Source organism: Mucilaginibacter gossypiicola, from assembly GCF_900110105.1.
GTDB lineage: Bacteria > Bacteroidota > Bacteroidia > Sphingobacteriales > Sphingobacteriaceae > Mucilaginibacter > Mucilaginibacter gossypiicola.
On sequence record NZ_FOCL01000017.1, the window covers coordinates 1 to 57,671 of the forward strand.

A 57,671-nucleotide genomic window follows, 5' to 3' on the forward strand; every position below is an offset into this window, starting at 1 on the left:
GCATCTGTAAATACCAGCCTGTTTTTCGGTTGATACCTAAATCCCTGGCAAGTTGGCGGGCAGATAAGCCTTTTTTAGCATTCAGGATTAAACTAATAGCCAGAAACCATTTGGGTAAAGGCAGCTTCGTATCTTCGAAAATCGTCCCAACCAATACACTGTAGCTACGATTGCATTCATGGCATTGATGCCGATGGGTGGCTGTACGTTTGCTGCTTCGCTTTCCGCCACAATAAGGGCATGTAGGCGCTTCCTGCCACCTTAGGTGCTCAAGATAACTTATGCAGGTAGCCTGATCTGGAAATCTACTAATCGTCTCTATTATATTCATTTCCATAAAGATATATATTTTTTATGTCAATTCATGGGCTATTACTCTCTTGAGAGGGGTGTAGGGGTGTGTTTCTGCTTTGAAAGATCTGTAGCAGAAACACACCCCTGCTATCATACACGCTCCTACGCTCCCCCTCTCAAGAGGGGATTTTAAAAGGTTGTGCCAAATTACTCTTTTAAATTAACGGCTATGGCGTTCACGTTTACATCTATAACTTATTAGGGAGCGTGAACATTCAATTAAACCCGCGCGATTAAGCGCCTACGCTTGACCGTGCGGGTTTTTAAGAGCTCAAATCACACTTTCATCAAATTGAATTTTCAATTCTGCAATAAATGCATAACATTCAACTTATTTAGTATTATTATAAGGTATGGCTATTAACCTGATGCTATCGTTGCCCAAAACAGCGGCATCAAATTCAATTTTTACTGTTTTGGTTTCCCCTTTTAGCAGTGTGAAATAATTGTCACTCATAATTGCAGGTAAAATCTGCTCGCCATTTGACGTTCTTACAGCCTGTACCCTTACCCCAAACGCTACTGCCTTTGATGATGACGGATTAGTTATCTGCGCAGTTATGTAATACTTGCCATCAGCTTTAACTGTTTTATAACCGGTTTTCAGATCAACCTTAGCCAGGGTGTTCAGCGCAGTATAATCTTTGCGTTTGTTGCCCCGCCAGTAAAAATTATCTGAAACCAGTTTGCCGTCTTTATCGGTAAGCTTTAGTTTGATAAAATGCACGTCGGAAAGGCCTTCGCTGGCTACATCGCCCTGATATACTTCAAAATTGTATAAAGAATACCCCCAATAGGTAGCACGTTCAATACCCTGCATTTTCACATAGCGGGCAGTTACTTCGGGAAACATGATCTTTTGATCGCCCTGCCTGCCGTCGTCGGTGCTATAAACATCGTGCCAGTGGCTTGCATCGGTTGATACCTGAATCCTGAAAGCTTTGGCATAGGCATCTTCCCAACTCAGACCAACGCCGTTCACAACTTCTTCCCTACCCAGGTCAATATAAACCCATTCGCCATCACTATAGCGGCTTGCCCACCGCGTGCCGGGATTACCGTCATTTATTGCAGATGCATCTCCGTTGGTTGACGACGAACTTACTACTTTTTTGTTTTTGGCAAGATCAGCCTTGTACTGGTTGAATTTAAGATCAAAAACAGCGCCCGAACTGTTGGCCGGCGCATCAACCATCTTTGACTGGCTGTATTGTTTTACCAGGGTACCATCCAAATTATAAACATCTGCCGAAGCCGTTAACCCATCGGCATCCTTGCGGGTGGTATTAATTATTTTGATGGCGTTTGTTACCGGGTTCCATTGAATGTGTAATGGCTCGCATGCTTTTTTCACGCCCCAGTATGCGCCGGTGAGATCATAATAATAATCATAAGTTTGCCATACCATTGAAGGGTAAGCCGATTGGCTCATCCAGGTCATAATACCCGAGGCATCGTCGCCCATGGCATCCTGCCAGCCTTCGTACATTGCTTTGTTACTTTCTAAGCTTACAAACTGTGCCTTTCTGCAAAAATCCTCGATACCATTTGGCGCTCCGTAACCATTGGTAATACTGGCCTCATAACTATCAGGGCCGGCATTAAATGCACGAGGGCCAAAAAAGTGCTGATCCCACATTTCGTTACGCGGCCACCAGTTTTCTTTAGGCATAAACTTTTTGAAACTTTCAAAGTTCACAAAAACAGCGGTTCCTAATTCCGTGCGTAAACCCCAGCCTTTATTACCGCCCAAACCAGTTGGATAAGCAGTAAAGTAATATCGGGGGTCTTTAGCATCCCAGGGGCCGCTACCCGTTAAGTTTTCGGCATGTGAATTGGGCTGGTACCAGCGGTCGCCACCATCAAAAGTTGCAAGATCTTCTTTAAGCCATACACTCAAAGGTTGTTCAGGCCATCCTTCGTTATCCGCACACCAAACAGCAATAGCAGGATGATTTCTGAAACGTTTGATTTTTTCGATTGCATTAGCGTTAAATGTCGTTATATCAGCGGGCAGGTTTGGATTGGCATTTAACCAAAAATCGTCCCAAACCATGATACCGTATTTATCACAAGCCTCGTAAAACTCCTCATCAGTAGTTGAACCTATCCAGTTGCGAATCATATTAAAGTTCATCTCTTTGTGCAACTTCACCTTGTAATCGTACTCGGCGCCACGGCAACGCAACATGTATTCGCTCATGCCCCAGTCGCCCCCTTTTATAAATACTTTAGTACCGTTGATGGCCAGATGTAATACATGGCCTATGGTGTCATAGCTATATCGTTTAATACCAAATTTTATGTTCTGCACATCTGATACTTCATCGCCAATGCTAACACTTAGCTTACAATTATAAAGGTTAGGCTCGCCATATCCGTTAGGCCACCAAAGTTTAGGGCTGTTGATTATCAGCTGCTCAAAATCGCGTTTATTCAGCTTTACTTCAGTGCTGCCATTGGCATCAACATAAATCTTTTTTTGAAACTCGATATTCCCCGGTGTAATAATGCCTTTAACAATGGCCGCTTGTGAATTTGGTGCGTTGTTTTTAACCTCAAGCGCTATCGATAAGTCGGCACGGGCATTGGTAGGCAAATTGGTGCGGATCCATGGATCTTTAATAGTTACGTCGCCTGTGTTGCTCAGGTAAACGTTATCAGTAATACCAGAATTAAGTCCCGGTACGTAAGGCATCCAATCCCAACCGGCGCTTGATACATAGTTGGGGCTACCCACATTGGCCAAAGGTTGTTTCGGGATATAAACCAAGGCTGTAAGCACGTTTTTACCACTGCGGTTTACTAATGCGCTGATATCGAAATGACCGCGCTGCATAAAACCGTCAAGAGTACCCAATTGCGTGCCGTTAAGGTAGATATCGGCCTTGCGATTAACACCTCTGAAATTTAACCATATTGTTTTTTTGGTATAGTTTGCCGGTACGTTAAACTCGGTACGGTACCAGAAACTGCGATCGTATTTGGCTTTATCAACCTTGTAAATATTATCGCCAAAGTTGGGGTCTTTTTCCAAACCAGCTGCCACATATGAGGCAAATGTGGTTCCCGGTACAACGGCCGTAACCCAATCGATGGTATTATAACCTGCGTCTTTAATTTTTGAGGCGTCAGCTACGTCGGCCTGAGGTTTTATCTTCCATTGCTGACCAGCTGAACTGTTTAGCGATACTTCATTGTTTTGGGCATTAGCGGTGCCATAAAAACATGTAATAATGACAATTAAAAGTTTAAATACCTTATAACGTTTATACATTGAGTGGAATAATTAGAAATTCTTTTCTGTTTATTTATTGCTCTCCCTTAACCGGGAGAGCAATTTGTGATTGGATTGGAAGAATTATAAACTTCTCAGCTTAACACCTTTAAACTGCAGATAGGTGTATGATTGCGTATTCACCACCCAACCGAGCGTAATGGTTGTTGTTGCCAAAAGCGTGAAGTTAAGCGTGTGTGTACCACCAATATTATTTTGATCGCCTTTGTAAATAGCCAGCGGGCTACCCAAATTGGTTATATCCGGTAGCGAATTGCCAACAGCTACTATTTCGTTGGCGTTAAGGGAGCCCCCGTATCCGGCAGTTTCAATATCAAGTGCGTAGTTGCCTGCAGGAAGCGTAATGGTTTGGTATACTTTGCCATTATTTACGCCATCACCTCCCCAATCTTTAGCTTCAAAGTGGATACAACCACCATTATCTGTTGACCAGCCTCCACCGGTACTCCCGTTTTGATTAACTACATTGCTATTGTATTGCCAATCTTTAGGTAACCCCCATTTTCCGGTTCCATTATCGCTACGGTAAAAAGGATAGCCGGCGTTTTTTATATACAGCGATGTGATATCGCCAATGCGCCTCACCCTCGGGAAAAGCGTTGGTGCAGCAACAGTAAAAGTATCAATAGCGCCCCTGAAAGGCAAGTAGCTTGATTGGTAAGTTACATCCGTACCAAACTTAAAATCATTGATGGTTACTATCGAATCGGTTGGTTTAAGAAATGTTGTTTGCGTTTTACCAGCATTATCAATGTAGGTCACTATAGTTTTAGTATTTACAGTTACAGAATCAAGTGTGATCTGGTTAAAGTTCAACTTAACAACACCTGTAGTTATATCAACTGTAAAAGGATTATCAGCATTATAACCACGGTTAAAAATACCGCCTGCATAAATCGCCCCATAAACCCTAACCCCGTTGATGCTTTTAGCAATAGAGATATGCCCGTCACTATCAACAGAATTTACGACGAAGTTATAAGTACCCTCTGTTAAATTTGATACCATTACCTTTACCGTATCAAGTGGGTTATGGCTTGTTGCATCAATAATTAACGAATCCTGCTTGTTGTTCCAATAAATCTTATACTTAACAATTTTAGGGTCGGGACTTGGGTTCCACACCAGTTGAGTACGCAGCTTACCGGCCCGGTAATTGGCATTGGCAATTACACCGGGATAATAAATCTCACTGCCTTTTATCAACTCTTTATAATTTTCATTCTTTTTTGAGCAGCCCCACGCGGCAAGCAATAACAGCAACCACGCTATATTTTTTATATTGATCTTCATTTGTTTGTCGCTTAAAAATTATTGAGGGATTCCGTAAAAAGACATTTCTTCGATGTAGGTATAGTCAAGGCCAAACCAGGTTTCGCTGACTACAATACGCAGGTATTTTACTGCCGGGCTATTAAACGGTACATCAAAATTTACACCTGCCTCAATAAAGGCCTGGTCGGCAGCATTGGTTTGTCCTTGCGGCAGGCCCGACGGCGGGTCTGGAAAACGATAGGTCCCCACTACTACCCAGTCGCCGCTTACAGTACCCACCGGCTTGCCGCCGGGAGTAACAGCATCAGCAGGATTATCTTTATTTGATCCCCAAATGCTAAACACCTTGGGGTTTGCATAACCGTAGCTCCTTGGCCACATCAAAAAGTGGCTTAGCTTATAACTGCGTCCTACCCCAAAAGTACCTTGTACCAGTTTTTGTACCGGGCCAATAGTTGTTTGCCATGGTGCTGCGCCACCAACTTCTTTGGTAAAGCCATCCCATAAATAAGGAAGAATACCGCCGTAACCTATATAGCCATCGCTTGGGGTTAGGTATTGGAAAAATTTGCTTTTATCCAATAGCTCCTCATACAAGGGAGTAAGGGTAACCAATAAGGTATCTGATGCGTTTCCGAATTGGTCGGTTACAAAAGCGCCAAATTTTGCAGGTGTTGTGCTAAAGCCCCTTACGGCATAACTTATAGTATCGGTACTTGTAAAATGCCTGTCTTTAATATTAAATTTATTATCGGCAGGGTCAATGGCAATTAAATTTACACCAACGGGCCGTTTATCTTTATTAATGGTTGATAAATGGACACCGCCAAAATCGGCGGCCAGAGTAAGATTTTTCCTTATTAGCTGGTAGTAAGGTGTGTCCGGATGAACCGTTACCGTAACCGGATCAGACTCTACATTAGCCCGGGTTACCGCATGCAGTGTTATCGTATAATCCTTGCTGCTTTGAAAGCCATCAACCCTAATAGTATCCAGAAAATAGCTGGATTTAGTTTGCCTTGTTGTTTTGCCGTTAATATTATAATCGGCAACTACATAAAGCAGGTTTTGCGACGATGGCAAAGTATAAGTTAAAACCACGCCGCCATTAAAATTGCGCACCTTAACATTGGTTACTACTGCCGGTTTTGTTTTATCGGTACTTTCAGGCAGTTTGTAGTTATCGCTTTTGGAACATGAAAACAAACATGTTGTTAAAAGCGCCAGTACACATATAAAATGTACAGGCTTTATATGATTATAGCTCATAATATCTTTTCGTTAATTATTTATCCAATTAAAAAACTGTTTAAATCCTACCAGTAAGGGTTTTGAACAAGGTTATCGTTCACCACGATTGAATTGTTCCAGATTGGCCACAGGTAATCCCTGGTGTTAAATACCGGGATCTCCACGTTGCGGGCACGGTAGTAGTTAATAGCCTGCTCTTCGTAAATACTCCAGCCGGTTAACGGGGTACTTAATACTCCCTGCAACTCTTTCCAGCGGCGAAGGTCCCAGCCGCTTTGCCCTTCAAAACAAAGCTCTATCCTGCGTTCCTGGTGAATGATAGCCCTTAAACCTTCTTTAGTAGTTGGTTTAGATGGATTTTTTGAATAAGCTGCCCATGAATCAACAACGCCACTCAAACCTGCACGTGCCCGGATCTTATCTACATAAGATATTGCTTCGGCAGTGGGGCCATTTACTTCATTTAAAGCTTCGGCATATAACAAGTATAAACCAGCCATACGCATAACCGGCATGGAAAAATCAGTCCAGTTAAAACCATCGTCATATACGGTAAGGTAGTTGGCCAGCTTCTTAGGCCAATAACCGGTGATGTTTGATTTTTGCAGTGTTTTAGGGCCTGCAAGTGAGGTAACACCGCGTGCTGGTACATAGTGCGCTATTTTAGCGTCCAAAATACCATCACCAAACCAGATACCGCCATCAAAGCCTATACTTCCGTAAAAACGAGGTTCGCGGTCAAAATGAGCTTTAATTGTTTGATAGCCTTGTTTTATGTAGAAAAAATTTGCGGCATCGCCTGTACGCAACTGGTTACGATCGGCATAATCCCAGCTTTTATCTTCATCAATAGGGACACCTTTGTTGGTATAAAACAACTCGGTAGTTGAAATAGGCACCGCATAATAAGCCGGATTCTGATTATCATTTTGGTTTGCCTTTTGAGTTAACCTGGGTATGCAATACTCCTGACCGTGCCAGATATTGCTTAACGACCAAATTAGTTCGGGGTTGGTATCCCATTTTTGCGTAAGCGAGTTTTGGCAAGTTAGCACCTGTTTCAATGAGTCGGGCAGATTAGAAACACCCGGCGCCGGTACAAAATTGGTATTTAAATGCAAACCGGCGGCTTCGCACATATCGATAGCAGTTTTACATGCGGTGGCGGCCTTTTGCCATTTAGTGGCATCAAACGATGTTGGGAAAAGGTTTTTACCGCTTTTATCCTTAAAGTTTGCATAATCAGGATTGCCGTTAAATAAAGGGCTCGCAGCAGTCATCAGCACCTCGGCTTTAATAGCCGCTGCTGCTGGTTGGGTTATTCGGCCTAACTCCTTAGCTGGATTATCAATCGTAGCCGGCAGATCGGGAATTGCCTGATCAAGCAGCCCTACAATATAGTTAACCACATCATCAACCGGCTGGCGTTTCACTTTCACCTCGGCTGTTGAGGCCTCAACAGGCAAGTTTACGTCGATGATAGGGATCGGCCCGTACATCCGCATGAGGTAGTAATGGTAGTAGGCTTTCAGGAATTTGGTTTCGGCAATCCATCGTTTTTTCTCAACCGCACTTAAATCGGCTGGTTTGTCAATATTTTCGAGCATGGTATTGCAGCGTCTTATCGCAACAAACATGGCTGTACCGTTAGCCCTGCCATCCCAGAAGTTTAAACCGGGCTCGCCAACATTTTGGGTTCCGGTAATAAGCGTATAACCGGTAATATCCAAGGGGTTATTGGCCAGGTTAAGCGGAAAAATGATTTCGCCAGAAGTTGTAAAACCTGCGCTCCTGTTCAGATCATTTAATTGCTGAACGGATGAATAACAGGTAAAAAGATAGTTTTCAGCTTCGTTCTTACTTCTGAAAGCATAATCAATTGTTCCAACATCAGGCGGAACAACGTCAAGATATTTTTTGCATGAGCCGCTTAATACCATTAAAAGTAATAAGCCAATATGTTTATAGTTAAATTTCATGATACTCTTCATCTGCTTATAAATTAACATTCAAGCCAATATTGTACACCTTTTGGATCGGGTAGTTAAATCCATTGCTGCCCAGTTCAGGATCCCACAGTTTAAATGAGCTCCAGGTAATTAGGTTGAGGCCATTAACGTATAACCTCAAGCTGCGTAAGCCCAGTCTTTTTGATACCGATGCAGGCAAGGTATACCCAAACTCGGCCGACTTAAGCCGCATGAATGCACCATTGCGTAGCCACCAGGTACTTGGCTGCAAGTTATTTTCAATGATGTTGCGGGTTGTTCCTAAACGCGGGTAAGTGGCGTACAGGTCCTGATGCTCTTCGCTCCAGTGGCTATCTGCAAATTGTTGTAATAATTGAGTATTTCCATATATATAGTCCTCTGTACTTTGTACAAATGGGCTAACCTGGTTAGGGTCCACAAAGAATGAAACCCTTGCCTGCCCCTGGAAAAATGCTGAAAGATCAAAGTTTTTGTATTGCGCAGATACACCGTAGCCATAAACAATTTCCGGAACCTGGGGATAACCAATAAAAGTTTCGTCGCGGCTGTCAATAACACCGTCGCCATTCAAGTCGCGGTATTTAATATCGCCGCCCCTTGGTGCTTTACCTGTAGTTGAAAAAATCTGGGTTGGTGATGCAGCAGCTTCTGCATCGTCAACAAATAACCTGTCGGCGATATACCCATACCCAATACGGATAGGTTGACCAACAAAATGCCTATATGCCTCCGGGTAGTTAGGCTCCTCGTAATAAGTATACTTATCGGTTGCCAGGGTAAAATTACCCCGTCCGGAAATAAGCCAGGAACTTCCGATGCTTTGCTTATAGTCAAATGAAAGATCGATACCTTTTGAGTTGGCTTTACCTAAATTGGCATAGATATCGGCCTCAAGCCCCGACGTACTTGGAATGTATGACCGTTTTTGCAGGATGTTGTACCTGTTGTAATTATAAAACTCGGCAGTGATATTCAGGTTCTTGAACAAGGTCATCTCCAGCGCAAGGTTGGCCTGCTTTGAGGTTTCCCAGGTTACGTTAGGATCGGGATAGTTAAGTATAGTAGCGCCGTTATGTGCGTATCCTGCGTTTGTACCAAAGGCCGCATAAGCCCCACCGTTAAGGTTTACATTTGACGCATAAAAGAAACGCCTGTCGCTGATGGCATCATTACCCACCAAACCATAACTGCCTCTTATTTTTACCCTCGTAAAAATATCAGCCAGCGGCTCAAAAAACTTTTCGCCTGATACAAGCCAGCCGCCACCAATGGTTGGAAAAAAGCCGTAGCGATGTTCGGTAGAAAACCTTTCGGAACCATTATAGCCGAAGTTAAACTCCAAAAAATATTTACTCTTGAAATTATACCCTGCCCGGCCGGCAACACCGAGGTTACGGTGAGGTAAGGCATATTGTAAATCAGGCTGTTTGGTCACCGGATTAATAGCGTTAGAATAAACCGTTTGCTGCCGGGTTAACACCATGGTTGCCGATACATTATGGTCACCAAACTGCCTGGCGTAATCAAAGTTGCCCTGCAAATAGATCTGATTACTGATAACTGGTGTACCTGGAAAATAAGACAGGTACTCTTTAGCATCGTTGGGGTCCTGGTTTAGCCATACCAGCGAGTAGGTGTTGTTTACTTTATCATAGCTGCCAACATTGTAATAGAACGGATTATACCCGTAATTGGCATCAAAGTAAGAATACCTGTTGGTACTGAAGATGCCATGAAAGTTTAAGCCTTTGGTAATAAAATCAAAACCCTGGTTAAGCTCAATTTGTGCCAGCACCCTTGACTCTGATGAGGTTTTATGCCCTCTTAACAACAATGCATAAGGATTGTTGTAAGGCACTCCCTTCTCTGCCGGGGCTCCGAACAAAATGTGTTTGGTATCGCGGTTAGCTGAATCGGCAGGAAAATAGGCTGGGAATAATACAGGGCTGGTATGCAGCGCAATTTTGTAAACATCCGAGTTAAAGGACCCATCTGTTGTGAGCGGCCCTGCATACTCACTAAACGTGCCTGAAAATCTCAATACCAATTCAGTACTTTTAGTTAGATTGAGGTTAACGTTTGAACGTAACTGGTAATTCTGAAATTTTATGTTATTACTGTTGTTATTGGCAGGGTCTTCAACCAAATTACCATGGTCAAGGTTGTATGAACCAGCTACATAATAACGGGCAAAGGGTGTACCACCGCTAATACTTAAGTTACCCCGTTGGGTTGATGTACGCTTTTTTAACAGCATACTGAGCCAATCTACCGCAGGGTATACATACGGATTATAGCCCGGTCCTTTAGCCAAAGTATTTTGGGTATTGATGATCTTATCCGGATCAAAAGGCGTTGGCTGATACGGATCACGCGATAATGTAGCCTCATTAAAAAGGTTCATGTAGGTGATAGGATCAGCTATTTTAAGCGACTGTGTATTTTGAGATATTGAATTTTCTGCACGAAAACTGATCTGTGGTTTGCCTATTTTACCCTGTTTGGTTGCTACCAAAATTACACCATTAGCACCGCGTGCACCATACAAAGCTGTAGCACTCGCATCTTTGAGGATAGAGAAACTGGCAATATCATCAACCTGCAAGCGTGCGAGATCATTGGTGGTAAGCTCGATATTATCGATCAGGATGAGTGGGTCAACCTTGTAACCAAAGGTGGTTACCCCCCTGATAAAGAACTGGGCGTTATCCTGCCCTGGCTGCCCCGTTCCCTGGAAGGCGATGATACCTGCAGCCTGTCCGGCCAGTGCAGTGGTCAGGTTACTTGCCGGAATTTTAAGCTCCGCAGGTTTAACGGTAGTTACCGAACCGACAATGGCTTCCTTACGTTCCTTTTTACCGTAAGCGGTAATTACAACCTCTTCGGCCTGTCTTACATCCTCAACCAAAACAACATTAAACAGTTTATTGTCGGGAGTTACAGTAAAGGTTTGGGTAACAAAGCCAACAAACGATACCCGGATCACCGAGCCGCTTTTTACATCGAGAATGAACTTGCCATTGTTATCGGATACCGTACCTCGTTTGGCGTCATTAACTACGGTGATACTTACACCAGGCAGCGTTACACCTTTTGCATCACGCACGGTACCGGTTACGGTAATATCGGCTATGTTTTCGCCAGGACTATTATTGTCCCCCCCGGGCGCTTCTTTAATAATGACCGATTTACCATCTATGGTATAAGTCAAAGCGGAGTTTTTGAGGCTGATCTTCAGTACTTCTTCAAGCGGGGTGTTCTGAAAATTAACATCCAGCGCCGGCACATTTTTTATGCTTTTTGCCGACCAGAACAGGTTATAACCTGTTTGCTTATTTATTTCATTGAATATTTGTTTAAGCGTTGCATCATTCTGTTTATAAGTGATTTTTTGTGAAAAAACCGCTGCACTTGCCTGCATGAATGCCAGGAAGAGTATAAACGTCGTTATCTTCATGATGAGCAGAAATTTCTTAGGGTAGCACGAAGGCGTACAAATGTTTGTAGTAAAAATTTTATACATTTGTTAAAGGCTGTTTTAAGTTGAAATGTTACGACAATTACATTCAGGTTTTAAAAAGCTGATTGGAGCAGGGGCATCGGAAGTGCCTCTGTTCTGCTTTTTATAAACCGCTGATCTGCTTTAAGCTATGGGTAGGTATTGGTTTTTCTCATACTTTTTTGTTTAGTTTAAATTGGTTATTGGGGCGGTTATTTTTTCTTGCTGATAGTTATGGTATTACCCTGTATGCTAAACCTGGCATCACCAGTTTGCTCCATCATTTTTAACAGGGTTGTGATGCTGGCAAAGCGGGTAGTTACAGCGCCAAATGTTTCGGTTTTCAAACTCTGATCTTCAAAAACAACCTCTACATTGTACCAGCGGGATACGCTGCGCATAATGTTTTCCAGCTTTTCGTCATCAAAATTGAAATAGCCATTTTTCCAGGCTACGGCCTCGGTGGTATTTGCTTCGCTTACGTCAAGGGTGTTAGTTAGTTTGGCCTGCTGACCCGGAATTAATACGGTGCTCTTGCTGGCGGCAGTTACCCGTACCGATCCTTGTAATAATGTTGTTTTGGTAACAGCATCGTCGGTATAGGCGTTTACGTTAAAGTGGGTACCCAATACTTCAACCGTTTGGCGGTTGGTTACTACCCTAAACGGTAGCTCCTTATTATGGCTAACTTCAAAGTAAGCTTCGCCTGCTAATTCAACCCTGCGCTCATTATGGTTAACAAAGCTTACAGGAAATTTCAATGACGAATAAGCATTAAGCCAAACTTTAGAGCCATCAGGTAATACAACCTGATATTGCCCGCCCTTCGGGGTTTCGATGGTATTAAACGCATCAAGCTCAGTACCAGACGATGCACCTGACAGGTTTTCCCTGCCCGTTATGGTGTATACCAATTGCCCATTGGCAGCTTTGGTTACCTTGATTCCGTTTTGATTGGCAATCTGACCATTGTTTGCGTCAGTTAGGGAGATCTTTTTTCCATTAGCTAAAGTGAGGATGGCTTTATTGCCGCCCGGATGGATATTTGATTGAGCAACACGACGAGGAAAATTTTCATGGTCTGTTGTAAGCATCCGGGTAATGAACAAACCAGCCATACCCAATATTAATACAGCAGCTGCTGCCGCCACCCACCTGAAGATGGGTTTCGGTTTAGCAGGTTTGGTTTCCCGGTTAAGTCGCGCAAGTATAGCCTCACCTGCCAGCTCTTCACTTTCGGGAAATTCGGCGTCCTGGTATGCGTTTTCACGATACCATTTCAATAATTCTTCACGCTCGGCTACTGTAGCAGTATTATCCCGATACTTTTTAATTAAAATGTAGATACGTTCCTGGTCCAATTGGTTTTGGTGCTTATATACGGGTGTACCGTGAAAGCAACCTAACCCTACATTGGTTTTAGATTTTTTTTAAGTTTTTATAGAAATGCCTGACATGCATCTGTTGCAAGACAGGAACGAATGAATTTGTGAAGAGAGATGTATCTATCTACCTTGAAAAGAAAAATGTAATTTAAAACGAGTAAGCGACCGAGAAATGATAAAAAGAGGTTCTATTTTACTTCCGAAACGAAATAATAGTATGCAATACCACCACAATACTCCAACCGTAATTCTTCAGCTCGCCACGAATAATTTTTAGCGCCCGGGTCAGGTTAGCCTCTACCCCTTTCTCGCTGATTGCAATTTTTTCGGCTATCTCATTGTTCTTCAAACCAAGTTCCCGGCTGTAGTGGAAAACCAAGCGGCATTTTTCGGGCATTTCCTCTACAATGCCATTGATATACTCCTGCAAAAAAAGTGCATCGAGCTTGTGTTCATCATGGGTGACATCGGTAAATTCGTAATTTTCTTTGGCAAGGTCGGCGCGATGTTTTTCGCGATGATAATATTTAAATACGCTGAATTTCACCGCAGTTGCCAGGAAAGCAGCAACGCTTTGTATTTCAATAGCAGCCCGGCGCTCCCATAATGATAAAAAAACCTCGTGAACAAGATCTTTGGCTATGGCCGTATCCTTGCTGTGGTTCCAGGCAATAGCGAGCATTTTTTTCCAGTAGCGCTGATAAATTTCAGTAAATGCACCGTGATCGTTTGCCTGCAGCAAACAGGTTAGCTCCTGATCTGTATATGCGCTGTACTTCGACATTAGGCCCGCTCCGGCGATTCTCCCTGTTATAATTGGTTATCGGCTTATGTCACAGCGGGAACTGCTTCAAAATCCGGCTACAAATATGCAATATAATTTCAATCCAAAAACTATTTTGTGATTTATCGGTAATTCGGTTCTCTGCGGCAGGTATAACACACAGCTCCGGCATCGTTCATCAACAATAACTAAGTACCGGCACTCTCCGTTAGTATCTCCTGAGATACCTGTTAATTAAAAAACACATAACCGGGGCTTTTATTAAAATCACCGCAGTTATGTGTTTTCTTAAATTTATGAATTCCTCGTTATTGGCTTTATTTACATTTCAGATGCGCGTATCTATTCAAAATGTTATTGAGCAACTAAAAATGCAGTCTTTAAACCATCAGTAGAAGCCGAAAGCTCAGTTTTACCGGGTTTTGAGCCAGCCTTAATCAAAAATGCCGCAACCCCGGCTTCCGCCTTTACTTCTTCCGCTCCAATTACTTCTCCTCCGCCCTTCAGGTTTAACTTGATCAGGTTGGTTGCGTCCGGAATAACGGTACCTTTTTCATCAGTTACCGAAGCGTAAACAAACACTACATCATTTTTACCTGCCGCAAATGTTTTACCGCTGTAATCAACCGTTAACTTAATCTGCAACGGTTTTCCGGGTGTTCTGCGTTCGGTAGTAGTTACTACCTGCCCACTGATATACCCCTTTGCAGTTAAGGTGCCTGGACTGTAAGCTATATTAAAAGTAAATGGAGCGTGTTTAAGGTTATTACTCATTACGTCTACATCCGGCTTTTGCTTAGTTACCAATTTGCCGTTCAGGAACAATTCTACCTCATCACAATTGCTATATATCTTTACACTTTGGGTTGCCTGATTATTCCAGTAATTGGCGATAAACAACATCGGCTTGCTTTCGTCAGCGTCCCTTTGGCTTTGGTAAAAGTAATAGGCAAACTTCGGCAGCCTGAAAATATCCATAATACCCGATGATTCAATATCAGGTGCATAGCCCCGTTTATAATCAAACATGAGCCAGTTGGCATCACCGGTAATTTTTCCGTTAAGGTTATCGTTATGTGATTCCTGGAAGTTTAAAGCCTGCTGCAGCATCCGTTTTTCACCATCACTGCGCAGCTGGCGTGATGTCTTTTCCTGATCAGTAAGATCTTTATACTGGGTTTGGTTAAAGCCTGCGTTTTGGGCATAGTATTCCCAGTCGCCATATTCGGCAATCAGGATAGGTTTCTGGTTAAACTTTTTCCAATAATCAGGCGCTTTGGCGTGCTGACGGGCGGGAATAAATACGTCATAAACCGCATTCATCCAACCGCAAGTATAGGTATCGGCATAAGGCAATTCCTGGTGAACAATAGCATGCGCCTTTTCCATATAATCCTGCTTCATGTCGGTTTCATTAAGCGAGGCTTCCCACAAAATGATGGACGGGTGGTTCCTGTCGCGGTGCAGCATATCGGTAATGGCTTGCAAGCTGTTCTTTTGAAAAGTTTCATCACCAAAAAACTGCCAGCCGGGTGTCGAGTCCATCACAAAAATGCCCAACTCATCGCAGGCGTTTAAAAAGGCTGGCGAAGGCGGATAATGAGAACAACGTACAAAATCAAAACCGGCCTGTTTTATTTTATAAGCATCACGATATTGGGCATTATCGCTCAGGGCATAACCCACATAAGGATATTCCTGGTGACGGTTGGTGCCACGTAATACGTATTTGCTGCCATTAAGGTAGAAACCATCTGCCTTGAAGCTGATTTGCCTGATACCGGTTTTTATCGATACCGAATCAAGCAGTACGCCATTGCTTTCAACACCTACTACCACTTTATACAGGTACGGATGCACCGGCGACCACAGCGCAGGTTTTGCGATACTGATACTTTGTTCAAAAGTGTTGCTCCCATTTGGTTTGATAACCGCTGCCGGCATATTAAGTGCCCCAACAGCTTTTCCTGAAGCATCATAAAGAGTGGCTTTTAATTGAACTGCTTGCTTTATGGCGTGATCATTTTGTACCTGTACTTTGATATTTAAGCGGGCGCTGTTTGCCGAGATGTTATCATAGTGCAGCAATACCCCGCCACCATTCACCTGCCCGGCATTAACCGCATCGGTTATATAAACCTTATTTTTTTTGATAAGCCAGGCATTGCGATAGATGCCGCTGTAAAAGTTAAAATCAAGATCTTTAATAGGCTTACCGGGCGGAATTACAGGATTATCATGGTTATTAAGCCTGATAAGCAGGCAGTTTTCTTTACCATACAAAGCTTTATCGCTGATATCGATATAAACGGGCAGATAACCGCCAATATGTGTTTGCAGGTGTTTCCCATTCAAATAAACATCGGCCAGGTTCATGGCTGCATCTATGCGGATGGCAATATATTTACCGGCATCGCTTTTATCCAGCGTAAAAAACTTGCGGTAAAAACAAATGCCCTGCCATTGCTGGGCAATTTTAATAACCGGCTCAATATTGGCAGTATGCGGCAGGCTCACCTGTTGCCATGATGAAGCACCTGCATGGCTAAAAAGTTGGTCATTGATACTGGTATCTGCGTTTTTTACAAACTGCCAGTTATTATTAAAAGGGGTAACAGCTATTTTTTTATCGCCTTTGCTTTGTGCTTTCACGGCTGCAACCGTGCAGGCAGCGGCAAGGGCCAACAGAATAATTTTCTTCATTTAGTGGAGCTTACTGGCTAATGTGGTATTGATTTTTGATGCTATCATAGGTAGCCATGTGCGCATTGGTATTGCCCTGTTTATCAACAAAGGTTTCGCCCCAGCTAAAGGGCTCCCAAATAAAAGTGCCTTTAACTTTATTACCGGGTAATGAAAAGGCTATATCATTTACCTCGCGTTTGTGCTGTGAATATTCAGCGACCATCACATCCTGCTTATAGCGGGTAGTCAGGCTGGTCAAATTATTTTTTAAGCTATCGGGCGTTCCATGCCATTCGGGATAATATGATTCGCCAATGATGTCGAAATTCACCCCGCGTTTAAGCATGTTATCAACAAAGTAAATGGATTCGGCATTTTGCCCTCCGCAGGCAATGTGCAGCATGATCCTGATGTTGCCGCTCACTTCTCTTACACCGCTGATACCTGCTTTTAAGAAACCGGCCAGTGTATCCAGGTTTTTCAGTCGGCCATCCGGCCATAAAATACCGTGGTTAATTTCGTTGCCAACCTGCACCATATCGGGCAGGGTGCCCTGTTTTTTAAGGGCCAGCAGGGTAAGCCGAGTAAATGCTTTTATAGAATCCTGCAATTGCTGGTTGTTGAGTTTTTTCCAGGCAGCAGGTTTGTATTGCTTACCAGGATCGGCCCAGGTATCGCTGTAATGAAAATCAAGTAAAAAGCCCATGCCGGCTTCTTTAATGCGCAAAGCCATCTTTTTGGTATCCTCCAACCCGCAATAGCCTTTTGCCGAGTAACCGCTATCAGCCTTTGGATTGTTGAAGATGCGGAGCCTTACATAGTTAAAGCCATGATCTTTCAAAATGGTAAAAGGGTCTTTACTTACGCCATTATCATTAAACTTGCGTCCTTCGGCCTCCAGCTGGGGGATAAAGGAAATATCGGCCCCCATAATCTGCTTAAACTTAACCGGAACATTTTTGGCCGGCGAATATTTATAAGCCGATAATGCCCCGATACTTACCAGGCCAATTGCTATTAATACCAGTTTGCGTGTACTGATCTTCGTTTTCATATAAATTGTGTTAATAATCAAAATTACATAGTAAAATTGGTTGGGTGTATTTGTTGCTGCAATCAAAGTTTCGCCGCCGCTCGCCGCCGGGCGAGTGGCTATTATCTCCAGGCCTCTGGCCTGCTTTTTCCACGGCGGCCAAAGGCCGCTTAATAGTTGCCACTCGTCCGGAGGCGAGTGGCGGCAGAAGCCTTTATTAATACACCCAACCAATTAAATTTTAATGCACAAACGCATCCATGGCAACGGTTGGTTTACCGCTGCTATCAAATGCGCCCATGGTGTAGCCCTGCCAGCTGGCATAAGCTTCCGGCTCCCAGTAAAATACCCCAAGACCACCCGATACGGATTTTGTTTTAGCTATCAGATCGGTTAAAAAAGCTTTACTGGTTGTTGCTGCTGATACATCCATACCAGCTTCGCAGATCATTACCTGTTTGCCGTAGCGAGATACCATATCCTGCATATTGGCCAAAACCTGGCTGTTGATGGTCGACCAGTCGCTGGTTGACGGGTATACTGAAAACCCGCAAATATCCCAGCTTGCGCCATTGGCCTTAAGACCGTCGAAGATCCAGCGGGTGGTAGTATTATTAAAGCCATTGGCCACGTGTACAATAACTTTTGCTGATGGGAAAATAGCTTTGGTGGCATTATAGCCGCAATTCACCAACCATGCAAAGTTTTTAAAGTTTGTTGCCGATACCGAAGCGCGGCCATCCTGCCATAGCATACCATCGCTGGTTTCATTACCCACCTGTACCCATGTTGGGGTTATCCCATTTGATTTAAGGGTATTTAAGGTATTATAAGTGTAATTGTACATGGTGGTCATGAGTGTGCTGAAATCAAGACTGGCCCATGCAACAGGTTTGGTCTGGTTACCGGGATCGGCCCAGGTATCGCTATAATGAAAGTCGATGAGGATGCTCATGCCCGCGGCCGCGGCCCTTTTGGCTTTAGCTACCACATCGGCAGTAGAGTTATAGGTTGATGAAGGATTTACCCATACCCTTAAACGGATGGCGTTAATACCTTTACCTCCTAAAACAGTAAACAAGTCTTGCTGGGTACCGCTACTGTTGTAAAACTTTTTGCCCGATGCTTCCATTTGCGTTACCCAGCTCACATCTGAGCCATAGGCAAATGAGGAAGTAGCTTCGGTTTTCAACTTACCTGTAGCGGTGCTTTGCGCAGCGGCTTGCTTGTTGGCAACTTCTTTGGTGCAGCTCATGCTTAGGCAAAGCATAACAGCTGATGACAGCGTGATGATTTTTCTCATAATTTGATTGATTTATTGGTATTTGTAAAAAATTGGTTTCGTGCTGAATGGCATGAACTATTTAAATGCATCAAGCGCCACGGTAGGCTTGCCCGATGTGTCAAACGCCCCGAGACCATAACTTTGCCAGTTATAGGCCTCCGGTTCCCAATAAAAAACTCCCAAACCCTGTCCGCCATTCACCGTGCCAACCTTGCTTAACAAATCTGTTAAAAAGGCTTTGCAGGTTGTTGCTTCAGCGGCAGGCATTCCCACTTCAACTATCATTACCGGGGAACCATACCGGGTAAACATATCATTCATGTTAGCCAGGCATTGTGCATTATAAGTTTGCCAGTTAGTAGTAGATGGATATAAGGACATGCCTATAATATCCCATTTTGCCCCATTAGTTTTCAGGCCATCAAACATCCAGCGAAACAGGCTGTTGTCATAACCATTAGCCAGGTGAACAATAACTTTTGTAGTGCTGCTTACTGATTTTACGGCATCATAGCCCGTGGCAACCAGCGCCGCAAAATTGGCCATGTTTTTTGAGGCGCGGCCATCTTCCCAAAGCATGCCATCGTTGGTTTCATTACCAACCTGTGCCCAGTCGGGCGTAATACCTTTTGCTTTCAGGGCGTTCATTACGCTTATGGTATAGGTGCTTAGCGCCATTTTCAGATCGGCAAAACTGAGACTTTGCCACGCGGCAGGTTTAGGCTGCTTACCCGGGTCGGCCCAGCTATCACTGTAATGAAAATCGATCATGATCTTCATGCCCAGTTTTTGCGCGCGCTGGGCTTTGGCTACTACATCATCTGTATTGCACCAACCATCTGTTGGATTAACCCAGGCACGGAGCCTGATAGCGTTCATACCCTTATCCTTCAAGATCTGGATCAGGTCTTGCTGGGTGCCATCGTTGTTATAAAATTTATAACCCGATGCTTCCATCTGCGTAAGCCAGCTCACATCAGCCCCTTTAACAAGGGCCGATGTGGTGGTTTTAGTTGTATCGCCGGTATCAGGCTTTCTTATGCCTGGATCTCCGCTACTCTTTTTACATCCTGCGGCTGCCATTAACAACAGCATCATTCCACACAATACAATATTTCTGCTATTCATTTTGGGGTATTAATAACCTTGTGTTTGGGTTAATTTGCCTTTGCTGGCGGTAATTTCATAAGTTGGCACGGGGAACAGGTATGGCCCCGCGGTTTTACCTACCGATGTTAAGGCGCTCTGCCATTGGCCGTGCCTCACCAGGTCCATCTTGCGTTCACCCTCAAAATAAGTTTCCCAGCCTTCTTCTTTTAGCAGCCAGGTATCAAAGGCCTGCTTAGTCGCAGTGGCTGATGAAGGCACATTACCCAAAGCAGCACCACCGTGCGCCAAACGTACCTGGTTAACCAAAGATACAGCTTCGGCAGTGGGGCCGCTGTTTTGGTTAATGGCTTCGGCAAGCTGTAACATTACGTCGCCCAGGCGCGCTTTTGGAATGTCATTACCCTGGTAAGCATTCAGCGAAGCGCCGCCAAGATCCGGGTATTTGGCTATTACCGGGCCCGATAAGCCGTTAGCCTCGTTACGTACCACCCCGCTTTTGTTGGTGTAACTGGCAACAAGCAAATCTTTGCGTTTGTCGGCCGCGTCAAAAGAATGATAAAACGCCCATGTTGTTGAAATTGGCGCATCGCCACCGGCAAATGAATCTTTTACGCGGTTGCCCGGATAATCTTTTGGATAGGTATAAAACACCCAGGGGTTAAAGCTGGCGTGATTTTCGTTACCATCCTGGTCTGGCACACATGATATCGCCCACATGGTTTCGTTATTCCTTTCAGTAGCTTCCATGAACAGGCTGGCATAATCGGTTACCAATGAGTAGCCCATGGTCATGATCTGCCTGCCGGTTTTTTCGGCATTAACAAAATCCTTTTCATTCATATAAGTACGCATCAATACCGTAAGCGCGATGGCCTGGTTAAACCGGCCATAATCTGATGGTGATTTTGGCAAGTTTTCGGCTGCGTAGGTAAGATCGCCAACTATCGATGCTAAAAATGCCTCGCGGGTTGGACGGGTCAGGTCAGTTTCGGCTGCGGTGTTGATCTTTGATGCATCCAGGATCACCGGCACCGGACCATATAGTTGCAACAGGTAATACATATTCCATCCACGCGACATGCGGGCTTCGGCAGTCAGTTCCTTTTTAGCCGCATCGCTGATGGTTGATTTATTGATATCGTCAATGATCTGGGTGATGCGGGTTACAAACCTGATCTTTTCAAAATGGTTATTGCCTGTGCCCTGGTTTGCTAAAAATGTAAAACTTGCGGTACTGAACTGGGTAAAAATACCACCCCATCCTGTAAAAACATTCATCTGATCTGTAGGGTAATCAAACATCATGATATCGCCGTACTCCGGGCTGAACCAATCGTTCTGATAACCCGCAGGATCATTATACCCCCATTTTGACTGGAAAGGTTTATAAACCTCGGTAACATAATTTACAAAATCGGCCTCGGTTTTAGGAAAGTTGGTGGTTGATAACGAACCGTAAATTTGGGGCTCCAACCCTTTTTTGCAACTGCTTACCGTTACAGCAGCAGCCATTAAGCATATGGTTATAATTTTTTTCATGTTGATTGCTGTTTTAAGATTAAAAACCGGCCCTTAAGCCAAATGAGAACGTCCTGAACATTGGGTACGGGGCATAGCCGCCTTTAACACTGGCATAGCTTACTTCCGGGTCAACACCTTTGTACTTGGTGATGATGAACAGGTTTTGCGCATCGGCAAATACCCGTACCGATTTGGTGAACTTATTTAGCCATGGTGAGTTAAAAGTATACCCCAGTGTAAGGTTACGGCAGCGTACAAAATTGGTGCTTACCAGGTTAATGTCCGAGCCTTGTGGCAAGCCTGTAGCACTTTCAATGTAGTTTACACCCGGCCTTGTACCGCTTTGATTAACTGATGTCCAGGCGTTCAATGCCTGTACAGTGCCACTTTGGGTACTTGATACTATGCTGTTAGGATCGCCCCACGCGTTGTTATAGTTTATTCCCTTGCCGCCAAACTGTCCGTAAAAGAAAATGCTCAAATCGAATTGTTTGTAGTGGAAATCGTTACCAAAACCAATGCTGATCTTAGGGTCAGGATTTAATTTAGCGATATCTGCACCTGTTAATTTGCCGTCGCCATCGGCATCAACATAAATTGGCGAACCAGGCAGGTTAGCGCCGCCAGCTGTTGGCTGCGAAGCCGGTACGGTTTGGCCCGGCTGTAAAAGGCCTTTTGTTTTAAAATAATAGATCTCGTTTACCGGGTCATTAACAGCCTGGTAAGTTACGCCCTGATAGGCAAGCAGGTTATCATACACAAAGCGGCTTTTCCACCTGTAGGTATAGTGAGATACGTTGATGGCCGAGTTCCAGGTAAAATCATGTAATTTCAAATTTTGCGTGCTCAACGAAATATCGTAACCCTGCCTGTATTGATGACCACCGTTAACCGGCTGAGTTGACAGGTAGGAAAGCGGAGCGGTTGGCCCGGTTGTGCGAAGCAGGTTGGTGATATCATCCCTGAACACATCTACTGAACCTGTTACGCGGTCTTTAAATAAACCGAAATCTAAACCGATATTCTTGTTCTCTGTTTTTTGCCAGGTTAATTCCGGGTGATCAATGGCATAACGGGCTATAGTAGCATAGTTTACAGCACCATTGGTAAAGAAAATGGTATTGCCATCAGGAGCGTAACCGCCGTAACCTGCTGCACCGATAGTGCTACCTGTTGTACCAGCGCTGGCGCGAAGTTTAAGCAGGCTCACAAAGCTTACATTCTTCATGAAATCCTCGTTGCTGATCTTCCAGCCAACGGAGGCCGAAGGGAATGAAGCGTATTTGGTATTGGGGAAAAATAGGCTGTAACCATCATAACGGTATGACAGGGTTAAAAGGTATTTATCTAAAAAGCTGAACGAGCTCCGCGCGAAGTATGAGCGTGTTTTGCTGGCCGTTTTTACCGAAGTGATACCTATATTGGCCGTTTCGGCAGATAGGTTGGTTGCGCCAATTACATCAGCACCGCCGGCGCCCTGGCTACCAAAGGCATTATAGGTGTTTTTATATTGACCTGCACCCGCAACGGCATCGATATTTAAAAATTTAGCGATATCTTTTTTAAAGGTTACAGTAGCCTCCAAAGTCTGGTTTTCGCGGTTGTTATAGTTCATAGATGCCCGCGACAGGTTTTGCGAAAAGTAGAAAACCGTGCTCGGCACAAAAAAGGTACGATTAGCGGCCTCATAATTATCACCGAACAACAGGTGACCGGCCAATACGCCAGGGATCACTTTCAGGTCGGCAGATAAATTGGCGTTTAATGAATGATAGCTGGTATTATCCTGAACATCCAGTAATGATACCGGGTTGGCAATAACACCGTAACGGGTGTAATTACCGCTTGCATCACGTACAGCTACGTTTGCAGGATAACCCAAAGCCGCCTGGATGATACCGAAACCCTGTGTACCAGAACCACCTGTTTGCCCGCCTGATGAGGAGTTTAAATAGCTATTGGTATTACCGGTGAAGTTTGCATTCAGCGTTAAAAATTTAGCCGGGGTAAATGACAGGTTAGCGCGGCCCGTATATTTATTGAGCCCCGCTCCTTTTAACGTACCGTCTTCATTATAATATCCGCCCGAAAAATAGTAGGTAGCTTTTTCGCTGCCTCCGTTGATATTTACCTGGTGGTTGTTGATAGCACCGGTACGGAAGATCTGGCCCAGCCAATCGGTACCATTCCCCGCTGCTGCAATATCGGCAGCGCTGTATTTTGGTGTTGGCAAGCCGGATTGTGGGTTGGGGCCGTAAGGCTGCTGCTGTTTGCCGGCCAGGTATTGATCAGTAATAAGCTGGTTGTATAATGTTTCGTACTGGTTAGCTTTTAGCGGTTGCAGGTAAGGGTAATTTTTTTCGAAAGAATAGCTGCCGCTGTAAGTAATGTTCAATCTGCCCGCTTTACCTTTTTTGGTAGTGATGAGGATAACACCGTTGGCTGCATTTACACCGTAGATGGCGGCACTGGCATCTTTCAATACCTCGATAGATTCCACATCATCGGGGTTTAAACCGGCAAGACCACCACGACTTACGCCATTGGTTTCGCCGGCAATGGTACCATTACCCGGCTCAAGCCCATCGCCCGGGAATATCACCCCATCAACCACATACAACGGGTTACCACGGCCGCGGATAGACAAGTTAATATTACCTCCCGGCTGTGAACTACCCTGTGATACCTGTAAGCCCGAAGCCCGGCCAAACAGCAACTGAGGGATAGAGTTATTGGCAGCCTGCGGGATTTTTTTAGGATCGACCTTGGTTACCGCAGTAGTAATATTTTGGCGGGTAGTTGTACCGTAGCCGATAACCACCACCTCATTAAGGCCGTTCTGTTTAGTATCTAAGGTCACGTTTAAAGTACTGCCGCTTACGGTTACTTCCTTGGCGTCATAACCCAAACCGCGGAACAACAGTATCGTGCCGCCGGCTGCTTTAATGCTGAATTTCCCGGCAGCATCGGTAGCCGTTCCCTGCGATGTACCTTTGATACTAACAGAGATACCGGGCAGCGTGGTGCCGTCTTCCTTTGAGGTAACAGTACCGGTTACCGTTTGCTGGGCATAAACACCGGAGACTGACAGCATAGCCAGCGCAAACACCAGCAGGCATAATCTTCTCCAAAATTGAAAAGTAGAGTTTTGCATATTTGATTTTTTAATTGGTTTAAAACAGGCTTTTCCCACATAGCACAGATGCATGCGGCGGCGATATCAGTCGCGCGGATCTTATTGCTGCATCAAATCTCTGCAACCGCGCACATCAGTTCATGAAAGGAAAAAGCATTTGGTTTACTGTACAAATGACAGGTTTAAATAATGATCGGCTTTGTGCAGATGTTCATTTTTTTGGTTCAAACTGTTATTTATTGCTATAAAAACAGCCGGAGAGCACTTTTTAGCTGTGTTTTTAACATTTATTACTAATATTGCTCAATACCAATTGAAACCTAGTAATTGCGTTTGATTTTTCAGTTTGAATTGCCCGTGCCACGTAGTAAGATGTTTAAGCTAAACCATTGGCTGTGCAGCATAAGGATGCTTGCCTGCGGATTGGCAACTGCTATATTTTGCGTTGCGCAACCAGCGTCGGCGCAGGTACCGAAACTCAAGTTCAGTCATATCAATAGTCTTCAGGGACTTTCAAACAGCACCATCGAAACTATTTACCAGGATAACCGCAAGTTTATTTGGTTTGGCACACGCGACGGACTAAACCGGTACGATGGTTACCAGATCACTGTATTTAAGAACAATCCCGCCGATGCTAATACCATCAGCGATAATTACATCCGTTGTTTATATGAGGATAGCCACCATAATCTGTGGGTGGGCACCAGCAACGGCCTCAACAGGTTTAATCCTTTTAAAAACACCTTCACCCGTTACAAGCACAGTGCAGCCGATAAGCAAAGTATCGCTAACAATACCGTAAACTGTATTTATAATGATAAAAAAAGCAACCTTTGGATAGGTACTGCCGATGGCTGCCTCAATAAATACGATACGATAAGCAATAGTTTTCTTCACTTTTATGATGATAAGAGCATCGCCAAAAATGAAGAAGGCAAGCAGATCAACTACCTCTATGAGGATAGTCATAATAACCTTTGGGCAGGTACCGGCAGCGGGTTAAAGATCTTCAACCGGACTAATAATACATTTAGCAATATTATAAATGGTTTCGCGGAGATCAGCAACCCGGTAAACCGCATCCAGGAAGATAGCTTGCATAATCTTTGGTTGGGTATCGAAAACGGTGGTCTCATGATGCTCAACCTTAAGGATAAAACCGTCAAACGCTACCAGCATGAGCAGCAGGATAACGGCAGCCTTACAAACGACCAGGTAAAAAGCCTGCTGGTGGACAAGAAGGGCAATATCTGGGCAGGGGGCATTAACGGTGGCTTAAGCCTGTTTAACCCACAAAGCGGCGCATTCAGCAATTATCAAAACGTGTCCGAAAACTCGAGCAGCTTATCGCAACGCACAGTATCGGCTATTTTTGAGGACGATCAAAGTAATTTGTGGGTAGGCACCCATCGCGGCGGGGTTAATTTGTATACCCCCAAGGCTAATAAATTCAGGCTGCTGCAAAACGAATCCGGCAACAACAGTTTGAGCTATAATGACGTGCGTGCTTTTTACGAAGACGAAGCGCATAACATTTGGATAGGGACAGATGGCGGCGGGCTGAATGTTTATAATCCGCAACAAAACACCTTTAAACATTACCGCTATAACCCGAATAATAATAACAGCCTTGCTGTGGATGCCGTGCTGGATATTTTGGTTGATAAAAACAAGGTATGGGTAAGTACCTGGGGAGGCGGGTTTAATTGCCTTGATAGAACCAGCGGTAATTTCACTCACCTTACCAACAACCCCGCCGATAAAAGCACCATTAGCTCAAATTATGTTCAAAAATCATTTAAGGATAGCGAAGGCAACTTTTGGGTGGCTACTTATTACGGTGGCCTTAACCTGTTTGATCAAACAACACACCGGTTTACCAGGTTCACGGAAACTGCCGATAAAAAAGGCCGTATCCAGGGCAACAACATCGTATCCATCAATGAAGATCGCAATAAAAACCTGTGGATAGGTACCGATGATGGCGGGCTGAATTGTTATAACCTCCTTACCAAAAAGATCAGTCATTACTTTAACAACCTTGAAAAGCTGCCCGACCTGCGGGTGATATTCATTGATCATAAAGGCAGGCTATGGCTTGGTCAAACCGGGCTTTACGTTTTTAATGCTGCCAAAAACAAATTTGAGATTTACACTGGCAAAGCCGGACTTGGTACAGAATTTATTAAAAGTATAGAAGAAGATGCCGCCGGCAACTTTTGGATCTCCGGTTCAAACGGGTTGATGAAATTTAACCCTTCAAACCTGCAGTTCAGTAAATATAATGCTGCCGACGGTCTGCAGGGCCAGGAGTTTGAAGCCAACTCATCTTTAAAAGCAAAGAATGGCTGCCTGTATTTTGGTGGAGTTGATGGCTTTAATGTTTTTGATCCTTCGGCCATTGTGGCCAACCCCTACATTCCACCGGTTTATATTACGGGGCTGCAATTATTCAATAAAATAGTTGAACCTAATACGCCAGGGTCGCCGCTTTCGGAGGATATCAGCTTAACAAAATCAATTACTTTAAGCCACGGGCAATCAACTATCGCTTTGTACTTTGCCGCGCTTAATTATACCGCAGCCGAAAACAATAAATATAGTTACCGGCTGGAAGGCCTCGACCCCAACTGGTATTACACCGCTGAGCGTAAAGCAGCCTACACTAATTTAGAGCCGGGAACTTACACGTTTACGGTACGGGCAGCCAACAACGACGGCTTATGGAATCGCACCGGTACCTCATTAGAGATTATCATCACCCCGCCATTTTGGGCTACATGGTGGTTCAGAACATTGATGATCGCGGTTATCCTTTTCAGTATTTATGAAATACTGCGTTTTAAAAAGAACCTCGACTTGCGCAAGATCGAAGAAAACAAACGGGAAGAGATGCACCAGTTGCAGCTTCAATTTTTTACCAATATTTCGCATGAATTCCGTACGCCGCTGTCGCTGATATTAGGTCCGCTGGAAACATTGCTTGAAAAAGGCAAATCGGCCAGCAGCCAGTATTACGAAGTGATGTACAGGAATGCCAACCGCCTGCTCCTGCTCATTAACGAGCTGATGGATTTCCGGAAAGTAGAATCAGGCGCACTTAGCCTGAAGGTTACACCAGGGAATCTCAATACTTTCATCAATGAATTAGCTGCCGAGTTTAAAGAAGCGGCCATTCAAAAAGACATCAGTTTAAATGTAGTATTAAACAATCCCTTCGATAATATATGGTTTGACAGGCAGGTGCTTGAAAAAATTGTGCTCAACCTTATCAACAACTCGCTGAAATATACTCCTGCTAAGGGGATGGTAACGGTTGAGGTGCTGCACAATTTAGCAGATTTCAAATCCGGTTTTGAAAATGAGCTGGTATTAAAAAATAATTTCAGGGCGGGCAGGTACGCTTACATCAGGATTTCGGATAACGGCATCGGCATTTCTAAAGATTCCATACAGCATTTGTTTGAACGTTATTACCGCATTACTGAAACTCACCTTGGCTCGGGCATAGGTTTGGCCTTTGTGAAAAGCCTTACCGTGCTTCATAAAGGCGACATTTATGTATATAGCCAACGATATGCCGGTACTGATATCATCATCGGTCTCCCTATTTCAGAAAGCGACTACGGCCCGAAGGAAAAATGGAGTGAGGCCACAGAACCGGGCGGCACCAGATTGGAAAGTATCCAGATGGAGCCCATCGCTCCTGCCGGACCGCTTTATCCGGCAAAAACTACATCAGGCAACAATAATCATAAATACCAGATCCTGATTGTAGAGGATAATGACGAGATCAGGGCGTTTATCAAAAGTTCGCTCGAGGACAATTACATAATAAACGAAGCTATTGACGGGCACGACGGCATAATCCAAGCCAAAGAACAACTACCCGACCTGATCATCAGCGATGTGATGATGCCGGGCATGAACGGTATCGACTTTTGTCATGCCATAAAAGAGGATCTGGATACCAGCCATATCCCCTTCATTATGCTTACTGCCAAAACCAATTTACAGGCCGAAATTGAGGGTATTGGCTCGGGGGCCGACCTATATCTGCCTAAACCGATCAGCATTAGTTTGCTTACCCTAAGCATCCGTAATATTTTTGAGCAGCGGCAAAAGCTAAAGGAGCGCTACCTTAAAAACCATCATATTGAAGCCCGGGAGTTGGTGCACTCATCAAAAGACAAAGAATTTATGGATAAGCTCCTGTTGATTATCGATAACGAGTTAAGTAACCCGGATCTTGATGTAGACCAGCTTTGCAATACCATAGGCATGAGCCGTACCAAGCTTTACCACAAGATCAAGGAAATTTCGGGCCAGGCACCGAACGAATTTATCAGGAGCATCAGGCTCAAGAAAGCCATCGAGATCATGACCCATGAGGATGTACTGTTAACCGAGGTAATTTATCGGGTAGGTATCCAAACGCAATCGTACTTTACAAAGGCTTTCAAAAAAGAATACGGCAAAACACCAAGTCAGTTTATACAGGATTTGACACGAACAGATAGAAACCGGAGCTGATTATTCGGTCATAAAAGCCCTAACTTAAAAAGTTGCAGGTAAACAGCGAGGCCGTATCATAAATTGATTGATACGGCCTCGCTGTTCAGATTAATAATAACAACTATTAATAACCGGGATTCTGCACCAGCTCCGGTGAGTTCCTGTCAATTTCGGGCTGTGGAATCGGCCAGAAATCATAGTTATCGGCATACTTGGTCTTCACCGTTGGGAATAATGGATTTTGAACAAAGCCGTTCAGCTTCTGTGTAGCAATCCCCCATCTCCTCAAATCAAAATAACGGATCCCTTCCAAAGCAAATTCAACCCTCCGTTCATGACGCACCTTTTCTCTGAACTGAGCCTGAGATAGGCCGGCAGCCAAATCTGGCATATTAACCCTTTCCCTTACCAGGTTAATTGCGTTGTAAGCGCTTGCATCCGGGCCTGCAGCCTCGTTTTGCGCTTCAGCATACATCAGTAATACATCTGCATAACGTAATAAAACGAAGTCATTATCACCTTTTGCTCCGTAATCAGGGTCTACAAGTGTTGGATCAAGCCATTTTTTTACGGCATAGTAACCCACTATCCATGAATCTTTTCCGGGCTGAGCCACAGCATATGACCCTGTAAATGGCCATCCCTGCGCTTTGGTATCGCCAGGGAAAAACAGGGTCATCCGCATCCGGGGATCGCGGTTTTCAAATGGTTTTCCCTTTACATAAACAGCAGATGAGGTTGTGTCCTTACCGTCGGCAGCTTCGTACTCGTTAACCAAATCCTGGGTTGCCAATTCTCCTTTCCAACGTTGTAAGGGAACGCTAATACCATTGTCCTGATGCGACAAATTTGGCAGCTGGTATTTAACCGAAAACATGATTTCCGGACTGCTATTTTGAGCAGGCTTATAAAAATTTGAAGGATAAGAGGGATTTAGAGAAAATTTCCCGCCGGCAATAATGGTGCTGGCCAAAGCGGCTGCATCGGCGTATTTTTTCTCAAATAACAATGCCCTTACCTTGTAACCCTGAGCTGTAGCTTTAACAGCATGTCCGTTACCATAGGTAACATCCGGTAAACCGGCAATTGCCAGGTCAAGGTCGGCCTCTACTTGTTTCAAAACGTCGGCCCTGGTAGATTTGGCCATATGTTTCTTATAATCCAGCGTAAAAGGATCAGCGGTAGTGATGATCACATTTCCGTATAATATAGCAAGCCAGTAATAATTAAAGGCACGCAAAAAATACGCTTCTGCTTTATATTGTTTAAGTTTATCGCCGGTAAGTACCTTATCAACGTTTGCCAGAAAATAGTTAATAGAGGCTATAGCTGTATAATTATTAACGTAGTAGGATGACTGATATAGATTATAGGTATCAAAAACACCGGGAGATAAACCTGAAGACAGCGCACTGGTGCCGCCACCATAGTTATATTGCCCGTAAGAATTGTCGCTGAAATTATCCCATGCAACTACTTCATATTGAGATGTGGAGTAGCTCCCTCCCTGTGCATATAAGAAATTGTAACATCCTGTTAATGCCAGGTCGGCATCACTTTCCGATTTCCAAAAATTTTGAGTAGAAAGTTTATCCGGTGGATTAAGGTCAAGGGAACTTTTCTTGCAGGATACCAGCATGACTACCACCGTCATTAGTATGAATATATACTTATTATAAAGTTTCATAATCTTTTTCTTTAATAAAATTTAAAGTTTAATGGAGGCTCCAAAGGTTATCGTTCTGTTTTGCGGATAAGTAACATAGGTTCCGTCTCCTACCCGTTCAGGATCAAGGCCCGGGTATTTACTGATGGTGAATACGTTATCGGCAGCCACAAAAACCCTCAATGATTTTATCGACACCTTTTTTAGCATAGCTAAAGCAAAATTATAGCCCAGCTGTAAACTTTTAAGACGAACGAACGAGGCATCCTTTAAGAAATATGTAGAAGGATAATTTTGAACGGCAGCATAACCATCGGCCACGTATATCTTAGGCATTGTATTGGTGTGGTTAGTTGGGGTCCAGCGGTTTAGCCAATCTGTAGTTGGCACAGAACCTTGCCTGAAAGGTTCAATACCCCAGCCATTAACATAAGCCTTTTGCCCCTGTGAACCGTATAATTGAGCGCTGAAATCGAAGCCCTTATAAGCCGCACCGATATTGGCCGAATACTGATAAGAAGGGAATTTACCGCCTACATAAGTCCTGTCGTTGGCATCTATTTTACCGTCGCCGTTAACATCTTTTATTTTCAGGTCGCCTGGCGTAGGTGTAACCGGTTGTTTAGGTGAATTGTCTATCTCCTGCTGACTTTGGAATATTCCATCCCACACATACATGTAGTAAGCATCCAGCTCATGTCCTTCCTGCCTGATGGTATGATCGCTGATATCCTTTGATCCGTATCTTTCAAGCTTGTTTTTATAGGTTTGAAGATTTACCCCCACCGTGTATGTAAAATCCTTACCAATGCGGTCGTTATATTGCAAAGCAAACTCGAAACCCTTATTACGGAGCGCACCGTCATTGATTGTAGGCGCGTTTAGTCCGATATAGAATGGTACTTGCGAGCTTCTCAAAATATCGAAAGTATATTTATTAAAATAATCGGCCGAAAAAACGAGTTTATTATTGAAGATCGTCATATCGAGGCCTATATCTGCCACCCTGGTAGTTTCCCAGGTCAGGCTCGGATCAACCAGGGTATTGGCAACAAACCCGGATGAAACCGAACTCCCGAAGGCATAGTTAGCGCCCGACAAGGTTGACTGATATGGATAAGTTCCGATATTCTGGTTACCCAACTGTCCCCACGAACCACGGATTTTAAGGTCATTTAACCAGAGCACATCCTTCAGGAAATTCTCTTTAGAAACTCGCCAGCCGCCAGAGAATGAATAAAACGTACCATACCTGGAGCTTGAAGGCAAACGGGATGTTCCGTCATACCTGATGTTAGCGCCCAGTAAATATTTATCTGCATAATCGTAATTGGCACTGCCGTAAAACGAGCTGATTGCCCATGCCGATGATGTGCCATTATTGGTTTGCCCGTCTGAAGGGCCTGCATTCAGTTCACGCAGATAATTTGTTACATATTGGGTACGGGATGCGTTTAAATTGCTGGCATTATTGTTCTCCCGCTGATAACCTGCGAATGCAGAAAAATTATGTAGTCCAAGGCTCTTTTTATAAGTCAGCTGACTATAATATACAGTATAAATATTGTCTGAATTGCCCACATTTAAACCCGGCGACCCGTCATCAAGGTTGCCCGCAGGAGACATATCACTATAATAATATGTAGGAATTACCGGCCTAAAATCATTGAATTTATAGTATCCATAATTAAATCCTCCTTTATTTTCCCAGCGCAAACCTTTAAAAAGATCGATATCCAGGGATAGGTTTCCTTGTAAATAATAATCGTTACCACGTGTTCTGATGTCCTCACCTACAATAGCTGCGGGGTTTTTATTACCCTGCTCGTTGGAATATGCTTTTTTTATCCATCGGCCATCTGAACTTTGGGCAGGATATAAAGGTGATTGGGCCAATGCAGAAAGGAACTGGTCGCTTGCGCCATTTTCAGGAGTTAGCTTTTTCCCATACCGCATCTGTATGTCCGACCCAAAAGTTATCCGTTTGTTTAGTTTTGAGCTTAAACCCAATGAAAAGGTATATTTTGAATAGTCAAATCCCCGCATTACACCCGGCTGGTTGGTGATGCCAACGCCAACACTATACGTTGTGCTATCCTTGCCCCCGCTCATGTTCAGGTAATGGTTTTGCGTATAGGCCGTCCGAAAAATATCATTCAACCAGTTATGATTGGGATATTTTACCCTGTCGGTTGCGTTTTGATACAGATTTATTTGATCCTGGGTATACAAAGGTGCAAGCGAAGAGTTTGTCCGCGCCTCATTTGACAGCTGCATATACGTTGCAGAATTAGTAATTATATCGGGGAGTTTGGTAGCTTTGGAAATACCCAGATTGTATGTGTACTGGATAGCCAGACTACCGGCCTTACCTCTTTTGGTTTTTACCACAATTACGCCGTTAGCACCCCGGGATCCGTAAATAGCCGCCGAAGAAGCATCTTTCAATACAGATATCGATTCGATATCGTTGGCGTTCAATACATCGAGGCTTCCCGGAAGGCCATCAACAATAATTAATGGATTGGACCCTGCCCCGCTGAATGTACCAACGCCCCTTATGGTTAACTGAACGTTTTCATTCCCGGGTTCTCCCGAACCTTGCACTACCTGCAAACCCGGCAACTTACCCTGCAGCAAAGCAGTGGGTGAAGTAGCTACCCTTTTATTAAGCTCATCCCCGGAAACCGTAACTACGGCACTGGTTAATTTATGCCTGCTTTGTGTGCTGTAACCAACCACAACAACCTCGTTCAGGGCCTTGTTATCTTCCTGCAATTGAATATTGACAACTTTCTGCCCATTTATCGGCACTTCCCGGGTTACATAGCCCAAATAAGTAACAATGAGTGTGGCGTTATCATCGGGTGCATTTATCGTATAATTACCCTGGCTATCGGTTGCCACAGCAACAGTGGTTCCCTTTATCTTAATAGTAACCCCCGGTAACCCTGCTCCCAAAGTATTGGTAACCTGCCCGGTGATCTTCACTTGCGCTACCTCCGATTCATCGGTTTTATTTTCACTATTTTCAGAACCGCCGCCGGCAGAGGCCCGTATTTTGGTGAGGATAATTTGATTATTGACGATTTCAAAGCCAATACCATTAGCAAGAAAAACCTGCTCCAATATCGTTTTTAAATCTTTCTGTCCTCCCGCAGTAGTAACCTTCTTTTGATTGTTTAAGGTTTCTTTGAAATAGACAAACTTAACGCCCGCTTTTTTAGAAAGCATATTAAGAAATGACTTCATATCCATATCTACTGCGGTGATATCAACCTGGCGGGCTAGGGCGCCCTGTGCACGCGTGGTGCCGGCTACCGATACACCTGCAAATATGATGGCCAACAAAATCTGGCAACAGGATAACTTCATAATTTTATACCAGTTGATCGATATTAGTAAATTAATATTCATACATTAGTGTGTTTTATTTGGTAAAAAAATGAGACAAAAATGCCCCCGCACCTCTACGAAAGGTGTGTAATGCTACACGGCCGGGGCCCGAAGAAAGCGTGGTCACGACACGCTTTCTTCATTATACATAAGTGGTGTTTGCTGAGGTTAATCTTTCTTCATAATTTAACTTTAGGGTTAATAATAATTGGTTAATTGGTTGTTAAGGCTCTTTGTAACACAAACTTCTTCCCATCGGTTACATAGCTAACGTTGAGCAGTTTTTCAAGTACTTCCATTATTTCGGGCAGACTTTGATTACTAAAATCAGCCTGTAGTTTGGCTTCTGCAAGATCATGATCCCCTTCGGGCAACATAATTATCACATCAAATTGTTGCTGAAGCACCCGGACTGCTTCCCTAAGGGCTACACCGTTAAAAGACAGGCTTGTTTTTTCCCAAATTTTTAACGCGGAGTGCTTTTCTACTAAGCTAACCTTAAGTGTATCAGTCTTCTTTGCGGTTACCTGCCAAACTGCCTTTTGCTGCGGATGAAGCATAACATCTTCATTATTTTTATCTCGATCAGCTATTGCAACAGACACTTTTCCGGTAACTACAGCTACTTCGGCACGGAGCGCGTGTTCATTATCTTTCACACTAAAACTGGTTCCCCATACTTTGGTGGACATATGTGCCGTGCGTACAATAAAAGGATGTGCGTGATCCTTTTTTACGTCAAAAAAAGATTCGCCGGTGAGCGAAAGAGTCCGGAGCTGACGATTAAATGAGCTGTCGTACGTAATAGTTGTTCCCGGGCTGAGCCAGGCCGTACTACCATCGGGCAATGTTATTTTTTTTATCTTTTGCCCTGTATTTACAATCCTGATGTTATCACTACCAACCGTTGCTTTATTTGTCACCGGCTGTTTGTTCCACAAAAGGCCAATTGTAATAAAAATCAAAATACCGGCTGCTATTGCTCCAACCCGGTAATAATTAAACTTTTTTATAGGAGGTTCGGACAAGCGTATCTTTTCGCGTATTTCTAATATCAACCGGTCCTCTAACGCCCGTTTTGCCTCCGGCGAAAGCTGCTCATAAGCGTCCGGTTCATTTTCAGGTGCGTTAAACCAGTTAAGTACCGTCGCCTCCTCGTCAGCATTACATTTCCCTGCAAGGTATTTTTCAATCAGTTCCGGTGAAATAGGGTGCATGGTGTTAATATTGTCCGTTTAATAACTAAGACAGTTAAGACTTATGTAACACCCAAAAGAATTTGATTTTTTTTAAAAAAAAGTCTTAAGATAGAGCAAGGAGTATATAATAGCAATTGTAAACAATTGATGGAGAGATAATCGCAGAAACCGCAGCGCCCGGTTCATATGATTTTCTACCGTTTTTTCCGTAATACCCAATTCTGAGGCAATCTGCTTGTTAGATTTGTATTGTTTCCGGCTGAGTTCATAAACAGTCCTGCATTTTTCGGGAAGCAAATGGAGGTTCCGGTCAACCTCCTGCCCTATCTCTTTAACGATCAGGATCTCTTCAGGGGCGGTTTGCGGAACAGGTGCAGCTAAACGTAATACCTCGGTAGCCCTTTCGTGAAGCAATTGCTTTTGGATATGGTTCAAAACTAAGTTCCGTAACGCAACGTATAGATATCCGCTCAGCGTAGCTTTTATATATAATTGTCCGCGCTTAACCCACAAATTCACAAACAGGTCCTGCACCAGCTCTTCAGCTATTTCGGTTTCGCGGCACCTTTTTAATGCAAATGAATATAAAGCCCCGTGATAACGATAAAAAATTTCCGTAAATGCTGCATGGTCAGAAAAATTTAACCGCTCAACCAACTCTTCATCGGTTAATGTTTTCCAATTGTTCATGCTGAAACTAAATTTAAAATTGGTTATTGGGGCAAAAAAGCGCACCGCATTCAAATCTAAAATAGTATTTTAATTTTTCATTAACATAATCCGACTTTCTTATATACAAATCAGGCATTTTATTAAGGCCTTTATACACTTTTATTTTTAACTATTTGTATTCAAAAGATATAACACAACCCCTGGATATTTATCGCCTTATAATTTGTCAACCTAATTCGTTTTTCATACATTCGCCGCCCGCATTTTTTAGCGCATTACTTCACCTGCAATGAACAAGTTTTTATACGGCATTGATTTTGGAACAACCAACTCGGCATTGGTTATTTACAACGAAGAAACGAACGAAATACACAGCACCATTATCATTCCTTCGCTCATTTATTTCTACCAGCAGCCGGGCGCAGGAAACAAGCCCAATTACGTGGTAGGCGAAGCTGCCATCTCCGCTTACCTCGCGGATGATATGAAAGGACGATTTATCAAGTCTGTTAAACAAATTTTGCCACGAAGCAGTTTTACGGAAACCCGCATCCAAAACAAAAAATATAACGCTTCGGACCTGGTAGCGATCATCTTAAAAGAACTGAAGGGACGTGCCGACCAGCTAATCGGTGAAGATTGCCGGAAAGCAGTTATTGGCAGGCCTGTTTTTTTTGACGATGATGATGTTAAAAAAGATGCCTTAGCGCAAACCCGTCTTACTAAGGCGGCGGATCTTGCCGGTTTTGAAAACATTCGTTTTCAGTTTGAGCCTATCGGGGCGGCTTTTGCCTATGAGAAAAGCCTTTCAGGAAAAGAAAACGTACTGGTAGCCGATTTGGGTGGAGGAACCACAGATTTTACTTACCTGGTACTGGACCCTGAAAAGGCCGGAATGAAAGATAGAAAAAACGATATCCTTGCCAACGGAGGTATTTACATTGGTGGAGATAGTTTTGATTCGGCTTTTATGTGGGATAAAGGCACCCCCTATTTTGGTAAAAACACCACCTATGAAGCTACTCCGGGTAAAGTACTAACTGTACCGAAATCGCTTTTCGCCAATATTTGCTCCTGGGAGCAAATGAATTTCTTTAACAGCCAGCGTATTCAGCGGGATATTGAAGACTACTTTTACTTTTCGGGCAACGATCCGCAATTCAAAAACCTGATCACCCTTATCGAAAACAATCTGGGATATTCGGTATTTCAATCTATCGAGGCAACAAAAATACAGCTAACAACTGCCAACAGCGCCGTGTTTAGCTATCAGAAAATGGATATCAGCATTAATGAAGAAATAGCCCTTACCGATTATGAACAGATCATAGCTAAAGATGTAAGCCGGATTGCCAGCTACCTGGACGAATTTATGTTGCAAAACAATATTGAACCAGGCAACATCGACAGCCTTTTCTTAACAGGCGGTACATCTATGGTAGGAAGTATTCAAAAACTATTTAAAACCAGGTTTCCGCATATCAAACTCAATTCTGGCGACAATTTCAGGAGCGTAGCTACAGGCTTAGCATATAGCGGCTATTTGTTTGATGAATAGTAGTTTCTACGTAGAGACGCATCACATGCGTCTCTCACAGGACAAGCAGTTTTGCACGTTATTTAGATTTGCATACCGGAGACGCATGTAATGCGTCTCTACATTTCAAACAGCTTTAGGCTACCCTATCTTAATCTGAGTATCAAAAAGCAATCGCCCCTCATTAATAACAAATGAGGGGCGATTACTTTTAAACCTTATTTATCGGCAACTAAATCACTTAGCGGCAGCCGCTTCAGGAAGCAATTGCATGCGGATATAGTTTTTACCACTCAGGTATTTTTGGGCGGTAGCTTTCACGCTTTCCACAGTTACACTGTTCAAATCTTTTGTATAGGTATCCAACTGGTGCAGGTCTTCTTTATCATTGATCTGTCCACTGATATAACCCAGCCAAAAACCATTGGTGCGTACCGCTGTTTCACGGCTGCGGATGCTTTCGGCGCGCCATTTGTCGATATTTACCTGCGCGGGGCCGTTGGTTTTGATCTTGTTGATCTCATCAAGGGTTGATGCTACCAGTTTGTCAGCATTTTTAGGATCGCAACCAAAGTAAACGAATATAGAATAGCGTTGGGTTGGGAACTTGCTGTTATTGGCAAATGCGCCCGGTGAATAAACACCGCTTTCATCTTCCCTTAAACGTTCAATCAGCCTGATCTCTAAACACTCCTTCAAAGCGTCCAGCTGGATCTTTTCGGCAGCACTGTATTCAAACGCGCCCGACCAGATCAAATCAACCGATGCTTTTGGCTCCGAACCTTTGTATACGTTTTTAGCTATCTGCCCCTCGGGAATGTGGATACCTAAATCTTTAGCCTGTTCGCCCAGGTTTTTAGCCGGTAATGAGGCTATGTATTTTTCAAGCAGCGGTTTAATTTTTTCGATGTCGATATTACCAACAAAAGTGAAGGTCATGCCAGATGCATCGGCAAAGCGCTCTTTATAAATAGCATACTCACGATCAAGGCTGATCTGATCTATCTTGGCAATGCTTGGGCCGGTACGGCGAACATTATGATTACCCAAAACTGCGCTTAAGGTATCCTGGAATACGGCATTTGGATCGTTCAGCCTATTGGCAAGTCCTGCTTTTGAACTGGTGATAATCCCCTGGAACAAATCGGCATCTTTACGAGGCTCGGTTAAGTACCCGTAAATAAGTTCAAAAGCCGTTTCCAGATCTTTAGGGGTCGAACTACCACTAACACCCTGCGTACGTTCGCTGATGTATGGACTAACGCTAAGTTGTTTGCCGGAAAGGTATTTTTCCAGTTGAGTAGGATTGTAATTACCTACACCAAATGATTCCACCATGCCCGATGCGTTTTTAGCCGACTCAAAATCAGCATCGCTATAAAGCGATGTACCACCCGGTGCCGAAGCACTAAACACGATCTCATTATCTTTAAAGTCGGTTGGTTTAAGTACAACTTTAATACCGTTGCTTAAAGTTAATGTGGTTGTACCTAAAGCAGCATCTTTAGTTTCGGCGGTTATTTTGCCGGCAGCAGGCGCATTAGCCAATAATGGCTGTTTGCTTACCTCATCGTTATAAGGTTTCAGGTCCTCTGCCTCAACATCTTTTATCCAGGTATTAACCACTGCTTCGGCCGGCAGGGTAGCTTTATCCTTTTCGGGGGCGAGCAACATCACATCGCGGTTAGTGCTTTTAATGGATGTTTTAGTGATGGCGTTTACCTCGCTGAGTGCGATACCCGGCAGATCATTCTTTACCAGATCATACTCAAAACTTATACCCGGTGCGGCGGTACCTTTTAAAAAGTATTGCAGGTACTCGTTCACATAACTATCGGAGTTGGTTTTATTCTTTTCCTTCAAAGCAGCTTCCATATCGCTCAGGAAACTTTGTTTGGCACGGTCGAGCTCGGTTTGGGTAAAGCCAAACCGTTTGATCCTTTCTGTTTCGCGCCAGGCTGTTTTGAAACCTTTTTCAAGCTCTCCGGGCTTGGCTACAGCGTACACGCTATAGGTATCTAATCCACCTAAAAAGCCGCTCAGGTCGGCACCGCCCTGTAAATATGGCGGATTAGCCTGGCGCATAATTTCAGCATAACGGGCACCCGACATCCTGTTGAATAAACCACGGATAATACTTTGACGGTATTGAGATGCGGTATGCAGATCGAGCGCCGGTTGTTTCATGAACACCTGGGCCACAGTTACCGTCATTTCCTTATCGGTGATAGCTATGAACTGATTTTGTCCTGTCAATGGTACCGTATATTTTGTGCGCGGCTTTTCAACGGCAGGTTTCTTAAGGTCACTGAACTTGGCCTTAACGGTTTTCTCCATCTCGTTAACATCGATATCTCCCACTACGATCAAAGCCTGTAAGTCCGGGCGGTACCAGTCATGGTAAAAGCGTTTAATGGTTTCCGGCTTAAAGTTGTTCAGCACCTCGTCGGTTCCAATAGGCAGGCGTAACGAATAACGCGAGTGGTTCAGGATTACCGGCAGGTAAGCCCTTTGCATACGCTCCTGCGCACCTTTACCCAAGCGCTTTTCTTCCAATACAACACCGCGTTCTTTGTCAATCTCAGTCGGATCTAAAGTAGCGTCCTGTGCCCAGTCGCGCATGATCTGGATGCCATTTTTCAGAATTTCCGGATTATCTGACGGGATTGGTAACTGATACACCGTTTCATCAAATGAAGTATAAGCATTCAAATCGGCGCCAAAACGTACACCGGATTTTTGCAGATAACTCACCAATTCATTTTTAGGAAAATGCTTGGTGCCGTTAAAGCTCATGTGCTCCATAAAATGCGCAAGGCCACGCTGGCTGTCATCTTCCAATACCGAACCTATTTTGTTGGCCAGGTAAAACGTAACGCGTTTTTTGGGTTCTTCGTTATGACGGATATAATAAGTAAATCCGTTTGGCAGCTTGCCTGTGCGAACAGCAGGGTCAAGCGGTAAATTCTTTTCGGCTGCTGCCTTTGTTGTTGCTTTAACCTGGCTTACCTGGGCCCAGGTAGGCGCAGCCTGAAACGACCAGCTAAGCGCAAGGCTTACGCTGGCCAATAAAATAGTACTTTTTATGTTTTTCATATTTTGTTGATCGGGTTAGGATTCAGCGCTAATTTAAAAAAGAGCCGGTATTAAAACCGGCTCTCCGGAAATTAAACTAACTAAACTGATGGAAAACGTCCTACCGGGACTCTCTTTATGATAGCCAATGCTATCCTTTTATATTTTTTAACTGTTAAAGATCTTTTTTAGCTGTATATCGATATCAGAAGCAGTGGGGTTTATTAACACCACATTACCCTCAGCATCCAGCACAATTGCAAACGGTACCGACTGGATACCTAAGGCATTCATCATCACTGATGCATCTTTACCGTCCTCATATCTATCTATCCCCTGCTCCCATGGCATTGCTTCTTTAAGCATGGCATTTTTCCAGGCCTTACTGTTCTGGTCGATTGAAATGCTAACTATCTCAAATCCTTTAGCGTGGTATTGCTTATATAATGCTTTAAGGTGCGGAATAGCCGCCCTGCATGGCATACACCACGAAGCCCAAAAATCAACCAGTACCACTTTGCCCTTAACCGATGACAATTTGATAGATTTCCCATCGGCCCTTTGTAACTCAAAAACCGGCAATGGTTTTCCAACTATTAAGTTTTGACCAGAGGTAATCGTATCCTGCTTTTGGGATGATAAAGCCTTTCCGTCTGCCTTCCATCCGGTACTTAGCGCAATTGCTACCGGTGTTACCAACAACAACCTTTTAAAATTTATTTTCATTTGGCTGGATTATAAAACCTGTATTTCAATTATTTTTCTTTTTGGCGGGAAACATTTGTTGTTATCACAAACCTGGTAGTAAAGCCCACATTTAATTACCATACCCGGTTTTAGCGAGGCTGAATTTATTTCCGTTTTAAATGTTGCCTTATCTTCCCAAATAAACATGCCTTCACCTCCGGTAAATGGTACCCCGGCCGATGCCTGCCACTCGCTGCTTGTTATACCTTTGGGCAGCTCGATAGTGGGCTGCGCGGTAATAAAAGGGCTATCTTTGGGCACGTACGCATAAATATGCCAGCCTTGTAAAATATCGGCTTTAACAACTACTTGTTTTTTCCCGTTTGCATCATCAACCAGGGTGGCGCTCACTATCACCGGATCTGTGCGAGTTGGTACTGTTCCCGCGTTTGCAGTTTTAATGTCGCCTGTTGGAGCGGGTGTAATTGCCGCCGTTTCTGTTTTATAGGTATTCACCATGAATTTAAAACCGCCGGCTTCGGTATAATAAAGGTTGGATTTGTTTTTGGTTAACCATGTACGCCATTCCTGAGCTGATGTGAATTTTTCGGTAGTATATCTTTCCAATACCCTTTGGGCCAGGGCAGGCTCCTCCCCTTTCTCAAGCATGCTGATACATTTTTCAAGCAACTCAATTTTACGGTTAGAGATTCCCAGCTTTTTTGCATCCTCATCAACCTGCAACGAATAAGCATCAACTGGATAAAAGTATTCGAGATTATCCCGATAATACTTATGATAAGCCTCTACGTTGGTACCAAACATATCATACATGCCGCTGCCGGTCCAGCTTTTGAGGTAATCGTCAAAGCTTTGTACGTCGTCGGATACGGGCATCATTAAAAACGCCTCGTTACCTTTACCAATATCCTCGCCTTTTGCCTTACGGTCTTTAAGCTCCTGCTGCATTTTAAGCAGGCGGGCGTTGCCTTCTTTCCTGGCTATCAGCGTTTTTTGGTATAAAGCTTTATCACTACGGTAAATCATTTCATTTATCCACTCACGATTCTCTATTTGCACTTTTTTCATGATAGGTGCCCGGTGATCAAACTTTTTGATGTAGCAAACGGTGTTCACAAATACATCTTTAGCTTCATCAGTCATGTGATTGGGCGAAGCAGAAAATCCCCACATAAAATAGTTCCCATGCCTGCCTAATGCAACTGCTTCAGCATTTTTTAAACAAACGCCGCCACTTATAGCTTCGGCATCCGGCGAATCATTAAATCCTTCACCGTGTGCCACCATGCCAATAATGTATTTATCCTTAGCTGCAGGATCTTCTTTGATCACCTTCCATATAGGCAGTTCCTTGGGCGTGGTTGCACCCTGAAAACCGTTAAAAAAAGAACCCGGTGTAGGCCTGTTAACCAGTGTTAACTTCACTTTTAGGGGGGTATTAAATATGGCGTGACTGGTTTTGATATTCAGCGCGTCCTCCTCCAAACACTGGCAATACCAATCAAACTTAAGTCCTATCGGCATACCCACATCAGGGGCCAGCTGATGCATTAAAACTATAGGCCTGTCAAAATTGGCAGGTAATTTTATAGGGCCTGCATCAGCAATGGTTACATCAACATTAGCAGACATTGAGGCATCGTAATCTCTCACATCCACTACATCAACTTTCTCAAAACGCCTTTCTAAAAATGCCTTAAAATCGGCCATACGGGTTTTCCAGGCTTCATCTACTGCACCTGCGGCTGTGCTGTAGTATGTAATATGATCAGGCTTGGGTTTGGCCGGATCATAACCTACATATAAAACATGGAGCGCTATTTTACCCGCTCCATGTTTTATGACACTACTAAAAGCGGCGGCGCTAAACATAACGCAAAGCAGCAAAGCCAATGTGATCTTTTTCATATCTGTTTAATTAAAAAGTTCGGCAAGTTTGGTATTCAGGGATTCATCGCGCAGGGTATTGCCGATGATCTTACCGTCTTTGTCAAGCAAAAAGCTTTGCGGTACTGCCCTTACACCATATAAACGGCCAACAGCATTATTCCAGCCTTTTAAATCAGAAACCTGGATCCACGGCAAACCATCTTTGGCAATAGCGTCAACCCATTTTTCCTTTACATTATCAAGCGAAACTGAGATGATCTCGAAACCCTTGTCCTTATAAAGTTCGTATTGCTTTTTCAGGTTGGGATTACCTGCACGGCAGGGCGCACACCAACTTGCCCAAAACTCAACCAAAACATATTTGCCCTTTAAATCGCTCAAAGAAACCGGCTTTCCGCTTACATCGTTTTGAGTGAAAGCAGGAGCTTGCTTTCCAATAGCAGTGATACCGGCAGCCTGAATACGTTGCTCAAGCTCCTTACCTACATCGGTACTGCGCAACGATGCATTAAGCGCTTTAAACACAGGGCCAACTTTATCAACATCAACCTTGGTACCTGCCGATTCGGACAAGCCTACCAAACCAAAATATGAGTTAGGATTATTTTTGGCGAAGAGAAATTGCTTTTCATTTCTATCGGCAATGTTTTTGCGATAACGTGCGTCAATAGCTTTTACAAAAGCAGTATCTTTTTGCTGCTCTGGCGTGGCGCGTGAAAATTCGGCATTAACGGCTTTGGTTAAATCCATTATGGTACCGCCGATTTGCTTATTGTAAGCCTGAAACTCATCATACACTTTTGAGCCGGTAACTTTGGCGTTTACCAATGAATCGGCCGAGGTGTACACCATGTTCTCCTTACCGAAGTAAATGTAAACCACATCGGCATTAGGGGCATAAATAGCGTGCTGCTTGCCCTGGCCGGTATGATCAAATGCCATGCGACTGGTAGTTATACCTGATATATTGCCTGTAAATTTGAATGTACCGTTTACAACCACACTTGAATCTTCATGGCTTGTGCCATTATCCATATAATCGATGTAAGCTTTGGCAGGTTTATCCAGTTTACCGATATGACCGGTAATGCTGAAGTTGGTTTTCTGAGCCATGCTTACCGCAGGCAAGAGAATGGCGATAGCCAGAAATCGTTTTTTCATTTTTCTATTTTTTAAGCTTTAAAAGCCGTAAACATTTATTAGTTGAATTAATTAAAGAGCTGGATTTTTGCTGTAAGCAGCCCAAAGCTCATCAACCGTTTTGCCTGTTAAAGTTTTCCAGGTTTGATCTGAATAAGTATTATCGCGGCAAGCGGCATTTAAATCTTTTACTATACCTGCTTTTACATGCTTATCAAGCCAAACCAGGAAGCGAGCAGTTATGCGGTAACTGCCTGTATAGTTTTGATCTGCGCTATAATCGGGCAAGGACCAACCGGCAGCAGCATTGTCGACGCCTAATGTATACCGGGCATAATCGGCAATCCCTTCAACCAACCATCCGGGATTACTGCCTGTATAGGCCTGTACAATGTGCATTACCTCATGGGTAACCACATCCAGGTCTGTAGGCGTGGCGAGCATCCATTTAGGATTAATACGCACGATGGCGTTCCCCGTTTCGGCAACTCCGGTGTACGATGGATCGATGTTGAAATGAACCTTTATAGCCGTTTTGGGATTGTAAATTGACGCCTCCTCTGGATAAACCTTAAAAAAGGCGTCAATCATCCTGTCTTTTACCTTGTTACCGGCATCCGTAGCAAAATCGGGCGAATAATTGGTGAAGATCAGGGTGTATGAGCCTTTGGTTACCGAATCCTGCGACAGGTAGTCATGAAAAACGGGCTTAGCCTGCGGTTGATCCTGATCATCAGCCAGTTTGTTTTTATAGCATGCGCTGGTTAAAGTCATAGCTGTGGCCATCAACACAAAAACTTTCATGCTGTTATTTAATATTTTCATATGGTTTTTATAGGTTACTTTCTTATCTGATCACTATGTCTATTGGTTCGCCAGGTATTCCGGTTATTGTTTTGGTGATGTTGCCGGTTTTAGAAACACTTATGTCAAGCGTGTAAACTGCCCCATCTGCACCCACTGTTAGGGTATTATCATCCAGGCTGATCTTCATCATGGATACCTTTTTACCCCCAAAGTCTGCGTCGAGCTGTCTTATATCTTCGTTAATTGGGTTATAGCGGTAAATTTTCCCTTTTGATGAAAAATAAAACACGTTTAAGCTGTTCACCACCCACCTGGTATCATCATCAATTAAGGCGCTGCCTTTAAATATGCGTTTGCCCAGCCCTTTAAATGTCCGGTCATCGCCCATAGGGTAGCTAAAACTTAGTTCGGTTATGGTACCTGTCGCAGTTTTAAAGAAAGCGTATGAAGGGCCCCCTTCGGTGGGCTTCATGAATAACAAATTATCGTATCCTACATTTTTAGGATCAAAACCGGTACTTGCAGTATCAATTTTATAATTGGTGCCAGAGTAAGTACCATCGGATCCAAAGGTGATGAAGGCTTTTCCTTTAACATCATAACCGATAAAAAATGAGCTGCCGTGGGTAAAATATTTCGACATGGTATAATCGCCACCTTGTTCGTTGGCAAATTTGCCGTAATCATCAGCAAACGGAGCTGTTGAGGATACTCCCACATATAGCTTACCGTTGATAACCCCTGTTGGCACTGTTCCCATTTGTACAGGTCCTAAAAACGGCTCCAGGTAACCTGTATTGATGACAGCCGGCGGCGAGAAGAATTGCGCTGCAAAATCTGTCCGTTTTAACAAGGTACTGGCATCAAGCACCACCCCGCTTTTATTAGGATCGTTGCTTAGCACCCAATATTCCTCTTTGGTATTAGGCTGGTAAGGCAATGGTTTTGAATAATACAGCTCAACCGGATTGATAGGTAAATCGTCTTTATTAAGTGATTTATAGATATCGCCCAACATCGTTTTATCCGGTTTTACAAATGATAGTTTGGTAACCCCGTTGTCATTGCTCAACACAATACTCCCTGCCGAAAACTGGGTTGTACCGGTTATTTTAAACACAAAATTATAAAACAATCCGTTTCGTTTATCAGTAATGGTAAGCTTGCATGCCCTATCGCCAGGGCCTAAATTGTAAACCATTTTTAGGGGATAACCCTTATACACTGCTTCACGAAGTTCTTCCTGAACGGTGATGTGCCATTCAAAATCAAGGTCCTTAAGCGGATCGGCACCAGCTAAAGTGATCTTTGGCTGTATAGTAAGCGTATCGCCAAGCAAGGCAGGAAAGGTTTCATTATTAAGGCCGGCAACTACCGGCTCTGAAGGTGGCGAGTATACATAATTACCCGGGTCTTTTTTACATGAAGTATAAAGTACCGTTATGAACACCAATATAGCTATAGATTTTAATTTCATGACCTAAGTGTTTAATTGATAATAATCTGTTGACCATTTTCATCAACGAAAAAGTACCTGTCTGCAAGAGCGTAATACCTGAGGTAAAACTTCTTATCGGGCGCAGAAGAATTATAAAAGTCATAATCCTTGCTCCCGTCAGTCCTTTTGGTAAGCACATAGCCTTTTTCAGGGTATCGTGCAACCCATGCAAACGGATCATTAACAAATGTTTTCATGTTGTCGAGATAATACAACGTACGCGGGATTTGCAGATAAGCGTTAGGTTTTGACATATCAACTAAATCAATAGTCCCCGATGAGATCAGGAACAACTGATGTTTTATCCTGCTGTAAGGGCCAAGGTTCCCCATCCAGTAAATCCACCAGGCAGGTTGCTCCAGTCGCGCCGAATAAAGGATAGATTTAGTCCTTAACATAGCTGGTAACAACGAGTTAAAATCCGGCCCACCCGAAACCTGTATAGTTAACATCACCGATTTATTTGCAAGCTCAGGATCATTATTTTTGATAATAACAGGTACTTTAACAGTACCCGAATCGGCAGGCATAGTGTATGATGATTTAAGCGCCTCGTAATGCAAGCCTGTTTTGGCTGTGGTTGATGTATCCACAATGCTTAGGGCAAACTTGCGTTCGCTTTTTGATCTTTGGCCCGAAATTATTACCGGTACCCAAACAGTATCCTGGGCCAGGGTTGGGTTATAGGCAAAGGAATAAGTTAACACAGATGTGTCTTGACTACCATCTTTATTCTTATAATTCAAATAGATATTATCCCTTGAGCCATAAGTAAGCAATTGGTCTTTTTTGCAGCCAACAAAAGCCGCAACTACCAATAAAACATAAAATATATTTCTTTTCATTGTTATAAATGGTTTGGGATCAATTGTTATAAGCCGCTTCGTCGTCGGGGATCGGGAATACATAAATGCTGTTTGATGCAGGATAGATTTGGCCGCTGGCCGCCACTATATCAAGGTTCAACCGCTTATACATGTAAAATATCTGGCTCTCACCGTAAAATTCCTTGCGGGCATCTTTAACAAGCTCGTTCATAAAAGCCGTTTTGCCTAAAGTTGCAGGTAGCAGATCAATTATACCACGGTGTGTGCGTACGGTATTTAAATAGTCAATGGCTTTGGTAGGATTGCTATCGTAAATGGCCTCAGCTGCTATATAATAAGCTTCGGTTAAACGAAACCCCGGGGCCATCAGCGGGTGCAAATTATTTAGAGGCGAACTGTTCACCAAATATTTAATCAGGTAGCTGCGGTTTGGTGTTACATCCGTGGCGGTAAAAAACCATTGTCTGTAGCGCCAGTCTTCTGCACCCACGGTACTTTTTTCATAAATATTATCTAACTGCAGCGGTGTTGGCTGATATTGCGCAACATTGGTTGCACTGAACAGCGTAACCAGGGCATTTCCGTCATTGGCCTGAGGTGCATACCAGCCAAATACCAGTTCGTTGTAAAATACCCGATCTTTTTGCTCAACATTATTGTTAAAGGCATCGTCTTTTTGTGTCCAGGGGAATTTGTTGGCGTTTATTACATCGTTTGCATTAGAAAGGGCATTTTGATAATCGTTTTTGTACAGGTAAACCCTCGCAAGCTCACCACATACCGCGTAATAATTAAGCCTGTGCCGGCGGTTTTGCAAAAACAAGCTACTAACCGCTGTTTCTGTTTGTTTTGGGCCTGTATATCCACTGGGATAGGCTTTATTGGGATACCCAACAATATATGCAGGAGAAAGAATAGGGTCAGTATTGCTTAGCAGCGTACGCGCGTTACGCAAATCGATGATGACATAGTTAAGCACATCGCCTACAGATGAAAATGGTGTGCTTTTGATACTAACATTAGTTACATATGGTATGCCTTTAGCGTTTGGATTGTACTTGTATGAAGCGCCAAACATGCGCAAAAGATCAAAATGCAGGTAGGCACGCAATGCCAGGGCTTCGCCCTTTATAATGGCGTAATTATTACCCGAAAATACAGTCTTTTGCTTATCAATTACCTGTAATATCTCGTTACAGTTACCTATCGCATTATAAACAGACGACCAGATCTGGCTGTTTTTGTCTTTCAAGATACTTTGATTGTATTGAAAAGACGCAATCTTTTGAAAATCGGTATTTGAAAACGAGTAGTTCTGTGCCATGATATCAAGGTTACTGAACGTAAGGTTACCTGCATAAAGATCTGTCTTTGTGCACCTTGCATAAACACCATTTAATGCTTCTTCAAACCCATCTTCGGAAGTGAATAGCTGCTCTTTAGTTACATCAGATTCTGGTTGTACATCCAAAAACTTTTTACATGATGTGAACACCAGCAATGGGATTATAAAAATTAAATATCTCTTCATGGTTATGTTTTAAAATGAACCCAGTAATGAAAATGTTAAGCTGCGGGCAAAGGGATAATTAATACCACGCTCGGCCTGAATAGTTGAAGCCCTGAAAATATCGTTAGCTGTTGCTGCCAGCCTCAGATTTTGAAGCCCAAGGCGTTTAATGGCCTGCGGTTTAAAATCATACGAAAAGTAAAGCGATTGCAACTCTATCAGGTTATCCTTTTGCACAAACCGCGATGACACGTAGGTATCGGTGAGATCGGCAATGTTTTTGAAAAACGTGTGATCACCCGGTTGTTTCCACCTTTGCTCAAGTACGCGGCTATCAACGTTATAACGCGGGTCGGCATTTTCAACCCTGTCAATAAGGGTTTGGTTAAAGGCCTGGCCACCAAAACGGTAATGAAAGCTAAAGCTCATCATAAACCTTTTGTATGATACCGTGCTACCAAAAAAACCTTCGGCCTTTGGAGTGGTATTGCCTACATCCTGTATGTCCTTAACATCCCAGTTATAGGTTAATGTACCATTCTTTTTCACCAGGATCTCTTTGCCGTTCTCAGGATCGATACCTAATGATTTAACAGCATAAATGGTGTTCAGTGATTTACCTTCAACATAACGGGTAAGTGGTGTTGAGAAGGCATTATTATCCGTATTGGTTTGAAAATTATCTATGTTATTATTGAACGCTTTAAGTGCGTCAGAGATTTTAACTATCTTATTAACGTTATGTGCAAGGTTACCAGTTACGTTTATGTTCCAATCTGTAGTGTGAAAAACCTGGGCCACCAGATATAGTTCATAACCTTTATTCGACATATCGCCAAGGTTATCTTTATACGTATTGAAACCTGTTGACGGTGCAAGGTTGATATCGGTGATCAAGCCTTTAGTAAGTTTGTAATAATACCTTGGGGACAGTACTACTTTATCTTTAAATAAACCAATGTCCATACCGACGTCGGTAGTTCGGGTTTTTTGCCATTCCAAATTGCTGTTACCATACCCCAATATGGTGGCGCCAATACCTGTTGAATACCAGTGCTGAGTATCATACGAGTAAATAGACCGTGACTGATATGCCGGGAAACTGATAGAGCCAAGGGTAGCGATACTCCCTTTAAGACGCAGCTGGCTTATTACGTTTGAACCTTGCAAGAAATTCTCTTTATGAATATTCCACCCTATACCTAATGACCCGAATGGTGCATAGCGCCTGTCAGCACCGAAAGCTGATGAACCGTCTACCCTCACTGATGCATCCAAAAGATACTTATTTTGGAACGCGTAGTTGCCCGAAAAGAAAGCACCTGCTGTTCTTGTTTTAGTTACATCGCCATAAGGGGCCGAATTTTCTTTATAAGTACGGGCGAACCCAATATTGGTAAACCTGTCATTTGAGAAACCTTGTGCTGAAAACGATTTAATATCGGACTTTGAAGCCAAAATATTAGCGCCTAAAACGAGGTTGAAATAATGATCGCCCAATTGCTTGTTATAGTTAATGGTTACGTTACCATCAAGGTTAAGGCTGGCGTTGGTGCCATAGTCATAAGTGCCCCTTGTATTCAACTTATCTAAAGCAACGTTGTAAAAAACACTACTTAGCGGCGATACATAAGCATCAGTTGTTGAATTGGTTTTGTTAACGCTCATTAATGCCTTCAAGCGCAATCCTTTGGTTATTTTATAGTCGGCAGAGAATGATTCCAATATCTCCGTGTAAGCTGCCTTATTAAAACTACTCAGGCTGGCCTCATACAAAGGGTTAAATATATTTTCGGTAATATATTGGTCAGTTCCCATACGACCGGTATTTACACGCCAGTTGGCAAGTTCCTGTACTAACCTGCCCGTACTATCCCTTATCGGGAAATATGGATTGGCATTTACATAGGTAGAAAAATCGCCGTAAGGTGAATTAACCTGGTTGACCTGGGTAATGGTAAGATCATTCCTGATGATCAACTTTGAACTTGGATTATAAGTAAAATTAACACCACCGCTATAGCGCGTGTTGTCAGATCCCTTCATTACACCTGGTTGGGTCTGGTAACGCAGATCGATACCATACCTGAACGACTGATCGCCGCCCTGTGCATAAACCGAATGCTTTTGCTGATAGGCATTTCTTAAAGGTTGTGACAACCAATAAGTATTAACACCGCTCGCCACATTTTTTAATCGCGTGAACAGCTGAGCGTCAAGCTCATCTTGTTTTGTATCACCGCTGGTAGATGTTTGGGTATCATATAAACCAACAAGTTGTTCATAGGCTACCTTTTGCTTTGCGTTAAGCACATGATAATCGGACAGGTCGGGGCCGTTGAAGGTAAGTTCGTAATTGTATGATAGCTGCAGTTTTCCTGCAACGGGTGCTTTAGTAGTAATAACCATTACACCATTGGCGGCCCTTGAACCATAAACCGCGGTAGCAGCACCATCTTTTAATAAGGTAACTGATTCAATACGGTTGATATCAAGGTCAACTACTTTTTGAAGTGATACTTCAAAGCCATCAAGGATAAATGCCGGCAGATTATAATTGCTTGAAAGATTATTACGATCAAGTATATCATCGCTTATGGAAGGGATAGCTGTGGTACCCCTCACATTGATCTTTGGCAGTTTATTCGGATCAGAACCGATAAGGTTATTATCAAGTACTTTAAACGACGGATCAAACGAGGCTATACTTTTGATTACGTTTTGCGGGTTATTACGCTTCAAATCAGCACCGCTTACCGTGATGGCATTACCGGTGTAGTTATCCTTTTTGATAACTTGGTACCCCGTAACCACAATGTCTTTAATGTTATTAATATCAGGCAAAAGCTTCACTACAATCGATTGGCCTGCCACCACCTTAACTTCTGCCGATTTGTAGCCCATAAACGAGAATATTAATGTTTGCCCTGCATCTGCCTGTACATTAAATTCCCCTTTATCATTGGTTTGGCCTATTACTCCCCTGCCCCCTTTAAGAGCAATGTTTACGCCTGGTAAAGTGGTTTTACTCACCGAATCCAACACACGCCCGCTCACCGGAATCTTGCTCATAGGCTCAACCGGTGCCGGCCGCGGCTCAGGTATCTTATTTTGAATCACGATGGTTTTAGATACGATGGTAAAACTCAGATCAAAATCTTTAAGACACGCGTTAAGCACATCAACAAGCTGTGTGTCATGAAAATCGGCATCAACTGTTTTGCCTTTTAAATTCACTTTCTCGCTATAAAAAAACAAATAGCCGGTTTGACGCTTTATATCCTTAAAAACCGATTCGAGGCTTTTACTTTTACCAGATATAGTCACCGTTTGAGAATAACTTGCAGCGGATAAGTGTAACGCGCCAACAAGCAATAGTATAGTGGTGAGTTTCAATACTAATAAGAATTTGCACTTTACCCCCCGTATTGCGCATACGGCGTTGTAAAGAAAAGTTAATTTCATATTTTTGAATAAGATTGGGTTAATAAAATGCAGCTCAGGGCTTCGACATCTTGTGCTGCCTGACCTATTTAAAACCGGAAGCGGTGAGAGGCTTCCGGTTAATTTTTGGCCTGTTAATGAGAATTGTATCTGAGATTTATCGTAGTTGTTTTTCCATTAAGTTTTGTTTTAGTGATTAGCATTTAGTTTGTTTAGTTGTAAGTGAGTATAAAGTTTAAGGTTAAATTATTTACCGTAGGATACCTTTACTGTTTTGCCCTCCACCGCAAACTTCATGTTGTTAAGCTCCAGGATCCTGAAAACATCGGCCAGGTTGCTGCTCCTTGAAATCTCGCCGAAAAATTTCTCGGTTGGCATATCGCCTTCGTAAACCACATCAAGATCATACCAGCGGCTTACCTGGCGCATTACCTCGCGGATATCCTCATCTGCAAATGAGAATACACCGTTTTTCCAGGCCACTTCCTTATCAATGTTTACCTGCTGCTTGCTGATAGCACCATTGCCGCTCCTATCAATTACAGCCTGTTCGCCGGGAACAATAAGTATTGAACTTGTTGCTGATGTTACCTTTACCGAGCCTTCCAACAGTGTGGTTTTAACCAAGCCCTCATCAGCATAAGCATTGATATTAAAATGCGTACCCAATACCTCAATAGTTTGCAAGGCAGATTTTACCCTGAATGGCATTGCTCTATTCTTAGCCACTTCAAAGTATCCCTCGCCATTGAGCGTTACTTCACGTTCTGCTCCTTTAAACACAGTTGGATAAGTTATTGACGATGCTGCGTTAAGCCATACGTTAGTACCATCGGGCAGGATGATCTTGTACTGGCCGCCTTTAGGTGTGGTAACCGTATTTTGAGCAACCTGATCCTGCCCTGTTGCGTCGGCCTGGTAAACGATCTGCCCATCGGCCGTTTTGCTGATTTTTACGCCGGCCTGTTTAGCTATTTGCCCGTTGGCAGCATCATCAAGCGATATGGTTGTACCATTGGCTAAAGTAAGTGTCGCCTTGTTAGTGCCGGGCATTATACCTTTGTAAGTATTTGCGGCAAAATTATCGGCCTTATGAGTATTATGAATAAAAAAGTAAGCACCAACCGAAATAAACAACAGAATTGAGGCCGCCACGGCATACGTGATCCAGCCAGATCTTGAAGACATCATAACCGGCTTTTTTTGGTATTGTGCTATCCTTTCATCAACGTTTGCTTTAATGGCATCTTTCAGATACAAGTAGTCGGCCTCATTTTCATCAGTAATGAGGTCATTGTTTAAATCAAACAGGTTATAATACGACTCCAGGAAATTAATTTCTTCCGGAGTAGCCTCGCCAAGCCTGTATTTTGTTAGTATTTGTATAAAATATTGTTTGTTCGCCTCGTCCATTTACATCCTTTATATATACATGAGTCGGCAAAATGAAAATAGCCCATGTTAATTGAAAATATTTTTAATGTTTTATTTAAAAACAATGCACGTTTAAAGCCATAATGATAAAATATCAGCAACAAACCATCATTATTGATAAAAATAACGTATTATCATTAAAGAAAAAACGTTTTATCAACCTCTTTGATAAAAATAAAGCAATACATGGATTAAGAAAAGTGATTTACGAAGTGTAGCAAGCGCCTTCCCCATCTGATTGCGGACAGTTTTGGGTGAAATTTCCAGTTGATCGGCAATTTGTTGGCTTGAGAGGCCTTCATTAAAGCGCAAATTGAATATAATGCGTTGCTGAGGCGGTAAAGTATCTATAAGCTCATTAAAAGCTTTCAAAAATTCGTCGTGAAGTACATTAGCATCGGCACGCCCCAATGTGCTTTCGATCTCCTGGGCGGTATCGGGCAGCGCTGCATAGCGCGACTCCTTTTCCATGTACTTGAAAACACCGTTGCGGGCTGCAACCAGCAAATAAGCCGGTAAATTTTCAATCGGTGATTGTGATCCGCGTACCCACAATTGTACAAAAACATCCTGAGCTACATCCTGCGCCCGCTCGGTATCATTGAGCCTTTTGTATGCTGCATTATAAACCTGTTTCCAATACTTATTATATAAAGCATCAAACGCGGGCTTATTTCCGTTGCTAATTAAGTTTAGAAGTTCAGTGTCGTCGGCTGATAAATCAAGGGGAGCCATGTGTTATTTAAATTTCCTATATATTCCAGGTTAGTTTACACAAACATCATGGTGGTTTAATGCTTAGTTTATGCGTTAAATCCAAATATAGAAATTATCCGGTAAATAAAATTGGCAGGCTTACGTTAGCTTAATTTTAGTTGCGAAACGTCAAAAACAAAGAGGGCCTGACCGTTTTATCCTGGGTATTTGGTCAGGACCCCACAGAAAAAAATCCATCTCAATAAGTGAGATCAATCACAAACTTTAATACTACTATGCGCTTTACGAAAAGGCGCGGAGGGGCCTTAAAAAATTAATGCGCAACTTTCATCTTTCGATAAAGGTTGCGCATTTGCTACTTTCCACCACAAACAAGTTCACTTACTGTTTCAAATACCAGATAATATGATCTGTTATTATTTTGCCATCCCGGTATCCTTCTGCTTTTAACTCATTGGCCCCGGGCTGCAGATGTACATTTTTAAAAACAAGATCATACCGGGTAGTACCCGTTTCGGTTTGGGCAATTTTATGATCATTAAGATACAGGCTTACATTTTGTAAATTAGAGAATACCTTCACAGTTGTTACAGCCTCAACCCTTACCGAGTCCCGGCGGCCGCTGATGTAAAGTACAGGCTCTTCGCTCCAGTTGGCCTTATACCAGTAAAACGCATCCTTTTTTATTTTACGGTCATAGGTGATCAGTCCCTTCATGTTACGGGCAGGTACACCACCACCATTTGCCGACGGTACCGAAAAATCAAACATATTCCAAACATATGATGCTACCAGATAAGGATGTTTGGCTATAATGCCCCATTGTATTTCGTGAAATTTGGTTTGATAAGTTTCCGGCCAAAATTGAGCTCCCGGATCGCCCGTTTCGCCAACATTTTCCTGTTGCTGGTTTACGTTAGCCTCCGTTCCGTACTCAGAGAGTACAACTTTATGATCGGGATAGTTTTTCTCCAGACCGGTAACCCAGTCTTCCAGGTCAGGAATTTTGCCTTCATACCAGCCATAATACCTGTTTATGCCCTGAATGTCGGCAGCCAGGTTTGACGGACGGTCCATTTCGCCGTAACCGCTCACGCTCGCGGTAAAACGACCGGGGTCTTCTGTTTTGGCTATATCATTAAGCTCACGTGTTAAAACCGGTACAAATCCATCTGCCGAGTTGGAATAAACTTCATTGTGCAAACCCCAGTTGTAAATTGCCGGGTGATTATAATTCTGCCTTATCAATTCGGTAAGCTGTTGTTTAGCGTTCTCCCCTTCCTGGGCTGATACTGCGTTTACAAACGGAATTTCGGCCCAAATAACAAAGCCCATACTATCACATTTAGAATAAATATATTCGGCTTGTTGATAATGGGCAAAACGGATCGAAGTTGCCCCTATTTCATAGATCATATCCAGATCAGCCTTATGTTGCTCGTTACTCAGGGCGCTCCCATAATCCTGCCACTCCTGGTGGCGGCAAACACCATATAAGCGATAAGGCTGCCCGTTAAGATAAAACCCCTTACCCGGCACAATTGAAAAATACCTTAAACCCAGCGGCTGGGTAACTTCATCAATAGTTTTGCCCTGTTTAATAATTGATGTAGTAAGCGAATACAGATAAGGATCTTTCCGGCCGTTCCATAAATGAGGGTTATTTAACGATAGTTGCTGCGCAACTATGTTTATACCCTGCGGCTTCACCAGTTCGCTTTGCCGTACTTCTTTTACTATTTTGCCACCCCTATCCCTGATTACCGTTTTCACGGTTACCTCCTGTATTTGGGTTTCTTTGTTTTCAATTTTAGCAGTTACGCTCAGGTTAGCTTTTTGGGCATTTACATCCTGTTTAATATAAATACCGGGCGAAGCATAATCAGTTGTGCTGATATTGATTTTACCCGTTACAATTAAGTTTACCGGGCGATAAATGCCTCCATACACACCAAACAGTTTATTATTGATGGGAATGATGTCCGGACGTTCTTCATTATTTACTTTTACCAATATCGTGTTAACTGTATCATACCGCAGCGAGTTACTGATATCAAAGCAAAAAGCTGCATAAGCCCCTTTGTGCTCCCCAATCAGTTTATTATTCACATATACATCGGCAACTGTACCTACCCCTTCAAAACGAATAAAAACACGTTTGCCTTTCCAGTCGTTATTTACTTTAAAGTCTTTTTTGTAAAAAGCATCACCCATGTAAAAACCCTTTCCTTTCTGAATATCCTTATTATTCCAGGTATGCGGAAGGGAGATGTTTTGCCAGTCGGCAGTAGCTAATGAGATATTAGTTTTATAGGTAGCCTTTTTAAACTGCCAGTCCTGATTAAAAGGTATAAGCTGGCGGGAAGTTACTGGAATTTGTTGCGCGGCGCTGCATTCATTGTTAAAGCAAACAGCCGTAATTAATAACAAAAGGTATTTTACACAATTATATTTCATATTCATTTATAATGTCTGCTTAGGTTTTTGCTTTTTCATAGCCACCGGTTTGGCCTTTTGCCTCTTCACCTGTTTCTAAAACAATAACAAACGGTTTTTTAGGAGTTATTTGCTGATTAGGGTGAATAAAATATGTGGATGAACCTATTTCTTCGGACGTATAATTGGAAGCCGCATTATCCAGGCCATACGCTTTCCGGATCGCCATATGTGATGGAGTGGCTACCCTTAACACCCCCGACACAGGTATATTAAATACCAGCATATATATTTTGTTGCTCGCGGTACTCTTTATAAAATAACCCCAATCCTGCTTAATGAAACCAGCATACTCTCCGTTGTAAATAGCCTCTTTATTGACGGTCATCCAATCGCCTATGGCTTTAGCCAGGCTAAGCTCTTCTGCCCTCAGCGTTCCATCAGGCTTAGGGCCAAAATTGAGTACAAAATTACCATCCAGCGAAACACATTTAGCCAGCATCTCCAGCAACTCATCGGCGGTTTTTATATGCCCCTGCCATGTTTTGGCGTAGCCCCATTGATTTTCGGGAATAGTCATTACGCAATCC

33 protein-coding genes (1 of these 33 running past the window's edge) are annotated in these 57,671 nt (G+C 43.2%); 2 read left to right on the plus strand and 31 right to left on the minus strand.

What is annotated here, in order from left to right; all coding sequences use genetic code 11:
* The 14 genes from BMX50_RS31025 to BMX50_RS31090 form a co-directional block, all read right to left on the minus strand.
* A partial coding sequence (locus BMX50_RS31025; RefSeq protein WP_167668155.1) for a transposase occupies nt 1-337 on the minus strand: 337 nt, incomplete at its 3' end.
* Between the two features lie 348 nt (nt 338-685).
* Nucleotides 686-3,631, minus strand: a complete 2,946-nt coding sequence (locus BMX50_RS31030) for a discoidin domain-containing protein (protein ID WP_091220559.1) — start codon at nt 3,629-3,631, stop codon at nt 686-688.
* A gap of 84 nt (nt 3,632-3,715) precedes the next feature.
* Nucleotides 3,716-4,945 carry a DUF4998 domain-containing protein gene (locus tag BMX50_RS31035; protein ID WP_091220564.1) on the minus strand — a complete coding sequence of 410 codons (1,230 nt, stop codon included), beginning with the start codon at nt 4,943-4,945 and terminating at the stop codon, nt 3,716-3,718.
* 18 nt (nt 4,946-4,963) lie between these two features.
* Entirely contained in the window at nt 4,964-6,196 is a 1,233-nt protein-coding gene (locus tag BMX50_RS31040; RefSeq protein ID WP_091220566.1) for a DUF4959 domain-containing protein, read from the minus strand.
* Nucleotides 6,197-6,243: 47 nt separating this feature from the next.
* Nucleotides 6,244-8,157 (minus strand): RagB/SusD family nutrient uptake outer membrane protein, encoded by a 1,914-nt coding sequence (locus tag BMX50_RS31045; RefSeq protein WP_091220836.1) that lies wholly within the window; start codon nt 8,155-8,157, stop codon nt 6,244-6,246.
* Between the two features lie 16 nt (nt 8,158-8,173).
* On the minus strand, nt 8,174-11,692 hold the full coding sequence (locus BMX50_RS31050) for a TonB-dependent receptor (protein WP_244281153.1): 3,519 nt from the start codon (nt 11,690-11,692) through the stop codon (nt 8,174-8,176).
* A gap of 188 nt (nt 11,693-11,880) precedes the next feature.
* Nucleotides 11,881-13,029: a FecR family protein gene (locus BMX50_RS31055; RefSeq protein WP_091220567.1), complete on the minus strand. Its 1,149-nt coding sequence runs from the start codon at nt 13,027-13,029 to the stop codon at nt 11,881-11,883.
* A gap of 217 nt (nt 13,030-13,246) precedes the next feature.
* Nucleotides 13,247-13,837, minus strand: a complete 591-nt coding sequence (locus tag BMX50_RS31060; RefSeq protein ID WP_091220568.1) for an RNA polymerase sigma-70 factor — start codon at nt 13,835-13,837, stop codon at nt 13,247-13,249.
* A 354-nt stretch (nt 13,838-14,191) separates the two neighbouring features.
* A complete protein-coding gene (locus tag BMX50_RS31065; RefSeq protein ID WP_091220570.1) occupies nt 14,192-16,540 on the minus strand; it encodes a glycoside hydrolase family 2 protein in 2,349 nt (782 codons plus the stop codon).
* Between the two features lie 10 nt (nt 16,541-16,550).
* Nucleotides 16,551-17,576 carry a glycoside hydrolase family 53 protein gene (locus BMX50_RS31070; protein WP_143065305.1) on the minus strand — a complete coding sequence of 342 codons (1,026 nt, stop codon included), beginning with the start codon at nt 17,574-17,576 and terminating at the stop codon, nt 16,551-16,553.
* A gap of 220 nt (nt 17,577-17,796) precedes the next feature.
* Nucleotides 17,797-18,858, minus strand: a complete 1,062-nt coding sequence (locus BMX50_RS31075) for a glycoside hydrolase family 53 protein (protein WP_091220578.1) — start codon at nt 18,856-18,858, stop codon at nt 17,797-17,799.
* Between the two features lie 57 nt (nt 18,859-18,915).
* Nucleotides 18,916-19,968 carry a glycoside hydrolase family 53 protein gene (locus BMX50_RS31080; protein ID WP_091220580.1) on the minus strand — a complete coding sequence of 351 codons (1,053 nt, stop codon included), beginning with the start codon at nt 19,966-19,968 and terminating at the stop codon, nt 18,916-18,918.
* Nucleotides 19,969-19,977: 9 nt separating this feature from the next.
* Nucleotides 19,978-21,489: a RagB/SusD family nutrient uptake outer membrane protein gene (locus BMX50_RS31085; RefSeq protein ID WP_091220583.1), complete on the minus strand. Its 1,512-nt coding sequence runs from the start codon at nt 21,487-21,489 to the stop codon at nt 19,978-19,980.
* Nucleotides 21,490-21,508: 19 nt separating this feature from the next.
* Entirely contained in the window at nt 21,509-24,625 is a 3,117-nt protein-coding gene (locus tag BMX50_RS31090) for a SusC/RagA family TonB-linked outer membrane protein (RefSeq protein WP_208864839.1), read from the minus strand.
* A gap of 354 nt (nt 24,626-24,979) precedes the next feature.
* On the opposite strand from BMX50_RS31090, the gene BMX50_RS31095 reads away from it, so the two are divergent.
* Nucleotides 24,980-29,143: a hybrid sensor histidine kinase/response regulator transcription factor gene (locus BMX50_RS31095; protein ID WP_244281154.1), complete on the plus strand. Its 4,164-nt coding sequence runs from the start codon at nt 24,980-24,982 to the stop codon at nt 29,141-29,143.
* Nucleotides 29,144-29,249: 106 nt separating this feature from the next.
* On the opposite strand, the gene BMX50_RS31100 is transcribed toward BMX50_RS31095, so the two are convergent.
* The 4 genes from BMX50_RS31100 to BMX50_RS31115 all read right to left on the minus strand — a co-directional run bounded on the left by BMX50_RS31100 (nt 29,250) and on the right by BMX50_RS31115 (nt 36,076).
* Nucleotides 29,250-30,812: a RagB/SusD family nutrient uptake outer membrane protein gene (locus tag BMX50_RS31100; RefSeq protein ID WP_091220586.1), complete on the minus strand. Its 1,563-nt coding sequence runs from the start codon at nt 30,810-30,812 to the stop codon at nt 29,250-29,252.
* A 21-nt stretch (nt 30,813-30,833) separates the two neighbouring features.
* Nucleotides 30,834-34,166: a TonB-dependent receptor gene (locus BMX50_RS31105; RefSeq protein ID WP_167668156.1), complete on the minus strand. Its 3,333-nt coding sequence runs from the start codon at nt 34,164-34,166 to the stop codon at nt 30,834-30,836.
* 233 nt (nt 34,167-34,399) lie between these two features.
* The gene (locus tag BMX50_RS31110) at nt 34,400-35,404 is read right to left on the minus strand and encodes a FecR family protein (protein ID WP_091220588.1); all 1,005 of its coding nucleotides are present in this window, start codon (nt 35,402-35,404) and stop codon (nt 34,400-34,402) included.
* Nucleotides 35,405-35,476: 72 nt separating this feature from the next.
* Nucleotides 35,477-36,076: an RNA polymerase sigma-70 factor gene (locus tag BMX50_RS31115; RefSeq protein ID WP_091220590.1), complete on the minus strand. Its 600-nt coding sequence runs from the start codon at nt 36,074-36,076 to the stop codon at nt 35,477-35,479.
* A 271-nt stretch (nt 36,077-36,347) separates the two neighbouring features.
* On the opposite strand from BMX50_RS31115, the gene BMX50_RS31120 reads away from it, so the two are divergent.
* Nucleotides 36,348-37,616, plus strand: a complete 1,269-nt coding sequence (locus BMX50_RS31120) for an Hsp70 family protein (RefSeq protein WP_091220591.1) — start codon at nt 36,348-36,350, stop codon at nt 37,614-37,616.
* A 216-nt stretch (nt 37,617-37,832) separates the two neighbouring features.
* Here BMX50_RS31120 and BMX50_RS31125 read toward each other — a convergent pair whose 3' ends face one another.
* The 13 genes from BMX50_RS31125 to BMX50_RS31185 all read right to left on the minus strand — a co-directional run.
* On the minus strand, nt 37,833-40,691 hold the full coding sequence (locus BMX50_RS31125) for a M16 family metallopeptidase (RefSeq protein WP_091220592.1): 2,859 nt from the start codon (nt 40,689-40,691) through the stop codon (nt 37,833-37,835).
* Nucleotides 40,692-40,838: 147 nt separating this feature from the next.
* Nucleotides 40,839-41,396, minus strand: a complete 558-nt coding sequence (locus BMX50_RS31130; protein WP_091220593.1) for a TlpA family protein disulfide reductase — start codon at nt 41,394-41,396, stop codon at nt 40,839-40,841.
* Between the two features lie 9 nt (nt 41,397-41,405).
* Nucleotides 41,406-43,286 carry a protein-disulfide reductase DsbD domain-containing protein gene (locus BMX50_RS31135; protein ID WP_091220594.1) on the minus strand — a complete coding sequence of 627 codons (1,881 nt, stop codon included), beginning with the start codon at nt 43,284-43,286 and terminating at the stop codon, nt 41,406-41,408.
* A gap of 6 nt (nt 43,287-43,292) precedes the next feature.
* Complete coding sequence (locus BMX50_RS31140; protein WP_091220596.1) at nt 43,293-44,429, minus strand: TlpA disulfide reductase family protein; 1,137 nt, start codon at nt 44,427-44,429, stop codon at nt 43,293-43,295.
* A 51-nt stretch (nt 44,430-44,480) separates the two neighbouring features.
* Nucleotides 44,481-45,233, minus strand: coding sequence for a basic secretory protein-like protein (locus BMX50_RS31145; protein WP_208864840.1), 753 nt, complete (start codon nt 45,231-45,233; stop codon nt 44,481-44,483).
* Between the two features lie 22 nt (nt 45,234-45,255).
* Nucleotides 45,256-46,692 (minus strand): PKD-like family lipoprotein, encoded by a 1,437-nt coding sequence (locus BMX50_RS31150; RefSeq protein ID WP_091220597.1) that lies wholly within the window; start codon nt 46,690-46,692, stop codon nt 45,256-45,258.
* A gap of 11 nt (nt 46,693-46,703) precedes the next feature.
* Nucleotides 46,704-47,558 (minus strand): DUF4843 domain-containing protein, encoded by an 855-nt coding sequence (locus tag BMX50_RS31155; protein ID WP_167668157.1) that lies wholly within the window; start codon nt 47,556-47,558, stop codon nt 46,704-46,706.
* A 19-nt stretch (nt 47,559-47,577) separates the two neighbouring features.
* On the minus strand, nt 47,578-49,071 hold the full coding sequence (locus tag BMX50_RS31160; protein WP_091220599.1) for a RagB/SusD family nutrient uptake outer membrane protein: 1,494 nt from the start codon (nt 49,069-49,071) through the stop codon (nt 47,578-47,580).
* A 9-nt stretch (nt 49,072-49,080) separates the two neighbouring features.
* A complete protein-coding gene (locus BMX50_RS31165) occupies nt 49,081-52,515 on the minus strand; it encodes a SusC/RagA family TonB-linked outer membrane protein (RefSeq protein ID WP_091220602.1) in 3,435 nt (1,144 codons plus the stop codon).
* 225 nt (nt 52,516-52,740) lie between these two features.
* A complete protein-coding gene (locus BMX50_RS31170) occupies nt 52,741-53,907 on the minus strand; it encodes a FecR family protein (RefSeq protein WP_091220604.1) in 1,167 nt (388 codons plus the stop codon).
* A gap of 177 nt (nt 53,908-54,084) precedes the next feature.
* Nucleotides 54,085-54,663, minus strand: coding sequence for an RNA polymerase sigma factor (locus BMX50_RS31175; RefSeq protein WP_091220605.1), 579 nt, complete (start codon nt 54,661-54,663; stop codon nt 54,085-54,087).
* A gap of 363 nt (nt 54,664-55,026) precedes the next feature.
* Nucleotides 55,027-57,102, minus strand: a complete 2,076-nt coding sequence (locus BMX50_RS31180) for a glycoside hydrolase family 2 protein (protein WP_091220853.1) — start codon at nt 57,100-57,102, stop codon at nt 55,027-55,029.
* A 19-nt stretch (nt 57,103-57,121) separates the two neighbouring features.
* Nucleotides 57,122-57,671 carry the end of an alpha-L-fucosidase gene (locus BMX50_RS31185; protein WP_091220606.1) on the minus strand. The gene runs 899 nt beyond the window's last position, so 550 of the gene's 1,449 nt are visible here — the last part of the coding sequence; the start codon falls outside the window, past its right edge; its stop codon occupies nt 57,122-57,124.

Coding starts and splice junctions, on each gene's coding strand:
- BMX50_RS31090 (WP_208864839.1), bottom strand. CDS start 24,625: ATGCAAAACTCTACTTTTCAATTTTGGAGAAGATTATGCCTGCTGGTG.
- BMX50_RS31040 (WP_091220566.1), bottom strand. CDS start 6,196: ATGAGCTATAATCATATAAAGCCTGTACATTTTATATGTGTACTGGCG.
- BMX50_RS31140 (WP_091220596.1), bottom strand. CDS start 44,429: ATGAAAAAACGATTTCTGGCTATCGCCATTCTCTTGCCTGCGGTAAGC.
- BMX50_RS31125 (WP_091220592.1), bottom strand. CDS start 40,691: ATGAAAAACATAAAAAGTACTATTTTATTGGCCAGCGTAAGCCTTGCG.
- BMX50_RS31095 (WP_244281154.1), top strand. CDS start 24,980: ATGTTTAAGCTAAACCATTGGCTGTGCAGCATAAGGATGCTTGCCTGC.
- BMX50_RS31110 (WP_091220588.1), bottom strand. CDS start 35,404: ATGCACCCTATTTCACCGGAACTGATTGAAAAATACCTTGCAGGGAAA.
- BMX50_RS31165 (WP_091220602.1), bottom strand. CDS start 52,515: ATGAAATTAACTTTTCTTTACAACGCCGTATGCGCAATACGGGGGGTA.
- BMX50_RS31145 (WP_208864840.1), bottom strand. CDS start 45,233: ATGAAAATATTAAATAACAGCATGAAAGTTTTTGTGTTGATGGCCACA.
- BMX50_RS31175 (WP_091220605.1), bottom strand. CDS start 54,663: ATGGCTCCCCTTGATTTATCAGCCGACGACACTGAACTTCTAAACTTA.
- BMX50_RS31075 (WP_091220578.1), bottom strand. CDS start 18,858: ATGAGAAAAATCATCACGCTGTCATCAGCTGTTATGCTTTGCCTAAGC.
- BMX50_RS31115 (WP_091220590.1), bottom strand. CDS start 36,076: ATGAACAATTGGAAAACATTAACCGATGAAGAGTTGGTTGAGCGGTTA.
- BMX50_RS31130 (WP_091220593.1), bottom strand. CDS start 41,396: ATGAAAATAAATTTTAAAAGGTTGTTGTTGGTAACACCGGTAGCAATT.
- BMX50_RS31105 (WP_167668156.1), bottom strand. CDS start 34,166: ATGAAGTTATCCTGTTGCCAGATTTTGTTGGCCATCATATTTGCAGGT.
- BMX50_RS31160 (WP_091220599.1), bottom strand. CDS start 49,071: ATGAAGAGATATTTAATTTTTATAATCCCATTGCTGGTGTTCACATCA.
- BMX50_RS31050 (WP_244281153.1), bottom strand. CDS start 11,692: ATGTATAAAATTTTTACTACAAACATTTGTACGCCTTCGTGCTACCCT.
- BMX50_RS31070 (WP_143065305.1), bottom strand. CDS start 17,576: ATGAAAACGAAGATCAGTACACGCAAACTGGTATTAATAGCAATTGGC.
- BMX50_RS31035 (WP_091220564.1), bottom strand. CDS start 4,945: ATGAAGATCAATATAAAAAATATAGCGTGGTTGCTGTTATTGCTTGCC.
- BMX50_RS31100 (WP_091220586.1), bottom strand. CDS start 30,812: ATGAAACTTTATAATAAGTATATATTCATACTAATGACGGTGGTAGTC.
- BMX50_RS31180 (WP_091220853.1), bottom strand. CDS start 57,102: ATGAAATATAATTGTGTAAAATACCTTTTGTTATTAATTACGGCTGTT.
- BMX50_RS31170 (WP_091220604.1), bottom strand. CDS start 53,907: ATGGACGAGGCGAACAAACAATATTTTATACAAATACTAACAAAATAC.
- BMX50_RS31065 (WP_091220570.1), bottom strand. CDS start 16,540: ATGAAGAAAATTATTCTGTTGGCCCTTGCCGCTGCCTGCACGGTTGCA.
- BMX50_RS31045 (WP_091220836.1), bottom strand. CDS start 8,157: ATGAAATTTAACTATAAACATATTGGCTTATTACTTTTAATGGTATTA.
- BMX50_RS31120 (WP_091220591.1), top strand. CDS start 36,348: ATGAACAAGTTTTTATACGGCATTGATTTTGGAACAACCAACTCGGCA.
- BMX50_RS31085 (WP_091220583.1), bottom strand. CDS start 21,489: ATGAAAAAAATTATAACCATATGCTTAATGGCTGCTGCTGTAACGGTA.
- BMX50_RS31080 (WP_091220580.1), bottom strand. CDS start 19,968: ATGAATAGCAGAAATATTGTATTGTGTGGAATGATGCTGTTGTTAATG.
- BMX50_RS31150 (WP_091220597.1), bottom strand. CDS start 46,692: ATGAAATTAAAATCTATAGCTATATTGGTGTTCATAACGGTACTTTAT.
- BMX50_RS31030 (WP_091220559.1), bottom strand. CDS start 3,631: ATGTATAAACGTTATAAGGTATTTAAACTTTTAATTGTCATTATTACA.
- BMX50_RS31155 (WP_167668157.1), bottom strand. CDS start 47,558: ATGAAAAGAAATATATTTTATGTTTTATTGGTAGTTGCGGCTTTTGTT.
- BMX50_RS31060 (WP_091220568.1), bottom strand. CDS start 13,837: ATGTCGAAGTACAGCGCATATACAGATCAGGAGCTAACCTGTTTGCTG.
- BMX50_RS31135 (WP_091220594.1), bottom strand. CDS start 43,286: ATGAAAAAGATCACATTGGCTTTGCTGCTTTGCGTTATGTTTAGCGCC.